The organism is Collinsella intestinalis, assembly GCF_902364775.2.
Lineage (GTDB): Bacteria > Actinomycetota > Coriobacteriia > Coriobacteriales > Coriobacteriaceae > Collinsella.
This window is the reverse complement of sequence record NZ_CABJEU020000002.1, coordinates 132,200-189,870: the sequence shown is the minus strand read 5'-3', so window position 1 is coordinate 189,870 and position 57,671 is coordinate 132,200. Positions and strand designations below refer to the sequence as shown.

Here is a 57,671-nt window from a genome sequence, read left to right as displayed (position 1 = left end):
CGGCAACGACGGCGCCGCCGACGACCATGAGGACGACGGGCAAGGACAGCGTTCCCAGGATGGCCAGGTATCCCGCTTCTCCCTCGGCAATGCGCACCACACTGCCGTCGGCAAGGCGCACCGCCTGATAGAGCATGACCTCGCCCAGCGTTGTGCTCGAACGCTCGGCGGAACCGTATCCCGTCGAAACGGCCTGCTCGATCTCGGGACGGTCGGCATGATCCTCCATCTTGCTCGCGTCGGTATCGCTGTCGAACAGGACATCGCCATCGGGATCGACCAGGGTGACGCGGATGTTCTCCAAATGCAGTCGACGCAGCATGGTGAGATGGCTGGGGGCGCTATTGAGCGAAGCCGCGACCACGCGGGCCTCGTCGGCGAGCTCGGCGCTCGTCGCATGGACGAGCCGCTGCTGCACGATCAAGGTAAGGGCGAGGGCGAACACGATGATGGTTGTGAGCGACATCCCCAGGATGGTCGCGAATACGCGCCTCGACAGCGACTGGCGGCTGCTCATTCGGCGGAATCCGCAACGGCCTCATCGGCCGCGGCACGATCGACCAGGCGATAGCCCACGCCGCGAACCGTCTCGATGCGATCGGCATGCGAACCGAGTTTCTGGCGCAAGGTCTGGACGTGCACGTCGACGGTGCGCGAACCGCCGTCGAAATCCCAACCCCACACGCTCTGGAGCAGCGACTCACGCGTGAAGACGACACCGGGTTTGCGCATGAGGTACTCAAGCAAATCGAACTCTCGCAGGGTGAGCTTGAGCTCATGGCCATCCACGCGGACCTCGCGGTGGCTCGGCGAGAGCTCGATACCGCCCACGCTCAGCATCTCGGGGGCGGGACGGCTCATCATGCCGCCACGGCGCAGCAGCGCGCGGCAACGGCTCGTGAGCTCCATGAGGGAGAAGGGCTTTGCCAGGTAGTCATCGGCGCCGCCATCGAGAGCGACGACCTTATCGAGCTCCGAGTCCTTCGCGGTGAGCATCATGATGGGCACCGTCGCGGTCGCCTGGTCGGCGCGCAAGCGGTGCATGATCTCGAGACCGTCGGTATCGGGAAGCATGATGTCGAGGAGCACGGCGTCGGGCACACGGCGGGCGACGGCGGCCTTGAACTCGCTGTCGCAGCTGAAACCCTCTGCCTCGATACCCTGCTGGCGCAGGGCGTACAGGGTCAGACCCCTGATGTTGTCATCGTCTTCGACGTAATAAATCATGCGAACGATACCTCCTCGACCGTTTCGACAATTCTACCCACTGGACGGCACCGCCGAGCGGTCTTGACCGTCCCGCGCCGATACAACGGCATACGCCCCGCGCACGGCGCCAGGGCACCGTATGCGGGACGCACGTCCGGCCTGCTCGATTAACCGAAACGACCGGTGAGGTAATCGGCGGTGCGCTGATCGCGCGGAGCCTTGAACATCTGCGTGGTGGGCGCGTGCTCGACGAGCTCGCCCAGCAGGAAGAAAGCCACGGAGTCGGAGATGCGCGAGGCCTGCTGCATGTTATGGGTAACCACCACGAGCGTGTAGTCGCGCTTGAGCTCCATGGCGAGCTGCTCGACCTGGACCGTCGAGATCGGGTCGAGCGCAGAGGTGGGCTCGTCCATAAGCAGGACCTCGGGCTGCACCGCGATGGCGCGGGCGATGCACAGGCGCTGCTGCTGGCCGCCGGACAGGCTCAGACCGGACTCCTTGAGCTTGTCCTTGACCTCGTCCCACAGGGCGGCACGACGCAGGGAATCCTCCACCAGCGCATCGAGTTCGCTGCGGCTCTTCACGCCGGCACCGCGCGGCCCGTAGGCGACATTGTCGTAGATGCTCATGGGGAACGGATTGGGATGCTGGAACACCATGCCCACGCGCTGGCGCAGCAGCGTGGTGTTGTAATCGGCGTAAATGTCACGGCCATCGAGCTTGATGGAGCCCTCGACACGGCAGTCCTTCACGTAATCGTTCATACGGTTCAGGCAACGCAGCAAGGTCGACTTGCCGCAGCCGGACGGCCCGATAAACGAGGTGATCTCGCGCTCGGGAATATCGATCGAAACGTCCTTCAGCGCATGATGGTCGCCATAGTACAGGTTCACGTTCTCGACGGAGATACGCGTCTTGTGCACAGGGGCGACCTCGCTCCCCGCACCGGCGGGAACCATGGGCGCGTCACCCCGCTCGCGCAGAGCAGCCTCCTCGGCCGCACGCGCCATCGCCTGGGCGCTATCCTCGGGCGTGTAGTCCACCTTCGAGCCTCCTCGCATTCTTGCTCATAGCTCTCAGCATGGTACGACCCGCACTTCAGGCACCCGTGAACCACATGTAAGGTGCGTGTAAGCCCGAACTCATCAAACGGCGCCGGCATATCAAACGCTGACAAAGCGAAACCTCAATTGAGGGACAGTCCCCAAATTGAGGTTTCGCAATTGGGCTTCCGTCACGCGGGCACGACGATGGTGAACACGGTGCACTCGGGGGTGGACTCGCACGCAATGGTTCCGCCATGCGCGGTCACGATTTCCTTGGCGATGGCGAGACCCAGGCCGGCACCGCCGCGATTGGTCGCGCGCGCCGCATCGAGGCGATAGAACTTCTCGAAGATCGTCCCCAGCTTGGCGGCAGGGATCGGGTCGCCCTGATTCTCGAAGCGCACGGTCACCGAGCCCTCCCCGCGCACGGCCTCGATGCGGATCGTCGAACCCTCGTAACTGTAGGCGATCGCATTCTTCATCACGTTGTTGAAAACACGGGCCATCTTGTCGCCGTCGACGAGGACCGTGAGATTCAACGGCGCGTCGACGGCGACGTGCTTGCCCTGCTCGGCGAGAGTGGGATAGAACTCGTCCGCAACCTGCGCGAGAAGCAGGGAAAGGTCCACGTAGCCACGCGTGAGCACGATGTCGTGGAAGTCGAAACGCGTAATGTCGAAGAATTCCTCGATGAGCGCATCGAGACGATGCGCCTTGTCGAGCGCGATGCCGGTGAAGCGAGAGCGCTGCTCCACGGGCAGGTCGGGAGCCTCCTGCAGCAGCGAGAGGTAACCCACCACGCTAGCGAGCGGCGTCTTGAGATCGTGAGCGAGGTAGGTGACCAAATCGTCCTTGCGGCGCGCCTCATCGCGCAGGGCGTCGGCGACCTGGCGCTCCTGGTCGCGCACGCGGCTGATCGCACCCTCCACCTCGAGGAAGGTTCCGTCCAGGTTGTCCACGTCCTGCGGGTTGTCGATCAGGCGGTCGACAATGTGGTCGGCGATGGCTCGATCCGCGGCAGCCTGCCCGCGGTCGTAGCCGGCATAATACAGCGCACGCCCCACAAAGAAGACGCCGCACACCGCGCATGCGAGCAAGAAACCGCAGAACATGAACAGGTAGTCTATATCGACAAACAACGGTCGTGCACGGGCCGTGAGCAGGGATCCGAAGAAAATCACGGAGAACCAAGCGGAGCCGCCGAGCGTCACCGCGCGGCGGACCGTCACAAAGCGGTCCGTAAGCATGTAGCCCACGACAATCGCGATGAGGAACGCGATGAAGCTCTCACGCGCGATGACCGCGAAGGAGAGAAGCACCAACACGACCAAGGAAAGCAGGCGGCTGTCGAGCAGGATTCGCAGCTTGGCAATGACCTCGTCGATCGAATCGTTCGAGGTCGTGAAGAAGCGCTCTCCGACGGCAGGGGCAGCCGAGGCATCGATATTGGGGGCATCCGCGGAGCCCGCCTGTCGCGGCGCTTCCGAACGGTCATTGGGCAGCCCCGTCATGGGGTTCACCGGCGCGTGCTGCTGCCGCGCCGATCGCTTTTTCTCAGTGTTCATCTACCCTGCTTTCGCCTCGATTTCGAGATGTCTCGGGATACGGGCACGACGATTATCCGCGAAGCGGCAGCCCTCAATCGGAGCCTACTTCTCGATGGTGTACCCCACACCCCAGATGTTCTTGATGAAGCGCGGGTTCTGGGCGTCATCCCCCAGCTTTTCGCGCAGGTGGCGGATGTGCACCATGACGGTGTTGTTCGAACCCGCCATGAACTCCTCATCCCACACAGCACGGAACAGCTCCTCGACTGGCACCACATGGCCGCGGTGCTCTGCGAGATACAGCAAAATGGAGTATTCGAGCGGGGTGCAACGCACGGACTTCTCGTCCACGGTGACCGTGCGGGCATCGCGATTGATCTCGAGCCCGTTGAAGGAGATGATCGGACCTGCATCCTCAACGGGGGCCGCCTGCTCACGGCTGCCGTACCGCGTGTACCTGCGCAACTGCGCCTTGCAACGCGCCACGAGCTCGAGCGGGCGAAAGGGTTTGACCATGTAGTCGTCCGCGCCGAGGGTGAGTCCCTCGATCTTATCGGACTGGCTGTCGCGGGCGGTGAGCATGATAACGGGATAGGTGCGCTCGGTGCGGATGGTGCGGAGCAACTCGAAGCCGTCCACATCGGGAAGCATGATATCGAGCACGGCGAGGTCGAACTCCTGCTCCAAGATGAGACGGGCTGCGTCGGCACCGTTATACGCCAACGTCACATCGAATCCCTCATTGCGCAGGTAAATCCCCACGAGGTCGGTGATGGTCTTCTCGTCGTCCACGACGAGGATGCGAGGCGTATCCACGATGTGCTCCTTTCCGTCTCGTCCATTATGGCGAAAAGGTCAGGCCGACGCACCTCCTTGCAACCGCGTTAAGCATAAGATAAGTACTCTCTCATCGAATGGATGGTCATGATTTAACTTCATACAGTCATACCGTCTTAAGGTGACGAACCCTGAACTCTCAACTTGCGTTCGCAGCGACCGCAAAGGCGTCACTCCACCCCCTTATGCAACGTCGCACCCCGCAAATCGACGTCCCAAGTCACTCGCATACAGCCTCACATACTGTATGGATTGAGCTTTTGACCACAGTCGTAAAAATCGAGGCACCGCATGACGTGAAACGATGTCCTAACGGCACGAGGCGTATACTGCATTCAATTCCCTAGACAGAAGGAACACATGAACAAAGCTCTTCCAGCCGCACTCGGGACAGCCCTCACCGCTGCATTCGTCCTATTCGCAATCCTCGCCGAGCCCGCATACGCCGATGTCCTCTTGACCGACCTGGTCCTAGGAACTTCGGCGCAAGAGCGAGGGCTCACCATCGAGGAGATGCCGGACATCTTGGCGACTCACGCCATCATCATGCGCCCCGATGGATCCGTGTATTACGAGCGCGGAGCCGATTCCCCCATCAAGATCGCCTCAACCACCAAGGTCATGACCGCGCTCGTCGCACTCGACCACTGCGATCCATCCGAGACCCTCACCGTCGATCACGCCGCCGCGACGGTGGGCGAATCCTGCGTGGGCCTCAAGGAGGGCGACACCCTCACGCTCGAACAGGCGCTTACCGGCCTCATGGTCATGAGCGGCAACGACGTGGCCACCGCCATCGCCACGCACGTCGGCAGCAAGATCGACCCCGCCAGCGCCGACCCGTACGGAACCTTCATCAAGGCCATGAACGACCGCGCCGCCCAACTCGGCTGCACCGATACGCTGTTCGAGAACCCCCACGGCCTCGACTTTGGCGCCTGGGTCGGCAATCTGCACAGCACCGCGCACGACGTCACGCGAACCTGGGCCGAAGCATGGCGCAATGATGCCTTCCGCTCCTTTGCCTGCAGCGGCGCCACCGAAATGCACGTCACCTCAGCCGACGGCAGCGCGCGCTCCCTGCCTCTCACTGTGCGCAATAAGATCCTCGGGCGCGATGGCAACCTTGGAGGCAAGACAGGCAGCACCTACGAGGCAGGCGAGTGCTTCGTGTGCACGTTCTCGCGCGAGCCCGAGGGCGAGGTGTATATCGCACTCTTCGGGTCAAAGGGCGACGAGGGACGCTTCAACGATACGCTGACCCTCGCGAACTGGTACTACGGGCACTTTGCCAACCTGCCATTTGCCACCAGCTCCAAGCAGGTCGGGGGCGTGCCCCTAGCCGCCGAGGCGGCCTGCGTCGATTGGTCCGACAAACTCATGGACCTCACCTTCGCCGATGCAGACGCAGACGCGCGCGTATTCACGCTCGGCGGAACTATCGAGCAGAAGGTCGAGGTCGACGAGCTCCGCGGCAAACACGCGGCGGGAACCGCCGCAGGGTCGGTCACCTACACCCAAAACGGCGAGACCATCGGGTCCGTCGAACTCACAACGGCCAACGAACTCGAACCCCCCAATCTTCTCGAGTGGCTTGCCGTCCAACTCGATCGCCTCGTGCGCTTCTTCGAGGGCAAGCCGGCCACAGCTGAGGAGCGCATATACGCCACCATGCCCGACCCGCTCTCCATCGACGGATGGAACGCGTAACAGGGCAGCGTCGCCCATGCCTTTCAACAAGCGGGCCGGCCGGGGAACGAACATCCCCGGCCGGCCCGCGCATGAAGAAGATTCGGCAATCGGACTTACTCGCCGCGCGCTTCCCTCGTGAGCTTCTTGGCCTGATGACGCGAGACGAACCACACGATGAAAGAAGTGAGGAACAACAGTGTGGCGGCCGTGCTCGTCACCGTTTCGAGCTCCGGCATCCCCATGTTCGCCGCAAATCGCGACACCATAAACGCCACGATCGTACAACCAAGCAGCGGGTAGAACACGCGCGTGAGCGGCAAGGAGGCGTGGATCTCCCGATCGATGGGCGCCGGGCCCTGCACGGCCTCGCGACGGGCGCGGAGCTCGCGGGCGACTTCCATCGCGCGCTCGTCCTCGGCCTCTAGCTCGGCAAGCTCCTCGGGGGTCATGTCGCGCTTCGATTTCTTACTCATGGGCTCCTCCAAATAGGGCGTTCGAGGTGTTCCAAATCGCGGTGGCGACCCCGTCGGGCAACTCGCCCGTGCGGTCGGCGCGGTCATATATGAGGACATCGGCAGTCTGGGCAATCATCGCCGGCTCGCACTCCAGGCCGCGAATGGGCTCGGGCGCCATATAGGGGCAATCGGTCTCCAACAGCAGGCGGTCAAGCGGACAAGCGGCGAACGCCTCCCGCACGGCGTCGTTGCGTTTGAACGTCGCGGCACCGCCGAAGGCGATATGGCACCCAAGCGCAAGAAAACGCTCCATAGTCGCTCGATCCTCGCCAAAGCAATGCAGCACGCAGCCCGCGGTGGGCACGCCCACGCGCTCGAGCACGGAAATCGCGTCGGCATGGGCCGTGCGAGCCTCATCGCCGTAGTCGTTGCGCAGATGCAGCTCAACAGGAACGTTGCGCTCGACGGCAAGCGAGAGCTGACGCGCCATGACGTCCATCTGTGCAGCGTGCGGAGCTGCCTCGATCTGGTCATCTGCATCGAAGTGATAATCAAGACCGATCTCACCGATACCAGCGCACAGAGGGTCGTCCAGTGCGGCCGCGACCTGCGCATGCAACTCATCGGTATAATCGAGCGTCCCGTAGGGATGGACGCCCACCAAGTAGCGAACGCGCACCTCGGCACCACGATCGGCGGCCGCATCGACCACCCCATGCAACCAACGGGAGAACGCCGGGGCGTCGGGGGTCTCCTCCGACTTATCCGCGATGGAATCGAAGATGGTCATCAAATCGCGCACGCCCGATTCGTGCGCGCGGACGAGCACGTCGATGGGATCCTTATCCTCACCCCAAAACGATCGCAGGTGAGCATGGGTGTCGAACAGAGGCGCATGCGCTGGCGGCAGCGTGAACACCTTGTTCTTCTTGGTGAACGAAATCGCCACGAGCCTCACTCCCCGCACGGCGCACTCGTCAGCGAGGCGGCGAGCGCGATGAAATCTTCCGTGGTAAGCGCCTCGGCTCGGGCAGTCGGCGCGATTCCGCACGCTTCGAAGGCAGCGTCGAGCGCGTCTTTGTCAAAGCCGTTCGAGCTCATGGAGTTGCGAATGGTCTTGCGGCGCTGCGCGAAGGCAGCATCGACCACACGCGCTACGGCCTCGGCATCGGCGGAAGCCGCTCCCTCGCCCTCGACATCAGAAACATCCACGCGGTCGATTCTCACAACGGCGGAGTCCACATGCGGCGCAGGCATAAAGCAACGCGGAGGAACCTCGAAGCGCCCCGTGACCTCGCCGTACAGTGAGAGCTTCACCGTGTAAGCGCCATAGGCCTTGGTCCCCGGCACCGCAGCGATGCGATCGGCAACCTCCTTTTGAACCATGACGACGGCACGGCGAAGCGACGGCATGGTCTGGAAGAACTGCAGGATGATCGTGGCAGCAACGTTGTAGGGAAGGTTCGCCACGAGCAGCGTGGGTTCCCCCTCCCCCGCCTCGGCGATCGCCGCAGGCGGCACCGCGAGCGCGTCCCCCATGATGAAGCGGAAGTTGGAATGGTCCATGGCGTGTGCCGAGAGAACCGGCTCGAGCTCCGCGTCCATCTCGATGGACGTCACGCGGGCCGCTTCCTGCACAAGCGCGAGCGTCAACGTGCCAATGCCCGGCCCCACCTCGAGCACGCGCTCGGAGCCCGTGAGCTCGGCCAACGCCATAATGTGCTCGATGACATGATTGTCGATAAGGAAGTTCTGACCCAAGCGGTGCTTGGTCGCCAGGCCGAACGCTTCGAGCATCTCGCGCGTTGCCGTGGGGTTCGCAAGCGGGGATGTGGTCATACGCGCTCCATTCAAAAGCTCAACAAAGAAACCGACCGCCCAAAGTGCCCGAGGTTGCCGTAAGAGGGACGCGGCGTGCGTAAGGCACGCAAGCGGCGATCAAGCGGCAAGGTCGGGCGCCTCAGGTGGTCGGTCGGGTCCATTAACCCAGACGGGGGAAGAGGGCATCGCCCTTCTCGACCGGCAGACCGGCGACCAGCTGGCCCCAGGTGCAGGACGCAGCCATGTCATCGGTCGCGGCCTCGGCCTCACAGCCGATGCGGCGCAGAGCCTCGGCGCTCGTGCTCGGCATGAGCGGCATGAGCAGGTGGGCGGAGATGCGGATGGCCTCCAGCAGGTTCCAAATCACGTTGGCGAGCTCGCCGGCCTTAGCCGGATCCTTGGCCAGCGTCCAGGGCTCGGAATCCTCGATGTAGTGATTGGCGGCATGGATCAGGTCCATGATCTCCTTGGCTGCGTCACCGTAGGCGAAGGCCTCCATCTTGGCCGCGTAACGCTCAAAGATGCCCTCGGCGGTCGCTGCCAGCGGGCTCTCGGCGTAGCCGGCGGCCTCGGGATCGCGCTCGGGCGTGGCGCCCTCGAAGTACTTGATGCACATGTTGGTCGAACGCGAGATGAGGTTGCCCCAGCTGTTGGCCAGGTCGGCGTTATAGACCTGCTCCATACGGCCGAAGCTGATGGCGCCGTCGGTACCGGGGGTGACGTCGGTCATGAAATAGTAACGGTAGCCCTCGACGCCGAGCTTCTCGATGACCTCGTGCGGGGCGATGGCGTTGCCACGGGACTTGGACATCTTCTCGGCCTTGCCGGTCTCCTCGTTCTTAACGGTGAGGAAGCCATGGGCAAAAACATGCTCGGGAAGGGCCTCGCCCAGCGCCATGAGCATGGCGGGCCAGATCACGCAGTGGAAGCGGATGATGTCCTTGCCCACGATGTGGGTCTGCGCGGGCCAGCGGTAGGCGAAGTCGGCCGCGGCCTCGTCGCCCTCGGCGCCGTAGCCCACGGCGGTCATGTAGTTGGTGAGGGCGTCGAACCACACGTAGGTGACGTGCTCATCGTCGAAGGGCACCTCAATGCCCCAGTCGAAGGAGGTGCGGGAGACGGAGAGGTCGTTCAGGCCGCCCTCGACGAACGAGCGGACCTCGTTCATGCGGAAGTCGGGCTGGACGAAATCGGGATGCTCGTCGTAGAGCGCGAGCAGCTTGTCCTGGAACGCGGAGAGCTTGAAGAACCAGCTCTCCTCCTTAACGCGCTCGAGCGGGCGGTCGCAGTCGGGGCAGAGGTGCTCGCCCTTGGTGCCGCGGGCCTCGTCGGCCTTGTCGACCTGGGTTTCGGTGAAGAAGGTCTCGTCCGGTACGCAGTACCAGCCGTCATAGCTGCCCTTGTAGATGTAGCCGGCCTCCCGCATGCGCTCCCACAGGTACTGCACGGCGCGCTTCTGGCGCGGCTCGGTAGTGCGGATGAAGTCGTCGTTCGAGATCTCGAGCTCGTCCCACAGCTCATGGAAGTGCGGGGCCTGGGAATCGCACCACTCCTGCGGGGTCATGTCGTGCTTCTCGGCGGCCTCGGCGACCTTCTGGCCATGCTCGTCCATGCCGGTGAGGAACTTGACGCTGTAACCGGCGGCGCGACGATAGCGCGCCTGGACGTCGGCGATGATCGTGGAGTACGCGGTACCCAGGTGCGGGTCGGCGTTCACGTAGTAGATGGGCGTGGTGATGTAGTAGGACGGCTTCGAGCTCATGACGCGCGGCTTCCTTCCCTCTTTGGTTTTGATGCAATGCTCCATATTAGCAGGTTGGGCGCATGAACCGCCACCCGGCCCTTATGCCTCTTGCTGCGCTTCGAGCACCAAGTTGTACACGTCGCGCTTCTTGCGCGAGTACTTCTGCGCCAAGCGCTTGGCCAGCGCGTTTGCCGAATCGCCGGCGGTGAGGCCCTCGGCGATATCCGAACGCAGCAACTCCTCGGGATCGGCGGCAGCACCCTCATCGCCACCAGACGCAAGAACGGCCTGAAGGCGCTCGAGCTCCTTCTCACTCGGTGGCGCCACCACGATGACCATCTCGCCCTTGAGCTCGCCACGCTCGCGCAGCCGCTCGAGCAGAACCGGCGCCTCATCACGCAAAACTTCCTCGTGAAGCTTGGTGAGCTCACGGCACAACGCAACCACGCGCCCCGGGAACACCTCGGCAATCGCCTCGAGGGACGCCTCAGCCCGATGCGGGGACTCGTAGAACAGCAACGCGCCGGGGATGGATGCGAGACGACGCAGACGCTTTACCCGTTCTCCATGTTTGCGCGGCAAAAAGCCCTCGAAGAAAAACTGGTCGCACGGAATGCCGGAAAGCACAAGCGCCGTCACACACGCGGACGGGCCCGGCAGGACCTCGACGCGGGCGCCCGCCTCGCGAGCCGCGTCGACCAGCACCTGGCCGGGATCAGAAACGCTCGGCATGCCGGCATCCGAAGCAAAGGCGATTCGCTCACCGGCAAGCAGCCGCTCCACGAGCTCGGGAGCGCGCCGCGCGATCACGTTCTCGTCACAGCGGACAAGCGGCTTTGAAATGCCCAGATATGCCAGGAGCTTCGAGGTCACGCGCGTGTCCTCGCAGCAAATCACATCCGCGTCGCGAAAAGCCTGCGCCGCTCGCGGGGTAAGGTCTCCCAGATTGCCGATCGGCGTGCCGACCATGGAGAGCACGCCCTCCGCACCGGCAACGAGGCACTCCGTGTTGTTCTCCGCCATCCGCTACTCCATCATCGCACGCTCGAGCGGCGCCAAGGCCACACGGGCATCCCATGCCGCAATGCGGCGCTCCGTCTTCCAGGTTTGGAAGAACCATCCGTCCGCATCGTCGAATGTCGCGAGCTGATTGGAGACGAACACGCGCTCATACGCACGGCGCCCCTCGGGAGTCAGGGAGGATCCCGCCAGCACCGCGGCGCCCGACCACTCGCCGACGAACACCGGGAACCCAAGATCGGTCGCTCGGCGAATCAAATCCTTGTTGCGCCCAAGCGCAGCGGCAAGGCCCCTCGGAGTGGTGATGTCTTGCGCGGTCTCGTCGCGGAAGTGATATAGGTGCAAATCCATCACGACGTTCTGGTATCGGTCGCCGGCCATGAAGCGCTTCCAGGCGCCAGGATGGCCAGAATCCGAAAAGACGATGACCTTGCGAGAGGGCATGTGACGGCGAATCGCCTCATACGCATCGCGATAGAAATTGCGTAGGTAATGGCTGGGAATGCCCTCGGTCACAGTGAGCAGGTTTTTGCGGACGCTCATCACGGGCGAGTCGAGCAACTCGATACCGAGCAAGCCGTCCCGCTCGCCATAGCGCTCCGCCAAGCGCTCGAGCGTCTCGAGCGCGACGGCGCGGCCGCTCACAGACGAATGCCAATCGCCGACGATATCTGGAGTCACGGAAGGCCCATTCGCGTCACCCTGCCCACCGGGAACGGTCGCCAAATCGAGCAGGACGCGCATCTCGTACTTCTCCGCCCACTCCAATGCGCGGTCGATGTAGTCGATACAAGAAATATAGGACTCGCGATCGGTCTGCGAACCAAAAACGTGCCACGGCAAGGGAATGCGCACCGCGTTGAGGCCCATGGCGGACATACGCTTGAAATCAGCCTCGGAGATAAAGGTCTCATAGTGCTCACGGACGCGCTCGTTATAGGCGACCGCACCCAGCACCTGCTGGAGCTCCCCGTCATTTGAAGCGCCGGTGGCGGCAAATAACGACGGTGTGACCCATGGTTCCAAGATGAACCAGCCGGACAAATTGACACCGCGGATCCTGTCTGACATCGGTGCTCCCCTCGAGTTTCGGTCGACGCGGCAAGAGTCGCCGCAATACAATCCTAATACCCCAAGCCAACTCGTCGCGATCGGACGGGCGTGGAACTGATACAAAAAAAGACCTCCTGTTTCCAGGAGGTCTCTTCAATGACGAGGGTGGCGCGGAAGGGAATCGAACCCCTGACACGAGGATTTTCAGTCCTCTGCTCTACCAACTGAGCTACCGAGCCAAGTCATGCTGTCGCTGACAGCGGTGATTACTATACCAAATTGAAAAACTCGGTCAAGCAACTTTTTGAAAATAGTTTGGGCAGCCCCTTTCCGCCACGCAACCGATGCCCCTTTGCGCCCGCCATTCAGCTCGTCCGACTCACTTCACGCACGGGCGACCGGCGCTCCAGCGCAAACCGCGCTCCGGGGCAGCTGACAACACGCCACCCGTCCACACCTTCGACGCACTTCGCGATTCTGCCGTCACCATCGGCAAAGGCGATATCAAGGTCGAATCTCATGCCGCAGGTATGCACGGACCCGCAATGCGGAAACACCAGCACACACGATTCGCTCCCTTCCCCGCTAAAATCGGAACGGCCAAAACCCCAAAGGCGATCGAAAAATGTGCAGGCCCATCTCACCTCGCCCGACCATCCCAGCGTCTCGATTGCCCTCTCCACCGCATGGAAGTCGAATGAGCCCACATCCATCGGCACCATCACACAATCACCCCCGAACGCCACGGATCGATCGTCACGCACCGCTCATGCTCCATGAATAGCGGTGCACCGAGTTCGACACCCGCAATCGACCACCCCTGAGGCCATGGTCGGTATCGCATCACGCAGGTAACGTCTCTCAGCGGGCCCACAAGCCCGAGTACCCCTGAGCCATCGAGCCCACCCCGGCCTCCCTCGGAAACCTCCACCTCTATCTCCACCTCATAGCCTTCCATCGCACGCTCCAGCTCCCCTGCCACGGCATCGGCCACACCCCACGTCCCTGCCCCCGCATCGGATTCTGATGCCGGCGGAGAGCTTCCGTGCGCCAAGACGATATCGGGAGCCACGCGGTTAAATCTCGCCGTTGCGGATACGAAGACCATCATGTTGTAGGAGATCAACGCCAACACGACAAGAACCGGCGCCACCACCGCAAGCTCAACTGTCGCCTGGGCCCTTTCTTCGCACACGACCCTCTTCCGTGCCGACATCCCCCATCCCCCTTCCTTCCAACAGATCGCGTACCCGCAGCGTGATGGGCACGACCCTTCCGCTTGGCAGCCGCACCTCGGCCAAGATGATTTCGAGCGAGGTCATCCGCTCCCCCAGGTCATAGCCAACAGCCCGTGCCATTCCTTCGAAATCGAGATCGACCTTCGACAGCTCACGCAATGCGGTCTGACCATCCACCAGGGCAGGCACATCGGAGCGCGCGAGCACGTCTGAGCTATCAACAAGGACCGGCTTGCGAGGTCGCATGTCAACCGGCTGCATGTCAAGCGCGCGCACCACGCCCGTCAACCGACCGCCCAGCCAGCTCCCAACAGAACCCAGCCCCTGGCTATCAAGGCCTCGCATGAGCTCGTCAAATGCCTCTTCCAGCCCTCGGCCAGCGTCCCCATAAGAAACCAGCAACTTTCCCCACAGGTCCAGAACCCCGTCCATCAGTCCGACCACTCCGCCGGATCCAACACGCTCTTGAAGTGACGAGAAGAACCCGGACAGCACGCCACCGCCTTCGGAGATTCCATCCGGAGCGAGGACCGCAGCCGCCATGGCACCTCGCCGCGACACATCGGGGCTGGCGGCAAACGATGTCTCAAGCGCATCGGGCGTCGTATACTCCGAAGACAATACGAAGGAGACGCACCCGAAACGACCCGGGGGCGCAATACGCGGGCGCTTTCCCTCAAGCGTGGCCATGGCCCGATCGAATGCATCTGCCGCCTGCTCGGCATCCCCACGCGCAGCCGCCTCGGCCTCGTTTTGACGCCCCTTCGCCTCGAGATATTCCCGGAGTGCCTTCGTAAACGCCCGCAGGTGATATTCGAACCCGTTGTCGATCGACGTCGACGCAGCGGGCGCCCTGCCGAGATCATCGACCCCGAAACGGCACGTCGTGCACTCCAAGATCGTCCCATTGTCCAGTGAGGCGAGCGAGGCAAGCGCCCCAAGAGCTCCTCGAGCGCCTGGACACGATTCATCGAAGTGCAACGTTCTCCCGTGCGCTTCCATGCTCGTCGGCCACGTTTCCTCGGTGTAAAGCAACGTCCCCCTCACTTCATCGCTATTGCGCGGCAGAAATTCGAGCGTGGTGTACGCCTCCTCCCCGTCGTCAACCACGCGGGCGTCGTCGAGATGACCGAGCGCATATCGATAGAACGCGCGACGGGCCGCCGCATCCGCGCGCGCCTCCACGCTGCTTCCCTCAGGCTTATCGTTCTCGCACCTCCAACGGTAATAAGCGCGGGCACGCGCCAGCGCAAACTCGGGATCCCACGTGATACTCGAGGCGAAATCGGGATTCTCGGCAGCCGACAACCCTGAAAGGCTCCCCGCGCGCTCCTGCATGTTTCGTCCAGGGGCGCCGCAATCTGCCAGCCACGCCTCTTCCTTCCTTGCCGCAACCTCCTCCGAAATTCGCTCGAGCTCGGCCGCCGCCTCCTCAAGCCCGCTGCACGCCTGCTCCAGGCCCTCAGTGTCAATCCCCTCCCCCTCGATTGCCGGAAACTCCGATGCGGACGTGGTCGGAACCGCAAAGGCGGTGCCTCGATACCCAACGCTTTCCGATCCCTGTGCATCGCAGGTACGCGCGGCATTCGCCGCGATTAAAAACGGCAGTGACCCCTCGACCCGCTTCAACCCGCTCGAGGCCGACGATATGAAGGAATCCCGCATATCGAACATGCGCATGGCGGCATCCAGCGTCTCCCGAGCGAGCCCCTGTCCACCCGGAACAAACAGCCCGACCATCCCCGCTCCCGTCATCGTGAACCCCGCGAGTCCCAAGCTCAGCGCACATGCGTCCAAAACCGTCGCTGCGGTGTGATAGGAACTCACAACGTTCTCACCGGCCAACGCAGTCGCGTCGGCACCAACCTGGACATCACCCGCCCGAGATGCGCTCCATATCGCCAAAGACGATGAAAAGAGTAGGGAAAGGACCATGAGCATCGCGCAGGCGGACGCCACAGTCGTATAGGCTCCATCCTCGATGAACAAGCCTATTCCCGCTCTTTTCCCTGGAGGCGGAAGGGTCCCGGCTCCACAACGTCCTCGCCGCTGTCTATTCCCACACCGAAATCCAGTCCGCATAATCGCCCTCCACCCACGAGGGCCTTCCCTCATACGCAACGCGCACCTCCATCCGCACATCGCCATGATCCCCCCGCTCCCCAAACGCGCGGGCAAACGCCCCGATCACGGGAAGCGGAGTCACATACCCGACAATTGCGACTTCAACCGAACCGCCCGTGTTCAAAGCCGGAACGCACTCGATATCCCAAGAACGCGGTCCCCCTGCATGAAAGATCGCCAAATCCGGCACAGCGGCCAGGCGCCTGCATGCAAAGCGTTCGTACACCTCCGCCTCATCCGAGCCCGAAACCATGAGCCGGGCCGTCTCAGATGCGGCGGACTCCATAACGGAACGCGTATACAACAGGCACACCGGCTGCAACGCCAGCAACAGCAACGTGAGTAAAGCTGGGAACACCAACGCGCCCTCGACCGTCGCCTGTGCCCGGGATTCCCAGAACAGCTCAGTACAGCGAGATATCGACATAGCCGTCCCCTTCGAGTCCATGCGACGCCGCCTTTACGGCGGCGTCGGCAAGCCACCCCCGTTCAGCCACTCTCCATAACGCCGCCATGCCCAAAATCAGGGCGAGCAGGGCGAACACCGTCAATGCATACTCCACCGTCCCTTGTGCGGCTTTTTCTCTGACGACGCCTCGCACGCTCGGCATCAACGCTCGGGCAAGACGCGGGTCACCCGAACGCGACTGACCGCATCGTCCTCCGTAGTGACCAGCAACACATCGCACCACGTCATCCCCTCCCTCAGCACCGCTCCCCACACGTTCCCCTTCAGATCCAAATAGCCGCTCGCAACGAGGGAAGCTGTCCTCGTGCGCGCATATGCCTTGAGAACGTCCTCCGCAAGTGCAGGCAGCGAGGCGCGTTCCTCAAACTCCACCGACGCACAAGGCCCGTCGCCCATGCGCACCGCGTCCTTCTGCCATGCGTGGAGATCGTCCAAAAACCCACCGAGAGAACTGGCTCGCACATACCCGGACATCACTGGGCCCAAACCCGTCATCAGGCTATCCATCGCCACCTCAACCGAACTCCCCTCATCTGCACGAGCGCCCTCAACAACCGCATCGCGAAGAGATCCCCGCTCCCCTGCAGATTCCAAACGCCCGCGTTCGCTCACCACGCACTGCGTCGCGAACACAAGGGCGGCCGAAAGCACCGTGAGCGCCAATGGAAGCGCCGCCAGGCGCCAGTTCACGCGCCTCCCCCTCACAGGCTGTTGATCCCCTGCGAAATCGCCTCCCACAACGAGCTAACCTTGTCTCGAAACGCCACGATCGCCAGAATCGCTATCACCACCAGCACTCCGACGAGGATTGCGTACTCGGTCGTACCCTGGCCGCTCTCCTCGCGCAGGATCTGGCGGACCGGCCTGTCACCAGAAACGGCCCGCATCGGGCCATAGGACAGCAGCGGGCACGCAGCCGCAATGCCGAGAGCCGCCTCCCGCGCCTCCCTCAGCGCCTCCTCAACAAATACCGCGAGCTTGACCATGGCATCCTCCTTCACACCATGTCGGCAGCCGCGAGCAGCGGGCCGACTATCGACAACAACAATGCGGGCAGAATCAACGTGCCCGTCGGAATGAGCAGCTTCACGGGCGCGCGCTCGATCTCGCGCTCTACGTGCGCCCGGTGCGCAGCGCGCATTTCACGTCCCTGACCCTCCAGGGTCTCCGCAAGCGGAGCGCCGAGCTCGAGTGCCTGGGACACCGCGGCGGCAAACGATCCGAGTGCACGCACCCCGGCATCCCGCGCAACGCGGTCGAGGGCCTCGTCCCTCGAGGTCACTCCCACCTGCCAACAAAACAGCGCCTTCTCCATCAGCTGAGCGAGTTCCCCCGACCGCCCCTCGCAATACAGGGAGAGCGACGCATCGAAAGACAGACCCGCGCTCAACCCAAGCCTCACGATGTCCGTCATCTCCGCCACCTCGCCCATGCCGATTCCCCGGCTCCGCGGCTGCAGCATCTCGAGAGCGAGAGCACGCATCTTCCGAAATGCCAATCCCCCAACGGCACGCACGTGGGCACAGCATGCGCGAGCCACCTCGAGCGCCCCGTCCTCCGACCCCAACCATGCCGCAAGCCCACACAACACGCCGAGGCCGATCACCGCAATCGCGGCGTCAGGCGTATCCGCAACCCATATTTCCACCAACTCAGCAAACTCCATCAACACACTCCCCTTGCATCCGCCCCTCAGCAAATGGACCTCATGACCACCCTGATGATCGACCAGGCAATTCCATCCAAAAGAAGGGCGACCGCTATCGAGGCCGCGCCGGGCACCGTCGCGACCCCCTCTCTGAAATCGGATGAGGCCGCCGCGAGGAACGCGACCATGGCAACGGGCATCCCCGCCACCAATCGCGCCGACATGCGCACCTGGGCCGTCCTCACATCCAGCTTTCGACGCAACTCCACACGCTCCCTCACCAACCGCGCCGCCTCCCCGAGAACATCGGACAGCGGTGCACCCGTGCGTCGCGACACCTTGAGCGCAAGCGTCACGAAATCCAATCCCGGCGCGTGAAGACGCTCGACCAACTCGTCAAGCGCCTCGGTCATCCCGGCACCACACGCGACTTGAGCCTCGGCACGCAAGAACTCCGTGCGAACGGGTTCTTGCGCATGAGAACCCACGTACCGCATCGCCTGCGCGAGCGAGAGCCCCGATGCCATGGACGCAGCGAGCGCTCCGAACGCCTCGACCATCGCGCTCTCCAATCGCTCTCGCTTCTTGCGAGAGCCGGGCAGGGCCAGCCCGCGCTCTTCCGCGCGCCTGCCAATCGAGGCCCTCATATCGCGCGCCCATGTGACCATCCGGTCTCGGGCGCGCTTGAGCTCATCCCAATCACTTCTGAGCTCCCCATCACCGGAAATGATCAGCAGGGAGCTCGCGGCGCCTAGCAGGCCGACGCCGACCGACATGACGACCTCCATTCCCGCACCTCCCCCTCATCGAGCAAACCAGACCGGACCGCCTCCTCGATAAACGGGGGCTCGTCGATCAAGGTCCATGCCTCCTTCGTCGGATCGAACGACACATACTCCGTCAATGCCACGCCACCGCCCTCCGCGCGCGACACACCGGTGAATGATGAGACGAACCGCCTGCCGCCCGGCTTCCGCACCGACATGACAACGCCGTCCAAGGCCATCGCGATCTGCTCCTCAATCAACTCGCTCTGCAGGTCGATTCCGTAACGGGCGAGCAATGTGAGTCGCACAATCGCCTCTTGCGCGCTTCCCGCATGCAAAGTGGTAAGCGACCCATCGTGACCCGTGCTCATGGCCTCGAGCATGTCGATCGCCTCCCGATTGCGCACCTCGCCCACCACGATCCGATCGGGGCGCATGCGCAAGGCGTTTACCACCAGATCGTGAATTGCCACCTCACCCGCCCCCTCGATCGACGCCTCACGCGCTTCGAGGCGCACGACATGCGGATGCTGGGAGAACTTGAGCTCAGCGGAATCCTCGATCGTCACGATTCGCTCCGCTTGCGATATTTCGCACGACAATGCGTTGAGCAGCGTCGTCTTCCCCGATCCCGTTCCGCCCGCCACCGCCAAATCCATCCTGCACCGCACCGCATATCCCAACAAATGCGCGTACCAATCCGGAATCGACCCCAAATCGACCAGATGCGCCAGCGTGCTGATGCGGTCGGAAAACTTGCGAATCGTCATTGTGGGACCATCGATGGCTATAGGCGGGATAACCGCGTTCACGCGAAAACCGTTGGGCAGACGGGCGTTGACCATCGGGCTCCGCTCATCGACTCGACGTCCCAGCGGAGAGATGATGCGGTCGATGGTGATCCTGATCTGCTCCTCAGACTCGAATATCCTGCCCAGCGGACAGAGCACGCCCCCTCGCTCGATATATGTTCGGTCGAGGCCGTTGACCATGATTTCGGTTACCGAATCGTCCTCGAGCAGCGCCTGCAGAGGCCCCAAGCCGGTCATGTCGTCAAGCACGTCGGCGATGAGCGCATTCCGCTCGTCAAAACCCAGCCCGAGCGACACGTCGGCATTCAGAGCCGCCTCGAGTGCGGGACGCAACTCTATCCGCGCCTGCGCGGCCGACCCGGAACGCACGATGCGCGCGACCTCGACATAGCCCACCCGCTCCATAACCGCGTGCTTCGCCCGTGCCCGCGCCTCGGACATCACGCCGCCGACCGATCGCGCACGAGCCCCCACCGACGCCGCGCCGCGACCGGAAGAAATGCCCCCGCCTCGGGCACGCATGCGCCCGTATACACTCATCGATGCTCACCGGCCTTGCGCCGCCACGGAAGCCTGAAACGCGGCCTCCGCTCATGGTCATCAGGGGCCGGCCCCATGAGCCGCTCATCGAAGGAGCACCCAAGCTCGGTCAGCACCCGCGCCGTCAAATCGCGCACATCGCGGGAAAACGGCCCCTCGCCAGCCACCAGCGAATCCAATCGGCCGAACCCGATGAGCCCGGCGACCTCCTCGCCTCCAAAGGAAATACGGGCACGAGACGCAAGCGATGCCCCCATCTCGAAACGCAGCGCATCCTCTTCCGCGCAACCCGGGGACCCCAGGCGGTTGAACACACTCGTCATGCGAGTCGCGGGAACGCCCAAGCGCGTGGCCAGTCCAACCACCCGGGTAGCAGACGCACCGGCATTCGCACTCGCACTGCCCACGACCAAGCAGCGATCGCAAAGGGCAACCGCGGCCGCGACGGCATCGCCCCAATGCGTCGAAGTGTCGATGAAAATCACGTCTGCGACCTTGCGCAGGACGATGATGAGCCGCTCGACCGGCGCTCCGTACAGCTCTGCGCGCTCCGGTTCGATAAGTGGCCCCCACAGGGTGAGCCCCGGCCCCACGCGCATCGCGCATGATTCGATGTCCTCTTCAGCGAGCTCGCCGTCCATAGCGTGCGTGTCGATGCCCTCGAGACCCCTGAACGTATCGACGCCCAGCACCGACGGCAAATCGCCAAACATCAGGTCAACGTCTATCACGGCAGCCCGCAAGCCGGCGCGGGCCGCGCAGGCGGCCATTGCCGCCACCAGCGTCGTCTTACCCGCCCCGCCTTGACCCGATGCGACCGCGATTACCGGCGCACGGGGACCGCCGTGATCGGCCACTTCCCGCTCACGCACGCGTCGAACAACATCTCCCAAATCCACGATGTCCCCGGTCTGCCCCGCAACGTCGCCGATGCAGGCCACGGCATCCCCATCCGGCTCATCCAGCGCATCCCACGTCCCCGTACTCCACGAGGGGACCTCATCGCCCCCATATCCCATGGGCGCGAATGGGTCATCCGGCACCAGGCCATCGCGTTCGGACGCGACCGTGCCACGCGTCGCGACTTCTGTTCCGATATCCATGTGCGCCGCTTCCGCATCTTGACCGCGCGCGTCCGCGCTTCCGGTCAACGACGCGCCCGTCGCGATGACCTCCTGTGCACCGGCATCGAAGAGTTCAGAGACGAGTCCGGCGTCCATCCCGTCGATACATGCGAGCACCGCGGGCGCCGCATGCCCCGCCGAGCCGTCTCGCACCGCACTTATGACGTGCAGCAAGTCCGAAGCGTTCCCGGGACTCGCCCCCAACGCAATCCGAACGCCATCACCCAGTCCGCGCACAAGCTCGACGAGCGCATCAGCATCATCGACGCACACGATGCGCGCGTCGGGGCAGCGCAGACGAACTTCCTCGCGAACGCGCGCGGCCGCGCCGCCCCCGTCCCATATCAGCCACATAACGTCCATCACCCTTCGCTTCCCTCGTTATTCGCCCTTTCAGATCGAGCCGCTTCCCGCGATGCCGACGCCCCCGGCAGCACCAAGGTCACCTCACCGCGCGTGGTCGCCGCCAGGACGTCACGCACAGCCGACGCATCCACCGCCAGCGTCACCCAGCTCAAATCGCCGCCGCCATCAGCCAAGACGCTCGTATCGAGCACTTCGGCGCGCGTCAGGCAATCCGCAACCGAAGCGTCTGCAACATAGACATCGACCTCGTCCCCACAAGCGAGCGAGCCGCCCACGGCGTGCTCCGCGTCACTTGCCACCGAAATTGCCACTGTGCCGCGTGGCACCTGAACGGCCCTCTCATCCCGCAGGAAGTGGGCCTTGGCGAGCGGGGTGTGGGCGGGAATGCGGGTCGTCGCAACGAGCCCGGACACATCACCCATCGACGTCAGCGCATCCTCCGGCATGAGAGACGAGGCCCATTCGACGACCTTCACATTGCCTTCGGAAATCTCGTCACCGGGCTCGATCTCCCTCAGAGCAACGCATGCTCGCGTCACATCGCCTCCGTAGCGCTCAAGCGCCCGTCTAGATGCCTGTTCGGCCTCCGCATGCGCCCCGGCAACCGCCGACCATGCGAGCAGCGCGGCGCTCAAACCCATCACCGCGCTCAGCCCCAACCTCACGGTCCGTTTCACCCAAACCCCCTCGCCTCAGTTCAATCGGCACCGCACACGTGCCGTGATTCGATTGTCGACGCGACATGGCAGGGAGCCTGGATCGACTTGGGAAAGTGCCTGGTCATCTGTACTTGCAACTGTTCGCAATCTGCCCGCACTGGACAGGATGAGGGCAGATTTCGGTCCGTTGCCAAAAAGGGCTGTGGAAAAGCAAACCGCCTGCACGAGGCAGGCGGTTGCAACAGGCATATGAAGTTGTACGACTGAAGTTGCACGACGTTGGCCACAAGGGTCCACTCGGTGTTTCCCAGATCGGGGGCGCAACCACGTAGGTCGCCGGGGCGTCAGCCACGCCCCGGCCCCATCTCCGGCGATACCTCATGCGACAGAAGGCCCATCGCGCATCCGCACGGACGATTGCTCTATAGGCGGATATCGGGGTCGAGGCTCTGCGCGCTTACCCTCATCTCCCGGGCGAGCGAAAGAAACGCATCCAAACGCGACTGTTCGATCTCGCCGCACTCCACACCCTCGCGGACGGCGCAGCCCGGCTCGTGGAGGTGCGTGCAGTCGTTGAAGCGGCAGGCGCGGGAAGCCTCGACGATCTCGGGGAAGCTACGAGCGAGACCGCGCTCGTGGCCCACCAAAGGCAGCGACCGAAGGCCCGGGCAGTCGGCAATCACGCCGCAGGGCTCGGGGAGGGCCACCATGATGCGAGCGACCGTGGTGTGCCGACCGGCGTCATCGCGCTCGCGCACGGCGTTGGTCTCCAATGCCTCAGAGCCGAGCAGGGTGTTCAACAACGTTGACTTACCCGCACCGGACTCGCCCAAAATCATGCCCACGCTCCCCTGCGGGATGCAAGAGCGAACCTCGTCCAAGCCCTCGCCGGTACGCGAGGACGTCGCGATAACGCGCACACCCGCACCTGTCAGGCGACGGAGGGCGCCACACACGTCGGCCACTTCGGCGGGCTCGCAACGGTCGACCTTGGTGAGCACCACGACGGGGTCGGCCCCGCAGTCGCGTGCGAGCACGAGCGAGCGGGCGACGCGGTCGCGCATGAGCGGCAGGGTATCGCGCTCGGCGCCCAACGGCTGCACGATGAAAATCACGTCGACGTTCGCGGCGAGCACCTGGCGCTCCCCGCGGTTCTTCCCGCGCCAGCGCTCAAAGCTCGTCCGGCGGGGCAAAACGCGCAAGATAACGCCCATATCGTGACCGGGGGTCACGCGGACCGCCACGACGTCGCCCACGCTCGGCAACATGCCGTCCACGCCGGCAGAAGAGGCAATCTCGGCATCGGCGGCGCGCTTCGAGCGCTTCCCGCGCTTACCCGGTTTGCCTTTGGCGAAGTCGACCGCATGCTCGGCACGCAGCAGGGCCCCGCCGCGCGTGGCGATCATGGGAAAACCGCGGTCCAGGCGCACGACCGCGCCCAACTCGATCTCTTCCAGGGGGATATCGAGCGTCCCCGCAAGCTCCGAGCGCGCCGCTTCAAACGCAGAGACCTGCGTGTCATCGACACGCAGGTCCCCAAAGCTCGGAATATGATCCAAGACGTCAGCCACGCGTTAGTCCTGGTTCTTCTCGACGCGGCGCATAACGGCCTTGTAGATCTCCATCAGCGGGATGATCAGGAAGGCCAGGCCGAGGGCCGTGAACAGGGCGATCGGGTCGAGGGTCATGAAGCCGAAGACCTCGGCCAGGAAGTCGACCTCGACGGGCACGACCGTCAGCACGACGGCCAGAGCGGCAGCGCCCCACAGCCACTTGTTCTGCGTCTTCATGGAGAAGATGGAGGCACGGCGGCTGCGCATGTTGAAGGAGTGGAAGATCTCGACCATGGACAGGGTGATGAAGGCCATGGTGACGCCCTCCGGATCGGCGATGCCGTCGGTGAGCATGGACAGCTCGATGGCGCCGTTGTGGAAGTACATACCGGCGAAGAAGGACGCGAGCACCAGGATGGTGATGATGACGCCCTGGAAGGCGATGTCGATGCCCATGCCACCGGCGAAGACGCCGTCGGAGGCCTTACGCGGCTTGCGCTTCATGACGTCGCCCTCGGCCTCCTCCATGCCGAGCGCAAGCGCGGGCAGGGAGTCGGTGATGAGGTTGATCCACAGCAGCTGGACCGGCTGGAAGATGGTGAAGCCGATCAGCGTCGCCACGAACACCGAGAGGACCTCGGCGATGTTGGCGGACAGCAGGAACTGGATGACCTTGCGGATGTTGTCGTAGATACGACGGCCTTCCTCCACCGCGTTGATGATGGTGGCGAAGTTGTCATCGGCAAGGACCATGTCGGCGACGTTCTTGGTGACGTCGGTACCGGTGATGCCCATGCCCACGCCGATGTCGGCGCGCTTGATGGACGGGGCGTCGTTCACGCCGTCGCCGGTCATGGCGACGATGTTGCCCAGACTCTTCCAGGCGTCGACGATGCGGGCCTTGTGCTCAGGCTGGACGCGGGCGTAGACGGAAATCTCGGTGACGCGGGTCTTGAAGTCCTCGTCGGAGATCTTGTCGAGCTCAGCGCCGGTGATGGCCTGGGAGGCGTCCTCGACGATGCCCAGGTCCTTGGCGATGGCGACAGCGGTATCGATGTGGTCGCCGGTAATCATGACCGGACGAATACCGGCCTCCTTGGCCTCCACGATGGCCGCGGTGACCTCGGGGCGGACTGGGTCGATCATGCCGGACAGGCCGCAGAACACCAGGTCGTGCTCGAGGGCCTCAGGGGAGAAGTCGGTCGGGGCCTCAGTGTAGGTGCGGTTGGCGAGGGCCAGGACGCGCAGGGCCTGGTCGGCCATGGCCTTGTTGGCGGCGAGAATCTGCTCGCGGCGCTCGTCGGTGAGCTCCACGACCTGGCCGTTGTCGTACACGTGGGTGCACAGGCCGATGACGACGTCGGGAGCGCCCTTGGTGAACTGCTCGTAGTCGCCATCGACGTCCTTGACCACGACGGACATCATCTTGCGGCCGGAATCGAACGGGGCCTCGCCGATGCGCGGACGCTGCGAGTCGAGATCGGTCATGCCGGCCTTGGCGGCGTCGTTGACGAGGGCGCACTCGGTGGGCTCGCCCACGGCCTCGCCCTTCTCGGCGTCGTACTTGGCGTCGGAGCACAGAGCCATACCAGCGAGGAACTTGTCCTCGTCGGCGGCGAGCTCGTGCTTGACGACGGTCATCTTGTTCTGGGTGAGGGTGCCGGTCTTATCGGAGCAGATGATCTGGGTGCAGCCGAGGGTCTCGACGGCGGTCATCTTGCGGATGATGGCCTGGCGACGGGACATCTTGGTGACGCCCATGGAGAGGACGATGGTCACGACGGCGACCAGGCCCTCGGGGATGGCGGCGACGGCCAGGGACACGGCGACCATGAAGGTGTCGAGCATCATGGCCGGGTTGGAGCCCAGCTCGCCGAAGTGGCGAACGATGTCCACGGCGAAGATGATCACGCAGATGGCGAGCACGAGCTTGGTCAGGATGCCGGAAAGCTCGTTGAGCTTCATCTGGAGCGGGGTGAGCTCCTTCTTGGCGCTGGTGAGCGCGGAGGCGATCTTGCCCATCTCGGTGTTCATGCCGGTACCCACCACGACGGCGCGGCCACGGCCATACACGACGGTGGAGCCCATGTAGCACATGTTCTTACGGTCGCCCAGCGGCACATCGTCGGCGCCCTCGGCGAGGGAGATGACGTCGGCGTGCTTCTCGACCGGGACGGACTCGCCGGTAAGGGCGGCCTCCTCGATCTTCATGGAGGCGCTCTCGATCACGCGGCAGTCCGCAGGCACGGAGTCGCCGGCCTCGAGCAGGACCACGTCGCCGGGGACGAGCTCGGAGCTCGCCATATGGACCATCTTGCCATCGCGGATGACCTTGGACTGAGCCGCGGACATCTCCTGCAGCGCTTCGAGGGCCTGCTCGGACTTGGCCTCCTGCACCACGCCGAGGACGGAGTTCAGGATGACGACGGACAGGATGATGGCGGCGTCCGCCCACTCGGGCTCGCCCTGGATGAAGCCGGTGATGACGGAGATGGCGGCCGCAACGAGCAGCATGATGACCATCGGGTCACCCATCTGCTCGAAGAAGCGCTTCCACATGGGAGTCTTTTCTTCCTCATCAAGCTTGTTCGGGCCCACGCTCGCCAGGCGCGACTGCGCCTCAGCGGCCGTCAGACCCTGAGCGGCACTCGTGGACTGCTCCTCGAGCACCTCCTCAGCCGAAGCCAAGTACTCTTTCAATCTAACCCCTCCCGGAGTATGCCAAGCGGGACGCAGGCGCACCGCGCCCCAATCCAACAGTCTGACACCCGATTATAATTCCCGGAATCTGGGCAAGGGCTTGTCAATGGTCGATATGGTACCCAAGCTTTCGGGCCCTATGCCAGCTGGAGACGCGATTCGGCGCAATGCACACATACCGGAACGATAGGCAGTGCCTGAAGCAAGTCCAATATGAATTGAATCGGCACACGGTCGATTCATGTCGATAAGCGGCGTAGGTTTTCCTATAATGACTCGTGCATACGTATTCGCCCACGACGCCTATCACTGACATCAGATGGAGGTCTGAATGCAGCAGAAACTGAAGCGCACCAAGATCGTTTGTACCATGGGCCCTGCCTGTGACAACGACGAGACTATCTGCGAGATGCTGAAGGCGGGCATGAACGTCGCCCGCTTCAACTTCTCCCATGGCTCCTATGAGGAGCATCAGGGCCGCATCGAGCGTGTGCGCCGCTGCGCCGCCAAGGTCGGCAAGCCCGTCGGCATCCTGCTCGACACCAAGGGCCCCGAGGTCCGCACCGGCCTGCTCGAGGGCCACGCCAAGGTCGAGGTCCACGCCGGCGACAAGATCACCGTCACCGCCCAGCCCACCAGCGAGGACTGGCTCGGCAACGCCTCCCACATCTCCCTCGACTACGAGAAGCTCCCGTCCGAGGCTGAGAAGGGCTCCATCATCCTGATCGACGACGGCCTGGTCGGCCTCGAGGTCGAGTCCATCGACGGCCAGGACATGCACTGCGTCGTCCTCAACAACGGCCTCATCGGCGAGCGCAAGGGCGTCAACATCCCCAACGTCGACATCTCCCTGCCCGCCGTCACCGAGCGCGACCGTCAGGACATCCTGTTCGGCCTCACCCAGAACATCGACTACATCGCGGCCTCCTTCATCCGCAACGGCAAGGCCGTCGAGGATATCCGCCAGCTGTGCCGTGAGAACGGCGGCAAGCACGTGACGATCTTCCCGAAGATCGAGTGCGGCCTGGCCGTGGAGAAGTTCGACGAGATCCTCGAGGCCTCCGACGGCATCATGGTCGCCCGCGGCGACCTGGGCATCGAGATCCCGGCCCAGCTCGTGCCCCACATCCAGAAGGAGATCATCGCCAAGTGCAACGCGGCTTACAAGCCCGTCATCACCGCCACGCAGATGCTCGACTCCATGCAGCACAACCCGCGCCCGACGCGCGCCGAGGTCACCGACGTCGCCAACGCCATCCTCGATGGCACCGACGCCGTGATGCTCTCCGGTGAGACCGCGGCCGGCCAGTACCCGGTCGAGGCCGTCAAGATGCAGGCCTCCATCGCCATCGAGACCGAGAAGCACATGGCCGCTCACGCCGAGCTCGCCATGCCCGAGGGTGCTTCCGGTACTCGCATCGTCAACAACGTCGTGGGCATGTCCGCCGTCCAGATGGCCACCGCCGTGGGCGCCAAGTGCATCACCGTGCCCACCACCACTGGCCGCACCGCCCGCCTGATCTCCCACTTCCGCCCGAACATGCCCATCCTGGCGTTCTCCCGTCACGACTGGGCCGTCCAGCAGATGATCATGTACTGGGGCGTCATCCCGCGCCAGGCCGAGATCACCCAGGGCACCGTCAACGGCACCATCGTGAAGGCCGTCGAGACGGCCAAGGAGCTCGGCTTCGTCGAGAAGGGCGACCTCACCGTCGCAACCGCCGGCGACGCCCGCCTCTCCGTCCAGCTCGAGGGCAAGGTCTCCTCGACCAACCTCGCCTACGTGGCTCAGGTCCGCTAATTCCAACAGCGCACCCATCGCGTACGCAAAAGGCACCGACTTCGCGTCGGTGCCTTTTTTCATGTACGGGACACGGCAATGCTCCATCTTGGGTTCCAATCAATCCACGGCGCATCGCGCATCCGTTGACACGATGCGAGGTTGGGACAAAAATGCCGAGATGGCGGGTTCGCCGCACCCGGAAGACAACGCAGGGCAGGATGAATTGGCAGAACACGACGAGGATCTGAAAAAGTACATCAACCGGCACAAGCGCCGACACGGCCAGCGCAGCCCCCTCGAACGCTGGGGCTATGACCTTCACCGATTCCTCCGGCGCGCATTCAACATCCGGGAAGGCCGCGCACCCTACCACGTAATCCGGAAGCGCTTCGTCAACGGGGCGCGCCTCAACGGAACCCATCTGTGCATTCTCGTGATCGCCATGGTCATCGCCTGCGTCGGCCTGGACACCGATTCGGACATCGCCATCGTCGGAGCCATGCTCATCTGTCCCATCATGGGGTCCGTCCTCGCCATCGCCTACGGCATGGCGACGGTCGATCGGGCGCTCATCCGCGATGCGGTGGGTGGCCTTGCCCTGCAAATGGCCTTCTGCCTCGTCACCTCAACGCTCTACTTCCACTTCTCCCCCGTCGCCGGCATGACCCATGCGCTGGCCGACAATTCCAACCCCACCGCATGGGACCTGCTGCTCGCGCTCGTGGGCGGCTTCGCCGGCGGGCTAGGCAACTCACGCGACCAGGAACCGGCCACGCTCATCTCCGGCGTGGCGGTGGCGACCTCGCTCATGCCGCCACTATGTGCCGCGGGCTTTGGCCTGGCAGCCGTCGACGGCGGGCTCTTCCTCTCGGCGCTGTACGAGTTCGGCATCAACGTCGTGTTCATCGCACTCTCCGCACAGGTCGTGCTGCTGCTTTTGCGCGTGCCGCTCAAGCGGGACCTCAACGACGACGGCGTCATCACCGCGGCCGAGGAAGAGAGCATGCAGGCGCTCTCCCATTCACTGCGCTGGCGCATCTTGCTCGGCACGGGACTGTTCGCCATCCCCTGCCTGCTGCTCACCGCCAATCTGGTTCGCGAGGCGGACGCCCCGGCACCGGCAGCGTTCGGCGCAACCGAAACGGCGCAAGAACTTGCCGTTGTCTGCCCCGGTTTTGAGGAGTACACCGTGGGCAATGAAACTGCCGTCGAAGCGGGCGACACACAGGGGCGCACGGAGCTTGTGGCGCACGTCTCGACGAATGTCGCCCTCGACGAGGAGGCTCGAAACGTCGCCGAGGAGCTCATCCGCATCGACGTCCCCGAGATCGACCGTGTCGAGTTTTCAGTCGCAGCCTCTTAGCGTACAATGGCCCCTGATACATAAACGCCCCCTTCTCCGGATGGGGGCGGCGCTGAGGCGCTCACGTGCCGGCACCGTAGGACTTTGAAGGTGGCCGGTAGGTGGGCGCCTTTTCGCAAACGGGCAATTGCACGCAGTTTCCCGGGCAATCACCGATTCAAAGGAAGAAGCACATGAAGAAGTTCGTGACCGAGGATTCGTTTTGGCAGCTCTTCCCGGGGGCATCGCTCGGCGTTATCGTCGCGCGCGGCATGAAGCCGGCGAACGAGATATCACCCGAAGACGCGCAGGCGATCGAGCAGCTTCTCACCCGCGCCAACGCGCTCGCCGAGAAACACTTGGAATCGCCCACCCTCTCCGAGAACGCGCCCGTTCGCGCTTGGCGCCAGGCCTATCAGCAATTCAAGACCAAGCGCGGCGCGCGTTGCTCCATCGAGAACCTACTCAAGCGCGTCCTCAAGGGCAACCCCGTGGGCAGCATCTCACCCTCGGTGGACCTCTACAACGCGATCTCCCTCAAATACGCCCTGCCGCTGGGCGGAGAGGACCTCGACGCCTTTGAGGGGGATCTGCGCCTTCGCATCACGGAGGGCGGCGACGCATTCACGCCGCTGGGCGAGGGCGCCGAGAACGACCCCACGCTGCCCGGAGAACTCGCCTATGTAGATGACGCGGGTGCCGTGTGCCGTTGCTGGAACTGGCGAGACGGCGTGCGAACCGCCCTCACCCACAACACGAGCAATGCTTTCCTCATCGTAGAATGCGTCGAGGCAGAGCGCATCGAGGACTGTCGGGCCGCTACCGAAGAGCTCGCGCAGCTCGTTGAGAAGCACCTGGGCGCAACCATCGCAGTCGCAGAGCTCATTACATGCGACCATCGCGAGGTAATTATCGAGCCTTAGAAACTCGATCCAGTGGACGAAGACGTTCGAGGTGCATCCCACGACCAAGTTGAGCTTTTTCGTACTCAGTTCGTCCTTTAGCGAATAGAGATGCCTGCCGGCCGTTTGCGACCTGCGCTTTTAAAACAGATTGAAGATGCCCTGCTCGCCTTGTTCCGATTTTGATACGAAAAAGCTCATCCAACTTTCTTGGCGCATCGAACAAGACTCGAATTTCCAGACATAATGCCGCGATCACGATTTCCGCGGCAAAAATAGGGCCATCGGCACCGACCGATGGCCCTGAAGGCGCTTATCATCTCGGCCCCCGCCATGAAAGCGCTCGCTGCGAGGGCGCCTCATGGAAAGCACCTCGCAATCAAGCATTACAGCTGACGAATCCGGGTGCTCCCCCGGTCGTGATGGCCGGCGCGCTCACTCTCGGCAGGAACATCCGCCGAGGCTCCCTGGTCGACCTCATCGCCCAGGTGCGCGGCATACTCCAAACGCTCGTCGGCGGGCTTGGTTGCCACGGACCATTTGCGCATCACCCGCGGAACCGCGAGATAGCCAATGAAGCCGCACACAACCAGCAACAGGACGAAGAACATCGCATCGATAGGCATGATCGCTCCCTTCGACGTAGCGCATACGGCGCCCTTGCGATACTTCAGTCCTACCCCAAACGGATGCCCTCAAGCGCATCTTTCCGCCAGCGGTGGCCCAACTCACCGCTCGCCACGCGCTGCCCGCACAAAAGCGCACCAGAGCTTGAAGTCGGTGGGTATTGACTCCCAGGTGTACTCGGGATGCCATTGCACGCCCATGCAGAAACGCTCGCCCTCCACTTCGATGGCCTCGGGAACGCCGTCGGTTGCCACGGCCACGAGACGCACGCCCTCGCCGAGTCTGTCGACACAGCAATGATGGCTCGAGTTGACCTGCACCTCGCCCGGCCAATCGAGAATCCGCGCGAGCAGCGAGCCGTCCTCGACCGCGATCGGGTGCGCGGGGTCGTGCAGGATCGGAAGATGACGCCAGTGGACCTTGCCCTCCGGCACGGGCAGGCTCGGCACATCCATGCACAAGGTACCGCCGAGCGCCACGTTCAGGATCTGCATACCGCGACACGTCGCGAACAGGGGCTTATGCGCCCTCAGCGCCGCGCGGATGAGCTTGAGCTCGAAAGAGTCGCGCTCATGGCAGAGCAGGCGCTCGTCATACGGCTCCTCCTCGCCCCACAAGGCAGGGTCCACATCATGCCCGCCCGGAATCGCCACGCCATCGGCCATCTCGACATAGCGCGCGATGACATCCTCGTCCTCGGTAAGCGCCATGATGAGCGGCAAGCCGCCCGCGGCGAGAATCGCGTTGAGAAACACCGTGGACCCCGTCTCCTCGGGGGCCAGGCGCTCCGGCATCTGCAAACACGGTTTGGGCTGCTCCAAGCGCGGTGCGATCAGGATTATCGGTCTGTCATCTGCTGCGGTCATAGTCTAATGTCCCTTGATGGAGTCGAGGAAGTCGCGGGCACGCTGGGATTGCGGATGATCGAAAAAGGCGTCGGGCGCCCCCTCCTCAACAATCGCACCGTCAGCCATGAAGACCACGCGATCGGCCACGCGTCGGGCGAAATTCATCTCATGGGTCACCACGATCATGGTCATGCCCTGACGGGCGAGATCGACCATGACATCGAGCACCTCGTTGATCATCTCGGGGTCGAGCGCGGAGGTGGGCTCGTCGAAGAGCATGGCCTTGGGGCGCATGGCCAGCGAGCGGGCAATGGCGACGCGCTGCTGCTGGCCTCCGGACAACTGAGCCGGCACCTTGTTCGCCTGAGACGCCACGCCCACGCGATCGAGCAGCTCCATAGCACGCTGCTCGGCCTCCGCCTTGGACATGCCGAGTACCTCGACGGGGCCGAGCGTGACGTTTTGCAAGATGCTCATATGGGCGAACAGGTTGAAGCTCTGGAACACCATACCAAGCTCCGCGCGCATGGCCGCGAGCTCGCGGCCCTCCTGGGGAAGGGGCTTGCCCTCGATGAGGATCTCGCCCGAATCGATGGTCTCCAAACGGTTGATGGCACGACACAGCGTCGATTTGCCAGAGCCCGAGGGGCCGATCACCACGACGACCTCGCCCTTGCCCACGGAAAGGCTCACGTCCTTGAGCACATGCAGGTCGCCGAAATGCTTGTCCACATGGCGAAGCTCGATGATGGGAGCCATGGAACTCTTTGACTGATTGGACATATCGAATCCGTTCTCACGAGGACTTGATCAACGATGCGCCCGCGGTGGACGCTCGAGGGTTAAGCGGGGTTGGTGCTGTAGCGGCTCACCACGCGGGTGCCGCTGCGGCGCGCCACGTACACCGACAACTGATTGATGGCGTAGTTCAACAGGATGTAAATCACCGCCACAACCAGATAAGTGCTCACCAGGGCGTCATAGTTGGTGATCAGTACACGGGCGTTCTGCAACATGTCGGGGTAGCTCACCACATATGCGACCGTGGTGTCCTTCACCACGACCACGAGCTGGGAGATGAGCGAGGGGATCACGTACCTGATCGCCTGGGGAAGCACGATCTTGAGCTTCACGCGAAACGGGCTCATGCCGAGCGCCAGCGCCGCCTCGGTCTGACCGCGGGGAACGGCATTCACGCCCGCGCGAAACACCTCGGCGAGCACGCCCGAAGCCGCGAGCGCGACCGGCAAGGTGAGCATCCAAAACGACGACATCCTGATACCGTACTGGGGCACCACCAGGAAGAAGAAATAGATCAACAGCAGACTCGGCACGCCGCGGAAGAAATCGGTCACGACGCGGCAGACCGCTTCGAGCACGCGGATGCCGCTCGTGCGCCCGAGCATGAGGGCGAGGCCCAAAACCAACGCGATGCCGCCAGCGGTGAGTGCCACCGTGAGGGTACCGCGCAAGCCCGCGAGCAGATAGCTCCACGTGCTCAACTGCGTGAAGAACATCCAGTACCTCGGGTTGAGCTGGCCGGTCGCCCAAAATTGATACACCACAAATCCCAAAAGCAGGGCGACCAACACGGCCGTGATGGCCGTACCCACGCGGATCTTCGCGCGAGTCTTGGGTCCGGGGGCCTCATACAGGGCATCGCGGATACTCACGGGACGGGAGGTTGAAGTCATGGCGCTCATCGGACGATCCTCACCTTCCGGTCGATTCGATTGCCCACGAACGCGATGACCACCGCGGTGAGAGCGTAGCCGGCAGCCGAGACGGCAAAGGCCAGGATGCCGCCGGTCGCACGCGTGTTGATATAGGAAACCACGCCGGTGAGCTCAAGGGGATCGAGTGGGACCTGCGAACCGATCGAGGTGGTGAGCAGCACGGCGATGAGCAGGTTCGTCATGGGCAGCACCGTGGTACGCAGGGCCTGGGGGATCACGATCCGACGGAGCATCTGCCCAAATGAAAGACCCAGCGATCGTGCGGCCTCGATCTGGCCCACACCGATGGTGTTGATGCCGGTCATGAAGTTCTCGGAGCCAAAGGCGGAGGCCACGAGCACCACCGTGAGGATCACGCACGTGCGGTACGGCAGCACCAACTTCAAGCTGGGCAGCGCATATACGATGATGATCAGCAGCGCAACGCCCGGGATATTGCGGAACACCTGGACGTAGCCATCGCCCAGCAGACGCAGCGGCTTGAACGGGGACACGCGCATCACGGTCACGACGACGGCGAGCACCATCACGAACGCAAAGCAAAATGCCGTCATCCCCCAGGTGGACAGCAGCGCCTCCCAATAATTGCGCCCATAGGTCGCCATCAGCTCCGACAGCCCCATGAACACCCCTTCCCCACGTTTGACCCTGTCAGTTACAACGCCGCGGAGGCGCCGGCCCACCCGTCACGCATCGCGTGCAGGCAGGCACGGGCGCCTCCGCACATCCTCGTAATCGGCGTCGCACGCCATCGATGCGAGCGACGCCACGCACATCTCGCGAGCCTACGCGCCAATCGCCGGAGGCTGCGGGACCTCGTCGATCTCGGCACGATCGCCGATGCAGAGCTTCCACAGCTCCTCCCAGGTACCGTCCTCCTCGACCTTGGTCAGGAAGGCGTTCACGAACGCGACGCCATCGGAGTCGAGCGGGAGGCCGATGCCGTACAGGTCCTCGGGGCCGAAAGGCTCGCCGGCCATCTTGTATTTACCAGGCTGCTTCATCATGTCGGAGAAGAGCATGTTGCGATCGATGACATAGGCGTCCACGCGACCCTGGGCGAGGGCACTGCGTGCCTCCTCGTCGGTCTTGAACTCCTGAAGCTTGGCGTCGGGGCAGACCTCCTCCATGATGCTCGGGCCGGTAGAACCGGACTGGGCGGCCACGTTCTTACCCGCGAGATCGTCGACGCTGGCGATATCGTCATTGTCGGCGAGCACGAGAATGGACTGCTGCGTACCGTAGTAGGGACCGGCGAAGGAGATGAGCTTCTTGCGGTCCTCGGTGATGGAATACGTGGCGAACACCGCGTCGACCTGGTCGTTTTGCAGGACGGACTCGCGCGTGTCGGACGTGACCTGCGTGGCCTCGAACTTGGACTCATCGCCCAGGATGTAGCGAACGAGCAACTGGGAAAGACCGGCATCGAAACCGCGCAGTTTACCGTCCTTCTCATTCAACAGGCTGAAGAGCATGGAGGTCTGGACGACACCGAGGCGCATCGTCCCGGCATCCTTGATCTTTTGGGCCCACTCGCTGGAGGCGATGGTCGCATCATCGGCGACGGCGCCGGAGGCGATCAGCTTGTCATAGGCGACGGCATCGAGAAGCGCGGGCTCCTGATCCTCGGCGGCATCTCCCGTGGAGGACCCGGCGGGCGCCGGGGCGGCCGGCTGCTCGCCGCATGCGGCCAGGCCCAACGTAGCCGCGCCGGCAACTGCGGCGCCAAGCACCTGGCGACGGTCGAGCGTGAACTCACGCATGGTCTTGCTCATGAGGGTTCCTTTCCCCTGTACGCGATAATACTTTATCTTACCGCAGTGTTTGCTCAGTCAGCCCAACGTACTCATGGACTTACGCGTTCTTATGCCCCAACCGCGACACTTGTATCACTTGCACGGCAACCACAGCATTTACGCGATGACGCCCGCGTTATGGAGCGCGGGCGTCATCGATGGGCTAGATGGAATTGGGAACGTCGCACTCCCAATGCGACGTCAGGAAAGGGCGGCGCGGATATCGGCGGTGATCGCCTCGAGGGTCATGCCATTTTCGGCAAGGAGCTCGTCGGCGTCAAAGCGATCCGGGAAGCCCTTGCGCACGCCGTAGCACAGCACGCGCACGCTGGTCGGGCCCAGGTAGCGAGCGACCTTCTCGCCCCAACCGCCCTCGAGCACACCGTCCTCGAGCGTCACGACCACACGATGCGAGCGGGCGAGGTCGTCGAGAGCCGCCTCGTCGAGCTCGGTGGCGAAGCGCGGGTTCACCAAGGTCGCATCGAGCGCAGGCCCGCCGTCAGCGGGAGCGGAAAGCGCGTCGCACAGGCTCTCACCCAGGCTGAAAAAGCTGCCCAACGCGAGAATCGCAACATCGGAGCCCTCGTGCACCACGTCATAGCGCGGGAGGGCGAACTCGGCCGCCAGGGCCTTAGGGTCGAGCGCGAAGTCGGGATTGGAAACGACGCCATTGCCGGGAACGCGAACGACCACGGGACGAGAGTCTTGGTCGATAGCCCAATCCAGCATGGCGAGATACTCCTCGCGACACGTGGGCGCCAGGCAGCGCAGGTTGGGCAGAGCCCCCTGCAGGGCAAGGTCGAAGAAGCTCAGATGGGTCGCATCGCTCGTCCCATACACGGAGGAGCCGAAGTCGAGGATGACGGCGGGCAGGTTGTTCAGGCACAAATCGTGCCAGAGCTGGTCATACGCGCGCTGCATGAACACGCCGTACAGGCCGAGCACCGGCTTGGCGCCTGCGCGCGCAAGGCCCGCGGCGTAGGTCACGGCATGCTCCTCGGCAATGCCCACGTCCACGAACTGAGAACCCGCGGCATCGCGCCGGGGCTTAGTGAAGCCCATGATGTAGGGCGTGGCGGCGGAAATGCCCACCACGCGCTCATCGGCGGCCATACGCATGAGCAGATGGCGGCCGGTGATATCCGCATAGGTCTCGCTCTTCTCGCAACGGCTGCGGCGGAGCGCCTCATACGTGCCGGACTCGATATCAAAGGGGCCCACGTGGTGCCAGCCCTCGGCGTCATCCTCAGCGGGCTCGTAACCGGAGCCCTTGACGGTGCACACGTGCAGGACGACCGGATGGTCGATATCGCGCAACTCGAGCAAGGCGCGCTCGACTGCCGCCTCGTCGTTGCCATTGGCGAGGAAGCGATAGTCGAGCCCCAGGGAGCGGAAGAAGTTGTTGGGGGCGGTGCCTTCGCTCTCGCGCAACTCGGCGAGGTTGCGATAGATGCCGCCGTGATTCTCGGCGATGGACCAGCCGTTGTCATTCACGATGACGATCACGCCGGTGCCGAGCTCGGCAAGGTTGTCAAACCCCTCGAACGCAAGACCGCCGGAAATGGAGCCATCGCCGATGACGGCGACGACGTTGTAATCGGCACCCATGAGGTCGCGCGCCTTGGCCATGCCGCAAGCGAGACTCACGGAAGTGGAGGTATGGCCGACGGAGAACAGGTCGTGCTCGGACTCGGCCGGGCTGGTGAAACCGGACAGACCGCCGAAACGCTCGGCGTCGAGGTAGTTCGCGGCGCGGCCCGTGAGCATCTTGTGCGCGTACGTCTGATGGGAAACGTCGAAGATGAGCTTGTCCGTCGGCGAATCGAACACGCGGTGCAAGGCGACGGTAAGCTCCACGACGCCGAGGTTCGAACCGATGTGACCCCCTACCGAAGCCGAGCTCGAAAGGATGGCCTGGCGAATCTCAGAACAAAGAAGCGGCAGGTCGGCGGCATCGAGGTCCCTCACGTCCTGCGGCGATGAAATGCGTTCCAGCAGCATGCGTGCGACGAACCTCCCGTGATGCGGATGACGAACAATGTATTACGTAGAGTACCAGTTTCGCATACTCCGATGATGAAAATGAGACATATCCGCCAAACGGCAATAGGTCCCGAGCACATCGGGACCCATCAAGGGGCGGGCGCGCCAAAAGACGCCCTATCGCCGAGAACGCCTGCGCGCGATCATGCGGCCCATCGCCAGCGCGAAACCCACGAGCACAAGCGCGGCGGTAACGACGTAGACGATATGGTACCCGTACAGGAAGATGTCGGGCCTGCCCTCGACGAAAGCCGTCACATGGCGGCCGGCCGCGATGCTCATCTGGCCATAGAGGATCGAAGTGGAGCCCGAAATACCCACCGCCATGCCCAGGTACCGGGCGAGCGCGCTCACGCTGCCCGCAAATCCGAGCATCTCGGTGGAGACGGAGCCCATGATCAGCGAGTTGTTCGGAGACTGGAAGATCGACGTGCCGAACGAGGCCAAACCCAGATAGAACAGGATCTGCGGCAGTGTGGACGTCATCCCGAGCGTGCCGGTGAGATACAGGCCCACGCTGAACGCACCCAGGCCGAGAACCGTGAGAAGGTTGCATCCGATGCGGTCGGACACGGCGCCCGATATGGGCCCCGCAACCGCGTTCACCAGGGGGATGACGCAAAAGATCAGGCCGGATGCACCGGGGTCGAAGCCACGGGCATCCTGCAGGTAAAAGGGCGTCATGAGCTCATAAACGCCGATGGCGACAAAGCTGATGAACAGGCAGACGACGTTCACCGCGAAATGACGGTCGGAAAAGATCGCCAAGTTGACCAGAGGATGCTCGACGCGGCGCTCGTGCAGCCCGAAGAACACGAGCATGAGCACGCCCGCAACGAGCGCGAGCGCGGCCGCGGGGCTCGCGTTGCCCTGCATCATGGTGACGGACAGGAATGTGAGCAGCATGCCGGGAACGAGCAGAACTGCGCCCTTTACGTCCATGGACTGTCCCGCGCATTCGGGCGTCGAGCGCGGCAAGGTGAAGTGCCCTATGACGAGGGACAGGATGCCGACCGGCACGTTGATGAGGAAAATGCCCTCCCAGGGGAACATCGACACGATGAAACCGCCCAACACCGGCCCGCACATCATGCCGAGCGCCACGAAGCTCGCCAACAGGCCGAGCGCGCGGCCGCGCTCACGGGCGGGAAAGGCCTCGGTGATGATGCCCATATTGTTCGCCATGGCCGATGCACCGCCGATGCCCTGAACCGCGCGAGATGCCACGAGCGCCGGCAGCGAGGTCGACATACCGCACATAAGGGAGCCGATGGAAAAGATCACCACGCCGATCTCGAAATACCGGACCTTCCCATACAGGTCGCCCAACCTGCCGAACACAAGCAAAAAGGCGCACATGGTCAGCAGGTACACCGACGAGATCCACTGGATTTGGTCGAGTCCCGCCCCCAGCGCCTTTTGCATGACCGGCAGCGCCACGTTGACGATGCTCGAATCGAGCGTCGCCATGAACGTCATGATGAGAACGGTGAACAGAATCGCCCACTTATTCGAAGATCCCGCAGACGGAGCCCCAGATCGCACATCTCCCATGTACCCACCTCCATAAAAATAGGGCCCCCACCTCATAGCAGCTTGAGCTGGGAACCCGTTCGGTTCGTTGAATCAATTGTCTGGACCTCTTTTGTACCATGAATCGCCCGACGCGTGTGGGGAACTTCACAGCAAAACCAAGGGGCGACCGATCAGCGGGCGGCTTCCAGGGCGCGCAGCGCGACGCTGACACACTCACGGGGGTCGTCGGGCGCCAAAAGGCCTTCGACGCGATGCATGGGAACGATGACCCGGACCGGGCAGCGCGACGCGGCGCCGCGGACAGCACGCACATCGGGCGCACCCCCGATTCGAGACGCCACGCTCGCCGCAACGTCATCGACCGTGACGACCTCGCCATACGGCACGCCGAGCAGCGCCACGCATACCGCATGCTCGAAATCGTCTCCGCCGAAATCCATCGGGGGAACCCATCGTGGAGCCTGACCGGCGAAATAGGCGTTGAGCCACGCCCAGGAGCGTTCCAAAACGGCGATCGCGGAGCCGTGCGCCGGACTCGCCGCGCACATGGGACGGGCGCCCGAGAGCGCATCGCAACCTTCGATCTCCTCGACCGTGGCAGCGGGATCGGGATCGATGAGGCCGCCGCCATTCATGTCGAAGCGAGCGGAATCGGCGCATTTCGAGGGGACACGGTCGACCTCCCGAAACCACAGACCGGCCAACCCGCGCGCAGTGGCGGCAAGCGAAATGTCGCCCAGCGGCGAGTGATATATGGTCGTGATCATGCGGGGCCCCTCTCGTCCCCGCCCATTGTACCGCGGCGCCCGTCTCAGGCGGACGGCCTTTGCCCTACTCCGCGCTCTTAAGGGCGCCCACCATGTCGATGCGGTCGAGGCTGCGGTTGGTCATTCGGTTGATGATCAGCGTAAAGACGAACGACATCACCGAGGCGAACAGGTACGTCTGCGGCTCCACGATCGTGTCGAAGAACAGCGACGGCATGCGCAGCACGTACGTGAGGAACCTCGTGATCACGTAGCCGAGCGGCCAACCCGCCACGATGCCGATAAGCGTAAGGACGATCGTCTCCTTGTTGATATAGCGATGCACCTCGCCACGCCTGAAGCCGAGCACCTTGATTGTGGCAAGCTCGCGCTCTCGCTCGGAGATGTTCGTGTTGGACAGCGTGAATACCACGGCAAAGGCAAGCGCCGCGGCCATCACGGTCACGATATACACCACGACATCGATGATCTTGAAGCTCTCTGAGAAATCGTTGGCGACCTTCGTCGAACTGTTCACATTCACGAACGTGTCGCCCGCCGTCAGGCGATCGGCCAGTTCGATCTTCTGCTCATCTGTGCCCGTGAGGTTGGCCAACAGCGCATTCGGGACGCACGGCTCGCCGAAGGCCTCGGCATAAGCGCTCTCGGTCATGAACACGAAGTTGCCCAAGAAGCTCACGGTGATGCCATCCACGCGTACCGACCCCTGACTCAGCGTCGAGTCCTGCAGGAGGAGCTCGTCGCCGAGCGAGAAGCCGAGCACCTGCTCGGCGTTCTTGGTCACGAGGACGCCGTTGCCGTCGCTTGGCAGCGAAAGCTCCTCTCCGCCCATCGCGGGAGCGAGGAAGGTCGTGTTCGAGCCATCCTCGGTCTTCATGTACGCGGACAAATCGGCGTTGTCGGGAACCACGACGAGCTGAACGCTCTCCCTCGCGCCCCCGAATTCGGCGGTCACGCTGTCGACGCGCGCCTCGAGCATGGTGTCGACCATGCCCGTCTCGCGCAGCTCGCGCTCACCTTGCACGAAATCCTCGTCGGTGGTGACGGCCAGCAGGTCGTAGCGAACCACGCCGGCAGGCCCGTACTGACGCGGTTTGAGCGAGATCACGGTATCGCGAATGCCCAGACCGCAGATCATGAGGGCGGTGCAGCCCGCGATGCCGAATACCGTCATGAAGAAGCGCTTCTTGTAGCGGAACAAGTTGCGGGCACTCACTTTGTTGAGGAAGGACAGCCGGCGCCACACCGGGGTGATACGCTCCAGCAAGATGCGCTTGCCCGCACGCGGGGCCTTGGGGCGCATGAGCGAGGCAGGCGTCTCCTTGAGCACATGGCGGCAGGCCAGGAACGTGGCGCCCACGATACCGAGCGCGAACAGGGCAATGCCGAGCACCGCCGTGAACATGTTGAAGTGCAGCTGGAACGGTGGCAATGCGTACATGGTCTTGAATATGGTGAAGATCACCGCGGGAAGGGCGATGAATCCGAGCGCGTCACCGGCGATACCGCCCGCCAGGCAGGCGGCGAACGAATAGATGAGGTACTTGGACAAGATGCGGCCACGGCCGTAACCCAGCGCCTTGTACACGCCGATGAGGCCGCGATCCTCCTCGACCATACGCGTGACCGTGGTGAGACTGATGAGCACGGCGACCGTGAAGAAGATGAGCGGGAACACCGTGGCGATGGACTCGATCGAGCTCGCATCGCTTTCGATGCTCGCGTAACTCGGCAGCGCGCCGCGATCTTGGATGTACCACTTCGCGCGCTCGATGCCGTCGACATCGGCCCGAGCCTGGGCGAACCGCGCGTTGACATCGGCGCGGTTGGCCTCGAGCTCCGCCTTGCCGGCGTTGAGCTCGGACTGGCCGGAGGCTGCCTCGCCCTCGCCGGCGATGAGCTGGGCCTCGGCCTCGGAAATCTGAGATTTCATCTGCTCACGGGCGGCGTCGAGCTGACCTAGGCCGCGCTCGGCACGGGAACGTTCGGCATCCAGGCGACGTTGGCCCGCCGCAACCTGCTCAAGCCCCGCCTGAACCTCGCCCTTGCGCGCCACGCCCTCGGCAAGGGCGCGAATCTGCGCACCGTCATCGGCGAGCATGGCATCGAGCGACGAAGCGGTGGAGCCCAGCATCTTCTCGATCGAGGAGAGTTTGGAAACGGCCTGTTGGATCTGGCCGGCATCCTCCGGATACAGGCTCACAATGGCGCGAACGGCGTCGATGGCGGCGGCGTACCTGCCACCGGTCAGCGCATCCAGACGCTCGAGCATGAGCGCAATCTGAGCCTTGTCCTCGGGGGAGGCGGTGGGCAACCCGGAAACGAGCCCTTTTATCTCTGCCACAAGGGTGCGCGCCTGATCGAGCTCACCGCGGGCCTCACGTACCAGCGGAACCACGGAGGAGACGAACGGATCGACGGCCGCTGCATCACCCTTTTGCAGGCGTGCCCACAAATCGGCGGGCCAGCGATCGCCGAGCAGCGGTTGGATCACGTCGACCGCGGCCTCCGCCTTGGCGATGCCGGCGAGCGCGTCGGTGAGCTCCGAACGGGCCGAGTCGAGCTTGCCCTGTTCGCGCGCGATGAGGGCCAAACCGGCATCAAGCTTGGACTGGGCGGCATCGAGCTGACGGGAGGCATCGGCACGTTTGGCGTCGAGCTCGAGCTTGCCGCTCGCGATCTGAGCGCGGACGGCATCGATCTTGGTTTGTGCGCTCGCAAGCTCGCCGGCGGCTGCGTCGAGCGCCTCGTCGGCCTCGCTGCGGCGCTCGTCGATCTGCGCGAGGGCATCGTCCTTCACATCGCTCGTGCGCTCCGCCTCGCGACGCTCGCGAATCTGCTCGACGCGTCCCTTGACGCCATCGATGAGCTCCTTGTATTCATTCGAGTAGGACATGAGCTCGGAGGCGCCGGCAACACGAAGGTAGGCGACGGTAAACGTATCGCGGTCCACCACGGCGGCGGGCGTGAGGAAGAACGCGTACTGCGGACCGCCGGTGCTACGGAAGCTCATGGTCTTGCTGCCGGCGTTCACATCCATGGGATCGAACACGGATGCGGTGATGGTGTAACGGCCGCGCTCGAAAATTGCCGTTGCATCAGTTGATCCGGCGGCATCGGAGCCCTCTTCGGCCGTGCCGCCGTGCTTCTCCTCGGCGCTCTCGAAGGTCACGGTGTCGCCGATCTTCTTGCCGCTCGCATCCAGGTACTTCTGCGTGACGGCCACCTCATGCACGTCGCGCGGAAGGCGGCCCTCTATCACACGGGGCTCGTTGAGGCCGGCTGCGGAGAGCGCTTTGAGATCGACCTTCTCGCTCAAGCCGTCTACCTGGGTGTAAGCGGACTCGGTGTAACCGCCCTCCGCGACTTCGACCCCATCCACCTCGCTGAGTGCGGAGATGTCGGCTTCGTCCAGGCCGAGTGTCGATTTGACCGATATGTCGAACAGGCGCTGAGCGTCGTAGTAATCGTCGGCGGTGAAACGCAAGTCGTCGCAGGCCGCCTTGAGGCCCACGAGCATGGTGGCGCCGAGCGCGGTGATGACGAACAGCGAGATGAACCGCTTGAGGTTGCCCGTGATGGTGCGTTCGATATCGGTCGCGAATGCGCTGGGCCGTACGCCGGCCTTCTTCCCCCTCATGATGCGCCCGCCTACCACTCGATGTCGGCGATGGGCACAGGGTGCTCGTTGACCTGCATGTCCGTCACGCGCCCGCTCTTGAAGCGGATCAGGCGGTCGGCCATGGGGGCGAGCGCGGAGTTGTGCGTGATGATGAGCACGGTGATACCGTCGCGACGGCAGGTGTCCTGCAGCAGTTGAAGCACCTGCTTACCCGTTTGGTAGTCGAGCGCGCCGGTGGGCTCGTCGCACAACAGGAGCTTGGGATTCTTGGCGATGGCGCGCGCGATGGATACGCGCTGCTGCTCGCCGCCGGAGAGCTGGGCGGGGAAGTTCGCCATGCGCTCCCCCAGGCCGACCTTGCGCAGACATTCGACGGCATCCAGCGAATCGGGGCAAATCTGCGAGGCGAGTTCGACGTTCTCGAGCGCCGTGAGGTTGGGCACCAGGTTGTAGAACTGGAACACGAAGCCCACATCGGCGCGACGGTACTCCACCAGGTCGTCCTCGGACGCGGCACTGATGTCGCGCCCGTCAACCACCACGCGCCCGCTCGTGGCGCTGTCCATGCCGCCCAAAATGTTGAGCGCCGTGGTCTTGCCGGCTCCGGAGGCGCCGAGTATCACAGCGAGCTCGCCGCGTTCGACCTCGAACGATGCCCCATCAAGGGCGTGCACCTCCGACCCGTCGGATCCGTAGACCCTCGTGACGTCCTTGAACTCGATATATGCCATGCGCGAAAGCCCCCGTTACCTCATGTGTTCGCATTGGTTTGTTCTACCCACAAGAGGGGGTGTCAAGCACGGACGGGCGTAAACCCCGTCGAAAGCCCGTCGGCACCTCAATTTAGGGACTGTCCCCAAATTGAGGTGCCGACACGAACTCTGAGGCTATCGAGCGCGTTTTATGCCTTGGGCTTTTGGATGAACACGGCGCCAAAAGCAGTGGGGCCGCAGTGGCTGGAGATCACGCCGCCGACCTTGGTCCAGGCAATCTCCTTAAATCCCAGTTCGTGGGCGTACGCCTCCATCTCCGTGCGGAGCTCGTCGGACAGGCCCACAGAGTAGGCGAGACCGATGTAGGAGTAGTCGATATCGCCCTTCTCGATCATGTGGTCGATGAAGGAATGCGCGCACTTGAGCATGGAGCCGCGGAACTTCTTGGTGGCGAGGAACTTACCGCCGAGCACCTCGATGCAGGGTTTGATCTTGAGCAGGTGCGCGCCGAGGAACGCGACGTTGGAGAGTCGACCGCCGGCCTTGAGGAAGCCGAGGTCGGTGGGGACAAAGCCGAGCAGAATGCGATCCATCACGCTCTCGGCGTAGGAGAAGATCTCCTCAACCGTGGCATCGGGATGAGCCTCGATGTACTTGGCGGTCTCGACGGCCACGAGCCCCTGGCCCACGGAGACGAAACGAGTGTCCATGGAGTAGACGTAGTCACGGCCCTGGGCGGCGATCTTGGAAGACTGGTGCGAGCAGGTAGTCGCCTCGGAATACGCGAGGTGGATGATGGTCGCATCGGGCTGTTCGGCGTGAATGCGGTCGAAGACCTTCTCAAAGTCGCCGGGAGTGCAGCCGCTCGTCTTGGGCATCTCGCCGAGCTCGTTGCAGCGAGAGTAGATCTCGAGCGGGTCGATGGAACCGTCGTCCATCGTCTCGCTGCCGATCGTCACGTGCATCGGGACGATCACGATACCGTAGCGCTCGCATTGCTCCGGCGAGACGTCCGCACCGGACTCGACCACGATGACGTACTTACCCACAAAATCACGACCAATCTAATCGATATTACATATGGCGAAGGCGCCGGTCGCATCTCTCGTCGCCGGCGCCTTCCCCGTTCTGTGCGTGACATCAGATTGTACACACTGAAACTTGATATGTAGATTAATTACCGACCACCGGCCGAGTATTTCCGACCGAATGGCACAGGGCCGTCAAGACCGCGCAAAACATCCGTATCCTACGGCGACGCATGTCCCTATTCGCACAGGAGCTTGGCGATCTGGACGGCATTGGTGGCAGCGCCCTTGCGGATCTGATCGCCACAACACCAGAAGGTGATGCCGCGCAGGGCATCAGGGTTGGAGATGTCGCGGCGCACACGGCCGACCCAGATGAGGTCCTGGTCGGTAGTATCCAGCGGCATGGGCCAGCGGTCGTGCGCGGACTCGGCGGCCAGGTCGTCCACGAGCTTCACACCGGGAGCGGACGCGAGAGCCTCGCGCGCCTGCTCAAGCGTGATGTCACGTTCGAATTCGAGCGTGACGCTCTCGGAATGAGAGCGCAAGACGGGAACGCGCACGCACGTGCAGTTCACGCGGAGATCGGGCAGGTGCATGATCTTGCGGCCCTCGTTTTGCATCTTCATCTCCTCGGAGGTGAAGCCCTGATACTTCTCCCCACCGATCTGCGGGATGAGGTTGCTCGCCAACTGCGCCGCAAACGCAGCGGGGGCGGGGATCTCCTCGCCGCGACCCATGCAGCCGATCTGCTCCTCGAGCTCGCGCATACCGGGCACGCCCGCGCCGGACGCGGCCTGATAGGTGGATACGATCATGCGCTTCACGCCGGCCAACTGGTGCAGCGGCCAGGTGGGCACCAGGCCGATGATGGTGGCGCAGTTGGGATTGGCGATGATGCCCTTGTGCTGCAGCGCATCGGCGGCGTTGATCTCGGGGATGACCAGCGGCACGTCCTCGTCCAGGCGGAAGGCGTGCGAGTTGTCCACCACCACGGCACCGCGGCGCACGGCCTCGGGGTACAGGGCCTTCGCCACGTCGTCCTCAGCGGCACCCAGCACAATATCAACGCCGTCGAACGCCTCGGGTGCGGCCGTCTCGACCGTGACCTCGCCCCACGGGGTCGACACGACCTTACCTGCCGAGCGCGGACTCGCCAAGAGCTTGAGCGCGCCGACCGGGAACTGCTGCTCCTCCAGGCACGCGAGCATCTGCGTGCCGACGGCCCCCGTGGCCCCCACGATAGCGACGACGTACTTCTTCATCTTGCCCCACTCCTCACAGTTCGCATCGGGCATGCATGGTTCCGGCAAACCTTTGCCTCGCGCCTAGAGCGCGCGCGGCGCGGGCTCCAACTCGGCGGTGGTCACGATACCGTCCTCGTCGGAAAACGCCTCGTAGATGGTTTTGATCGCGAGGTCGAAATCGCGCTCCTCGACGCCGATGATGATGTTGATCTCGTCGCAGCCCTGCGTGATCATTCGGACGCTCACGCCGGCCTCGCCGAGCTTGCCGAACAGGTGGCCCGAGATGCCCGCACGCCCGCGCAGGTTACGGCCCACAGTGGCGATGAGCGCCAGGTCCTCCACGACCTCGATCTCCAGCGGCTCGACCTCCTCCTGGATATCGGAGATGAGCGAGTACAGCGAATCCTTGACGTCGGCGGCCTGCACAACTGCGGCGAACTGATCGACGCCCGTGGGCATGTGCTCGACGGACACGCCGTAGCGCTCGAACACGGACAGGGCGCGGCGCATGAAGCCGATGCGGCTCTTGGTGCGGTCGCGCGAGACATTGATGGCCAGGAAGTTACGCTTACCGGCGATACCGGTGATGATCGGCTCGGTATCGCCTTCCTTGGCGGTTTCGGAGATGATCGTGCCCGGATCCTCGGGGGCGTTCGTGTTCTTGATGACGAGTGGGATGCCGGCATCGCGGACGGGGAAGACCGCCTCCTCGTGCAGGACGCTCGCGCCCATGTAAGACAGCTCGCGCAGCTCTTCGTAGGTGATGCGCGGGATGGGCTGGGCGCCCGGGACGATGCGCGGATCGGCGGAAAGGAAGCCCGAAACGTCCGTCCAGTTCTCGTACAGATCCGCCTCGAGGCACTGGGCGAGAATCGAGCCGGAGATGTCGCCGCCGCCGCGATCGAGCAGCTTGACCTTGCCCTCCTTGGTGGCGCCGTAAAATCCCGGCATCACGAACCCGCCCTCGCGGGCGTTCTGCTTGACGAGCTTGGCCGTGCGCGACATCGACAGCGTGCCGTCATGGTGAAAGGCCACCATATCGGCCGCGTCGATGAACGGAAGGTCCAGGTACTCGGCCATGAGGCGGGCGGTGAAGTACTCGCCGCGGCTCACGAGTTCCTCGGTGGTGTAGCCACCGGAACGGGCGCGATCGGCAAAGGCGGCAAACTCTTCGCGGATGGGATAGGAGAGCCCCAGCTCATCGGCGATGTCGAAATAGCGCTGCCCGATGTCGGCGAGCAGATCCTCGCAGGAGACATGGTAGTTCACGTGCGCATCGACGAGATACAGCAGGTCGGTGACCTTCGTGTCGGCCTTATGACGGCGGCCGCAGGCGCTCACCACGACGAATCGACGGGCCGGATCGGCGTCGATGATCGCCTTGATCTTCCTGAAGTGCTCGGCATCGGCGACGGACGAGCCGCCGAACTTGGTGATTTTGATCATGGTGGACGAATCCTCCCCTTGCGCGCGGACACAGGGCGCATACGGTCATATGGCTGTCACTTTACCATGAGCAAGCCCGCTCGACGGTGCCGCGGGCCTCGGCGACACATGTTTGCAATCTCGCATCCGCATTGGGTATGAAATGCAATTGAAAAGCCGTGGACCTGCAACGCTTTATCTGAGCGGAGTGTTCGACTCTGATACCATGGCAGCATTCACGACGCATCGAGCTCGAGGAGAAACCGGCATGAGAACCTACCACAGCACCCGTTCGAACGAGGCGCCCCTCACCGCAAAGGAGGCCATCCGCCGCGGCATTGCCCCCGACGGCGGCCTGTATGTGAGCGACGCGCTCGGCACCGTCCAGATCCCCCTCGTCGACCTCTCGGAAATGAGCTATCTCGACCTTGCCCGCGAGGTGCTCCGCGCCCTGCTGCCCGACTTCTCCCCCGCCGAAATAGACGCGTGCGCGTCCGAAGCCTATGAGAAGACATTCGCCAGCGCCGAGGTCACGCCCGTCGTGGACATCGCGCCGATGGGGAGTGACGGCACGCCCGCGAGCGTCCTCGAGCTGTGGCACGGCCCCACGAGCGCCTTCAAAGACGTCGCCCTCCAGATGCTGCCCCGTCTCATGGCCCGCACGGGCTCGAACGACGGCGCCGAGGACGAGAAGATCATGATCGTCACCGCCACTTCCGGCGACACTGGCAAGGCAGCGCTCGCCGGATTCGCCGATGCCCCGGGCGTCGGTATCACCGTCTTCTATCCCGAAGGCAAGGTCAGCCGCGTGCAAGAGTTGCAGATGAGCACCCAAGAAGGCGCCAACGTTGCCGTCTGCGGCGTGCGCGGCAACTTCGACGATGCGCAAACCGCCGTCAAGCAGATCTTCGCCGATCGCGAGCTCGCCGAGCGCCTCTGCGCGCAGGGCGTCATGCTCTCCAGCGCCAATTCCATCAATGTCGGGCGGCTGGTGCCCCAGGTCGTCTATTACTTCGCCGCCTACGCGCAGCTGCTGCGAGCCGGCACCATCACCTGCGGGGACGAAGTCGAGTTCTGCGTGCCGACCGGCAACTTCGGCGACATCCTCGCCGGCTATTACGCCAAGCGCCTCGGTCTTCCCGTGGCACGTCTCATCGTGGCGAGCGACGCGAACAACGTGCTGTTCGACTTTCTCACCACGGGTACGTACAACCGCAAGCGCCCCTTCTTCACCACGACCTCGCCGTCCATGGACATCCTCGTTTCCTCGAACCTCGAGCGCATGCTCTACTACCTGTCCGACGGCGACGTCGAGCTCGTCTCCCAACTCATGGGCGAACTGGCCGATGAAGGCTCCTACACCCTTCCCGACGAGCTGCTCTCCAAGATCCAGGAGGTGTTCGCCTGCGGCTGGGCCGATGAAGATGAGGTTGCCCGCGCCATCAAGGCCTGTTGGGATGAAAACGGCTATCTGATCGACCCGCACACCGCCTGCGGCTACCACGTGCTGAGCCAAATGCCTGCCGCTCCCGGTTCCAAGGCCCGCATCCTGCTTTCCACCGCGAACCCGTACAAGTTCCCGCGTGCGGTCGCTGGCGCGCTCGGCCTGTTCTGCCCACCCGACGACTTCGCTTGCATGCAGGTCCTGGAGAAGGCAACGGGTACTTGCGCGCCCACTCAGCTCGCCGCACTGCAGGACAAGCCCGTGCTGCACACCGACGTCGTGGACATCGACGGCATGGCGTCCTTTGTGGAGCAGGCGGCCGGAGGTCTCAAATGATCAAGATCACCGTACCCGCCACCAGCGCGAACCTCGGCATCGGATACGACACGCTCGGAATGGCGGTTTCGCTCTACTCGTATTTCACGTTTGAACGCGCCGATGAGCTGCAGATCACCGGATGCCCCGAGGAGTTCCAAAATGAGAACAACCTCGTATACGCATCGCTCGTAGACGCTTTGCGCGAATGGGGCGAGGAGCCCTTCCCCGTGAAAATCGACATCCAGACGGAGGTGCCCGTCGCTCGCGGCCTGGGCTCGAGCTCGACCTGCGTCGTCGCGGGCATCATGGCGGCCGCCGCGCTCACCGGGCACACCGTCGACCGCGCCGAGCTCGTGCGCATCGCAACCGCCGTCGAAGGACATCCCGACAACGTCGCCCCCGCCATCCTCGGCGGGGCCGTATGCTCGTTCACGCCCGAGGGTGGACTTCCCCGCTGCCTGCGCTACGAGGTCAGCGATCGCCTCCGCTTCATCACCGTCATCCCGCCCTACGAGGTCCACACGAGCGAGGCGCGGAAGGTCGTGCCGCAGCAGGTCGCACTCGCAGACGCCGTATGGCAGATGGGCCGCATCGCCGGCATGACGCGCGGCCTGGAAACGGGCGACCTTGCGCTCATCGCGGCCGCAAACGACGACCGCCTACAGGAGCCCTTCCGTCGCGCGCTCATCCCCGATTACGACGGCATCCGCGCAACCTGCCTGGAGGGCGGCGCCGGAACGCTGTGGATCTCCGGCTCGGGCTCGACCCTCATGGCGGTGACCGACGACACTATCGTCGCCAAATTCCTGCAGGTCAGGCTCCGCGAGGCCTTCCCCACCTGCGAGACGCACATTCTCACCTGCGACACGCAAGGCGCTCAGATCGAATATCTGTGACATTGGCCCCGATCACGCCTCATACAGCGCAACAAAAAGCGGCGGGAAAGCTCCCGCCGCTTTTGCTTAACCCTGGCAGTTGTGTTCCGCCGCACGGCCCGCGCGCAACCCGCGCATAACCGCCTCGCGAAGGACGGGCATGCGGCCCTTGTCCATCGCGGGCACGCCCTTGAGCGGGTATTCCAAGCCAAGCTGCTCATATTTGACGATGCCCATCGTGTGATAAGGCAGCATCTCGAGACCAACCACGTTGTGCCACGGGGCGATGAGGCGTCCGAGCGCCTCGCACTCCTCCTCCGTGTCCGTGATCCCGGGGACCACCACGTGGCGGATCACGACCTTGATCCCGCGCCTGGCGAGCTCGTCGCCGAACGCGATGATGCGATCGGGCTCGCATCCGGTCAGGGCTTTATGCCCCTCGGGGTCGCTGTGCTTGATATCGAGCAAGACCATGTCGGTCTCGCCCAGAAGCTTCTCAAAACGCTCGGGTTTCTTGGGGTTATATGCGTATCCACAGCTGTCCAGGCATGTGTGGATACGGCCCGCAGGCGCCGCATGGGCGGCCGCGAACAGATCGCCCACGAACTCGGGCTGAAGCAACGGCTCGCCGCCCGTGACGGTCAGACCGCCGGTACGGTAAAACGGCCTGTTGCTCTCGTACTCTCCCAACAGGCGCTCGACCGATACGCACGTACCAGCCCCCTCGCCCACGGTCCACGTATCCGGGTTGTGGCAATACGCGCAGCGCATGGGGCACCCCTGGGTGAATACCACAAAGCGCACACCCGGCCCGTCCACGGTGCCCATGCTCTCGATGGAGTGGATGCGCCCGAGCGCATATCTGGACTCGACGTCCCTATCCTCATCTAGCTGAACACGTGCCATAATCGCATCTCCCCCTTTACCTGCAGACACGGCTGCAGACGCATTATTTCGCAAGTTATAATACCCCGTTAGCCGCATTCATCTCGGTCATTTTCACCTGTCGCCCGAACCTGAGGACCAGCATGCAACTCCCCCTCATCGATCGAATTCGCTCCTTCATCCAAGCTGAAGCCGTACTCGTCGTCGCCGCCCTCGCAGCGCTCCTCTCTGCTTGCCTGTTCCCGCCTGTGCCTCAGAACTGGTCCGCATACGTCGAGGCAATCGACTGGCGCACCATCGGCCTTCTCTTCTGCCCCATGACCGTCGTGGCGGGCTTCACACGCGCCGGCCTGCTGGCGCGTGTGCGATCCCTTCTCACCCGCACCGAGGGCACGCAGCGACGCCTCTCGCTCCTGCTCGTCGCGCTCTCCTTCTTCACCGCCATGATCGTCACGAACGATGTCGCCCTCATCTCGTTCGCACCCCTCACCCTGTTGCTCTTCCAGGGCTCCGAACCGCGCTCGACGATCATCACGCTCGTCGCACAAACCGTCGCTGCAAATCTCGGCTCGATGATGACGCCCATCGGCAATCCGCAGAACATCTACCTCTACTCCGCGTTCGAGCTCGAACTCGGCGAATTCCTCACCACAATCGCACCCTACGGCATCATCGGGCTCCTTGCCTCCATCGCCCCATGTATGCTCATTCCCAATACGAAGGCAACGCTCGGCAAAGCCGCCAATTCCAAGGTCGATACACGGCTCGCCTTCGCTTACGGCGCCCTATTCCTCCTCGCACTCGCCTGCGTCGGAAGGGCCGTGAGTTGGGAGCTCTGTGTGCTCATCACTCTGATTGGCTGCCTCATATTCGATCGCAGCGTACTCAAACACCTCGATTACAGCCTTCTTATCACCTTTGCCTGCTTCTTCATCTTTGTGGGAAACATCAAGCACGTTCAAGTCATCACCAGCACCCTGCAGTCCATCGTCGTCGGGCGTGAGATCCTCGTCTCGGCACTGGCCAGCCAGGTCATAAGCAACGTCCCCGCCGCAATCATGCTCTCCGGGTTTAGCAGCAACGGCGTCGGACTGCTTGTCGGCACCAATATCGGAGGCCTGGGAACACCGGTCGCCTCTCTCGCAAGCCTGATCACGCTACGTGTCTATGGACGTTCGCGTGACGCGCAAACCGGGCGCTACCTGCTCTGGTTCACCGCCATCAACCTCGCCCTCCTTGTCCTATTCCTCGGACTCGCATCCCTTCTCAGCCTTTAAATCCGCCCCACAATGCAAAAAGGGACGCCGGCAATGCCGACGTCCCTCGCTTGAGCGGTGCCCGTGTGGGTGATCGCTTAGAAGCTATCGTGGAAGGTACGGGAGATAACCTCGTCCTGCTGAGCCTTGGTCAGGTTGTGGAAGTTCACAGCGTAACCGGAAACGCGAACGGTGAGCTGGGGGTACTTCTCCGGGTGGGCCTGGGCGTCGAGCAGCGTGTCACGGTTGAACACGTTGACGTTCAGGTGGTGGCCACCCTTCTCGGCGTAAGCGTCGATCATGCTCACGAGATTGTCGGCCTGAGCCTGCGGGATGTCAGCGACCTTCATTGGTGCACTCCTTTTCATCTTCGGCGCCCTCTCGCGCCGAAATAGGAATTGTTACTGAAATTATATCAGCATTGACCGCGCCGGTGAATAAGAATTACCACCGGCGCGGAAACATTACAGACGGACCGAATGTCCGATGGCCTTAGCGGTCCTCGGAGCCCTCGGGAGCGGAGGAATCGGTGCAGTCGCAGCAGGCAACCGGGTTCTCGAAGGAAACGTCACCGAGATCCAGATCGCCGAACATCACCTGGTCCTCCTTGCCGAGCGCGCCCGGGATGATGGAGAAGGTGTTGGAGATGCCGTCCTGGGCGTCGCGGAAGGGAAGCTTCGAGACGGAGGACAGGGAGGCGATGGCACCGTGAGTGTCGCGCTGGTGCATGGGGTTGGCGCCAGGAGCGAACGGCACGCCGGCCTTACGGCCGTCGGGGGTGGCACCGGTCTTCTGACCGTAGACCACGTTGGAGGTGATGGTCAGGACGGAAGTGGTGGGCACCGAGTTGCGGTACGTGTCGTTCATGCGGATGTACTCCATGAACTGGTGCACGATGTCGTGGGCGAGAACGTCGACGCGGTCGTCGTCGTTGCCGTACTTGGGGAAGTCGCCCTCGATGTTGAAGTCGACGATGACGCCGTTCTCGTCGCGGACCGGGTGGACCTTGGCGTACTTGATGGCGGACAGGGAGTCGGCCACGACGGACAGGCCGGCGATACCGGTGGCGAACCAGCGGTGGACGTCCTTGTCGTGCAGAGCCATCTGGATGGACTCGTAGCAGTACTTGTCATGCATGTAGTGGATGATGTTCAGCGTGTTCACGTACACGCCGGCGAGCCACTTCATCATGTCGTTGTACTTGGCCATGACGTCGTCGAAATCAAGGGTGTCGCCCTCGACCGGACGGAACTTCGGGCCGACCTGCTTCTTGGAGACCTCGTCGATACCGCCGTTGAGTGCGTACAGGAGGCACTTGGCAAGGTTGGCGCGAGCGCCGAAGAACTGCATCTCCTTGCCGACGCGCATGGAGGACACGCAGCAGGCGATGGCGTAGTCGTCGCCGTGGTAAACGCGCATGACGTCGTCGTTCTCATACTGGATGGAAGAGGACGCGATAGAGGTCTTGGCGCAGAACTCCTTGAAGGCCTGGGGCAGGTGAGTGGACCACAGGACGGTCAGGTTCGGCTCCGGGGAGGTGCCCATGTTCTCCAGGGTGTGGAGGTAGCGGTAGCTCATCTTGGTGACGAGGGTACGGCCGTCGACACCCATGCCGCCGATGGACTCGGTGACCCACTGCGGGTCGCCGGAGAACAGGTTCTGGTACTCGGGGGTACGGGCGAACTTGACCATACGCAGCTTCATGATGAAGTGGTCGACGAACTCCTGGATCTGCTCCTCGGTGAAGGTGCCATTCTTGAGGTCGCGCTCAGCGTAGATGTCGATGAAGGTGGAGGTGCGGCCGATGGACATGGCAGCGCCGTTCTGGTCCTTCACGGAAGCCAGGTAGGCGAGGTACATCCACTGGATGGCCTCCTGGGTGTTGGCGGCAGGACGGGCGATATCGAAGCCGTACAGCCTGCCGAGCTCGATGAGCTGCTTGAGAGAGCGGATCTGCTCGGACAGCTCCTCGCGATCGCGGATGGTCTCCTCGGTCATGACGGAGGGCGTGGAGGCCTTCTGCGCCTCCTTGTCGGCGATCAGGGCGTCGACGCCGTAGAGGGCGACGCGGCGGTAGTCGCCGATGATGCGGCCGCGGCCGTAGCCGTCGGGCAGACCGGTGATGATGTGAGCGGAGCGGCAGGCGCGCATCTCAGGGGTGTAGGCGTCGAACACGCCGGCGTTGTGCGTCTTGCGCTTGTTGGTGTAGAAGTCGACGATCTCGGGATCGACCTCGTAGCCGTGCTGGGCAGCGGCCTGGCAGGCGATGCGGATGCCGCCGTTGACGTGCAGGGCACGCTTGAGCGGGGCGTCGGTCTGCAGGCCGACGATGGTCTCGCGCTCGGGGTGCTCGGCGTCGATGTAACCGGCCTTGTGGGACAGAATGCCCGTCACGACCTTGGTGTCCATGTCCAGGACGCCGCCCTGCTCGCGCTCCTTGAGAAGCAGCGACATGACGTCATCCCACAGCTTGACGGTACGCTCGGTGGGACCCACCAGGAACGACTCGTCGCCCTCGTACGGGGTGTAGTTCTTCTGGATGAAGTCGCGGACGTCAATCTCGTTGAGCCAATTGCCGCCCTCGAAGCCTTCCCATGCCTCCTGCATTGCGTGACCACGCTCCTCGTCGTGCTCGCGGGGCGTCCCCGCCCCAAATTTGACATCCCCGGCAACAATCCCCGGACATTCGCACGTGCCACTCGCCGAAAAAACGCTCGCGCCCATGTGAAAAAAGAGACCGTTGGCCGAAGATTTATTCACGTTTGCAAGGATACCATATGCACAGGTCCCAAAGGGTATCGCAAATGGGACTTTTTCTCATTCATTTATGTGAGTGTTTTTTCCTTGAGGGATTTGGCGCGGCTGGTGATTCGCTTTAGCAGGATAGACCCTCTGACCTGGGCAGCCGCTCGCTGGACGCAGCGTCCTCCCACCGAATTCCAATAGCCAACCTCACGCGTAGGTGAGAAAGTGTATCCTGTTATACCTACGACGCAAGGAGGCCTCGTCCCATTATGGAAAGCACCCCTACGCCCCACAACGGGGCTCATTACGGCGATATCGCCAAAACGGTCCTGATGCCCGGAGACCCGCTCCGCGCCAAGTACATCGCGGACCACTACCTCGAGGATGTCCGCACCTTCAACGAGGTGCGCAACATGCTCGGCTTCACCGGCACGTACCAGGGCCAGCCCGTCTCGGTCATGGGCGGTGGCATGGGAATGCCCTCGATCGGCATCTACTCCCACGAGCTCTATGAGTTCTACGGCGTGGAATCCATCATCCGCGTGGGCTCCGCCGGCGGCATCGACCCGTCCATCAAGGTCCGCGACGTCGTGGCCGGCATGGGCGCCTGCACCGACTCCAACTACGCCGCCCAGTACAACCTCCCCGGCTCCTACGCCCCCATCGCAAGCTATGAGCTGCTCGAGCGGGCCGTTGCCGCGGGCCATGCGCAGGGTGTCGACGTCAAGGTCGGCAACATCCTGTCTTCCGACCATTTCTACCTCGACGACCCCTCCTCCACCGCCACCTGGCAGAAGATGGGCGTCCTCGCCGTCGAGATGGAGGCCGCCGCGCTCTACATGAACGCGGCGCGCCTGGGCAAGAAGGCCCTGTGCCTGCTCACCGTCTCCGACCTGCCCCTCACCGGTGAATCCCTTCCGGCCGACGAGCGCCAGACGAGCTTCACCCAGATGATGGAAATCGCCCTCTCCCTCGCCCTGCCCGCATAAATCCCCTCGTCCGCCCGGCCCCGCGCATCGCGAAGGCCGGGCGGACGCCTTTCGGTCCGGAGCGCGCGGCGCATCGAGCGCCGGCGCCCCGCATCCCCCCATGGTCTTTCGCCACGCCCTTGCTCAGGCACGGCAGAAGATACGGCGCAGCGATGCGCCCATTTTGCAAGCGACAACCGTACGCAAGAAAGGAAGAACATGAAGAAGAATCGTCTCATGGGTCTCGCCCTTGCCGGCGTCCTCGCCCTTTCCGTCGCAGGCTGCGGCGGTGGCGACGAGGCCAAGCCCGCGGGCTCCGCTCCCGCCGACGCCTCTGCCGACTACAAGGTCCAGATGGTCACCGACATGGGCGGCGTGAACGACCAGTCCTTCAACCAGCTCGCCTGGGAGGGCCTGCAGCAGCTCAACAAGGACACCGGCATCGAGGTCGGCTACACCGAGTCCAAGCAGGAGTCCGACTACGCCACGAACCTGGACAAGGCCGTCGACGACGGCGCCCAGACCGTGTGGGGCATCGGCTTCGCCATGGCCGAGGCGATCCAGAACGCCGCCAAGACCAACCCTGACGTGCACTTCGCCATCATCGACAGCGCCTACCCCGAGGCCGACCTGCTCGATAACCTCACCGGCGTGACCTTCAAGACGCAGGAGCCTTCCTTCGTGGCCGGCTACATCGCCGCCATGACCACCCAGACCGGTAAGGTCGGCTTCGTCGGCGGTATGAAGTCCGACGTCCTCGAGACCTTCAACTGGGGCTACCAGGCCGGCGTCGCCTATGCCAACGCCACCGAGGGCACCAACGTCGAGGTCGTCTCCCAGTACATCGAGACCTTCACCGACGCCGCCAAGGGCAAGGCCGCTGGTCAGAAGATGTACTCCGACGGCTGCGACATCGTGTTCGCCTGCGCCGGCAACGCCGGTAACGGCGTCATCGAGGCCGCCCAGGATGCCGATAAGCTCGTCATCGGTGTCGACAAGGACCAGTACGATCTCGCCCCCGAGAATATGCTGACCTCCGTCATGAAGAACGTCGACAAGGCCGTCATCGAGGTCTCCACCATGGCTTCCAACGGTGAGAAGGTCGGCGGCAAGAACATCGAGCTCTCCGCCAAGGACGGCGCCGTGGCCGTTTCCACCCACCACGACCTCATGGAGCCCGGCGTGTACGACACCGCCGTCGAGCTGTTCGACAAGATCAAGAACGGCGAGATCGAGCCCCCCGCGACCGAGGATGCGTTCAACGACTACGTCGCTTCGCTCTAACGTCCAACGTTTTGCCAGGCCGGCGATGCGCCCTGCGGCGCCATCGCCGGCCCGCGT

The 57,671-nt window shown here is 63.5% G+C and carries 50 protein-coding genes and 1 tRNA gene (1 of these 51 cut by a window edge); 9 read left to right on the top strand and 42 right to left on the bottom strand.

Features of this window, described 5'->3' with window-relative positions; translation table 11 throughout:
- The 5 genes from FY258_RS06575 to FY258_RS06555 all read right to left on the bottom strand — a co-directional run.
- Positions 1 to 517 carry the beginning of a sensor histidine kinase gene (locus tag FY258_RS06575; RefSeq protein ID WP_118104333.1) on the bottom strand. 911 nt of this gene lie to the left of the window's left edge, so the window shows 517 of its 1,428 coding nt (coding positions 1-517); the start codon lies at positions 515 to 517; the stop codon falls past the left edge of the window.
- The gene (locus FY258_RS06570; RefSeq protein WP_118104332.1) at positions 514 to 1,227 is read right to left on the bottom strand and encodes a response regulator transcription factor; all 714 of its coding nucleotides are present in this window, start codon (positions 1,225 to 1,227) and stop codon (positions 514 to 516) included. The genes FY258_RS06575 and FY258_RS06570 overlap by 4 nt, the downstream gene beginning before the upstream one ends.
- Before the next feature lie 149 nt (positions 1,228 to 1,376).
- A complete protein-coding gene (pstB, locus tag FY258_RS06565; RefSeq protein WP_220396019.1) occupies positions 1,377 to 2,270 on the bottom strand; it encodes a phosphate ABC transporter ATP-binding protein PstB in 894 nt (297 codons plus the stop codon).
- A 173-nt stretch (positions 2,271 to 2,443) separates the two neighbouring features.
- Complete coding sequence (locus FY258_RS06560; RefSeq protein ID WP_118104330.1) at positions 2,444 to 3,820, bottom strand: sensor histidine kinase; 1,377 nt, start codon at positions 3,818 to 3,820, stop codon at positions 2,444 to 2,446.
- Positions 3,821 to 3,904: 84 nt separating this feature from the next.
- Positions 3,905 to 4,618 carry a response regulator transcription factor gene (locus FY258_RS06555; RefSeq protein ID WP_118104328.1) on the bottom strand — a complete coding sequence of 238 codons (714 nt, stop codon included), beginning with the start codon at positions 4,616 to 4,618 and terminating at the stop codon, positions 3,905 to 3,907.
- Positions 4,619 to 4,999: 381 nt separating this feature from the next.
- Between FY258_RS06555 and FY258_RS06550 the strand changes: the two genes are divergently transcribed.
- Entirely contained in the window at positions 5,000 to 6,349 is a 1,350-nt protein-coding gene (locus FY258_RS06550; RefSeq protein ID WP_118104326.1) for a D-alanyl-D-alanine carboxypeptidase family protein, read from the top strand.
- 95 nt (positions 6,350 to 6,444) lie between these two features.
- On the opposite strand, the gene FY258_RS06545 is transcribed toward FY258_RS06550, so the two are convergent.
- From FY258_RS06545 to FY258_RS06450, 20 genes are all read right to left on the bottom strand, one after another.
- Positions 6,445 to 6,804, bottom strand: coding sequence for a hypothetical protein (locus tag FY258_RS06545; protein WP_118104324.1), 360 nt, complete (start codon positions 6,802 to 6,804; stop codon positions 6,445 to 6,447).
- On the bottom strand, positions 6,797 to 7,735 hold the full coding sequence (locus FY258_RS06540) for a TatD family hydrolase (RefSeq protein WP_310592060.1): 939 nt from the start codon (positions 7,733 to 7,735) through the stop codon (positions 6,797 to 6,799). Before FY258_RS06540 ends, FY258_RS06545 begins: the two co-directional genes overlap by 8 nt.
- A 5-nt stretch (positions 7,736 to 7,740) precedes the next feature.
- The gene (gene rsmA, locus FY258_RS06535; protein ID WP_118104320.1) at positions 7,741 to 8,625 is read right to left on the bottom strand and encodes a 16S rRNA (adenine(1518)-N(6)/adenine(1519)-N(6))-dimethyltransferase RsmA; all 885 of its coding nucleotides are present in this window, start codon (positions 8,623 to 8,625) and stop codon (positions 7,741 to 7,743) included.
- Positions 8,626 to 8,767: 142 nt separating this feature from the next.
- Positions 8,768 to 10,369, bottom strand: a complete 1,602-nt coding sequence (gene metG, locus FY258_RS06530) for a methionine--tRNA ligase (RefSeq protein ID WP_118104318.1) — start codon at positions 10,367 to 10,369, stop codon at positions 8,768 to 8,770.
- Between the two features lie 81 nt (positions 10,370 to 10,450).
- Positions 10,451 to 11,374 (bottom strand): 16S rRNA (cytidine(1402)-2'-O)-methyltransferase, encoded by a 924-nt coding sequence (gene rsmI, locus FY258_RS06525; RefSeq protein ID WP_118104316.1) that lies wholly within the window; start codon positions 11,372 to 11,374, stop codon positions 10,451 to 10,453.
- A gap of 3 nt (positions 11,375 to 11,377) precedes the next feature.
- Positions 11,378 to 12,442, bottom strand: coding sequence for a glycoside hydrolase family 5 protein (locus FY258_RS06520; RefSeq protein WP_118104314.1), 1,065 nt, complete (start codon positions 12,440 to 12,442; stop codon positions 11,378 to 11,380).
- Positions 12,443 to 12,590: 148 nt separating this feature from the next.
- Positions 12,591 to 12,663, bottom strand: a tRNA-Phe gene (locus FY258_RS06515).
- 482 nt (positions 12,664 to 13,145) lie between these two features.
- Positions 13,146 to 13,640 carry a hypothetical protein gene (locus FY258_RS06510; RefSeq protein ID WP_118104310.1) on the bottom strand — a complete coding sequence of 165 codons (495 nt, stop codon included), beginning with the start codon at positions 13,638 to 13,640 and terminating at the stop codon, positions 13,146 to 13,148.
- Entirely contained in the window at positions 13,588 to 14,847 is a 1,260-nt protein-coding gene (locus FY258_RS06505) for a hypothetical protein (protein ID WP_259324480.1), read from the bottom strand. The genes FY258_RS06510 and FY258_RS06505 overlap by 53 nt, the downstream gene beginning before the upstream one ends.
- 868 nt (positions 14,848 to 15,715) lie before the next feature.
- Positions 15,716 to 16,213 carry a TadE/TadG family type IV pilus assembly protein gene (locus FY258_RS06500; RefSeq protein WP_259324479.1) on the bottom strand — a complete coding sequence of 166 codons (498 nt, stop codon included), beginning with the start codon at positions 16,211 to 16,213 and terminating at the stop codon, positions 15,716 to 15,718.
- Positions 16,191 to 16,337, bottom strand: coding sequence for a hypothetical protein (locus FY258_RS06495; protein WP_182279481.1), 147 nt, complete (start codon positions 16,335 to 16,337; stop codon positions 16,191 to 16,193). The genes FY258_RS06500 and FY258_RS06495 overlap by 23 nt, the downstream gene beginning before the upstream one ends.
- A 59-nt stretch (positions 16,338 to 16,396) precedes the next feature.
- Positions 16,397 to 16,945, bottom strand: a complete 549-nt coding sequence (locus FY258_RS06490) for a hypothetical protein (protein WP_118104306.1) — start codon at positions 16,943 to 16,945, stop codon at positions 16,397 to 16,399.
- 11 nt (positions 16,946 to 16,956) lie between these two features.
- Positions 16,957 to 17,142: a Flp family type IVb pilin gene (locus tag FY258_RS06485; RefSeq protein WP_050750582.1), complete on the bottom strand. Its 186-nt coding sequence runs from the start codon at positions 17,140 to 17,142 to the stop codon at positions 16,957 to 16,959.
- Positions 17,143 to 17,252: 110 nt separating this feature from the next.
- Positions 17,253 to 17,921 carry a type II secretion system F family protein gene (locus FY258_RS06480; RefSeq protein ID WP_182279460.1) on the bottom strand — a complete coding sequence of 223 codons (669 nt, stop codon included), beginning with the start codon at positions 17,919 to 17,921 and terminating at the stop codon, positions 17,253 to 17,255.
- Positions 17,922 to 17,947: 26 nt separating this feature from the next.
- Positions 17,948 to 18,691, bottom strand: coding sequence for a type II secretion system F family protein (locus tag FY258_RS06475; protein WP_118104304.1), 744 nt, complete (start codon positions 18,689 to 18,691; stop codon positions 17,948 to 17,950).
- Positions 18,655 to 20,022 (bottom strand): TadA family conjugal transfer-associated ATPase, encoded by a 1,368-nt coding sequence (locus FY258_RS06470; RefSeq protein ID WP_182279459.1) that lies wholly within the window; start codon positions 20,020 to 20,022, stop codon positions 18,655 to 18,657. The genes FY258_RS06475 and FY258_RS06470 overlap by 37 nt, the downstream gene beginning before the upstream one ends.
- Complete coding sequence (locus FY258_RS06465) at positions 20,019 to 21,500, bottom strand: nucleotide-binding protein (protein WP_182279458.1); 1,482 nt, start codon at positions 21,498 to 21,500, stop codon at positions 20,019 to 20,021. The genes FY258_RS06470 and FY258_RS06465 overlap by 4 nt, the downstream gene beginning before the upstream one ends.
- Before the next feature lie 8 nt (positions 21,501 to 21,508).
- Complete coding sequence (locus FY258_RS06460; protein WP_118104300.1) at positions 21,509 to 22,189, bottom strand: RcpC/CpaB family pilus assembly protein; 681 nt, start codon at positions 22,187 to 22,189, stop codon at positions 21,509 to 21,511.
- A 404-nt stretch (positions 22,190 to 22,593) separates the two neighbouring features.
- A complete protein-coding gene (rsgA, locus tag FY258_RS06455; protein WP_118104298.1) occupies positions 22,594 to 23,742 on the bottom strand; it encodes a ribosome small subunit-dependent GTPase A in 1,149 nt (382 codons plus the stop codon).
- Between the two features lie 3 nt (positions 23,743 to 23,745).
- The gene (locus FY258_RS06450; RefSeq protein ID WP_118104296.1) at positions 23,746 to 26,424 is read right to left on the bottom strand and encodes a cation-translocating P-type ATPase; all 2,679 of its coding nucleotides are present in this window, start codon (positions 26,422 to 26,424) and stop codon (positions 23,746 to 23,748) included.
- 331 nt (positions 26,425 to 26,755) lie between these two features.
- Between FY258_RS06450 and pyk the strand changes: the two genes are divergently transcribed.
- From pyk to FY258_RS06435, 3 genes are all read left to right on the top strand, one after another.
- Positions 26,756 to 28,225, top strand: coding sequence for a pyruvate kinase (gene pyk / locus FY258_RS06445; protein WP_118104294.1), 1,470 nt, complete (start codon positions 26,756 to 26,758; stop codon positions 28,223 to 28,225).
- A gap of 424 nt (positions 28,226 to 28,649) precedes the next feature.
- On the top strand, positions 28,650 to 29,570 hold the full coding sequence (locus FY258_RS06440; RefSeq protein WP_259324488.1) for a DUF389 domain-containing protein: 921 nt from the start codon (positions 28,650 to 28,652) through the stop codon (positions 29,568 to 29,570).
- Positions 29,571 to 29,743: 173 nt separating this feature from the next.
- Positions 29,744 to 30,472 carry a B3/B4 domain-containing protein gene (locus FY258_RS06435; protein ID WP_118104292.1) on the top strand — a complete coding sequence of 243 codons (729 nt, stop codon included), beginning with the start codon at positions 29,744 to 29,746 and terminating at the stop codon, positions 30,470 to 30,472.
- 365 nt (positions 30,473 to 30,837) lie between these two features.
- Here the strand turns inward: FY258_RS06435 and FY258_RS06430 are convergent, their stop codons facing one another.
- The 14 genes from FY258_RS06430 to FY258_RS06365 form a co-directional block, all read right to left on the bottom strand.
- Positions 30,838 to 31,077, bottom strand: a complete 240-nt coding sequence (locus FY258_RS06430; protein WP_118104290.1) for a hypothetical protein — start codon at positions 31,075 to 31,077, stop codon at positions 30,838 to 30,840.
- Between the two features lie 102 nt (positions 31,078 to 31,179).
- On the bottom strand, positions 31,180 to 31,944 hold the full coding sequence (locus FY258_RS06425) for a gamma-glutamyl-gamma-aminobutyrate hydrolase family protein (RefSeq protein ID WP_118104288.1): 765 nt from the start codon (positions 31,942 to 31,944) through the stop codon (positions 31,180 to 31,182).
- Between the two features lie 3 nt (positions 31,945 to 31,947).
- On the bottom strand, positions 31,948 to 32,685 hold the full coding sequence (locus FY258_RS06420) for an amino acid ABC transporter ATP-binding protein (RefSeq protein WP_310592059.1): 738 nt from the start codon (positions 32,683 to 32,685) through the stop codon (positions 31,948 to 31,950).
- Positions 32,686 to 32,768: 83 nt separating this feature from the next.
- The gene (locus FY258_RS06415; protein ID WP_118104284.1) at positions 32,769 to 33,629 is read right to left on the bottom strand and encodes an amino acid ABC transporter permease; all 861 of its coding nucleotides are present in this window, start codon (positions 33,627 to 33,629) and stop codon (positions 32,769 to 32,771) included.
- The gene (locus FY258_RS06410; protein WP_118104282.1) at positions 33,626 to 34,285 is read right to left on the bottom strand and encodes an amino acid ABC transporter permease; all 660 of its coding nucleotides are present in this window, start codon (positions 34,283 to 34,285) and stop codon (positions 33,626 to 33,628) included. The genes FY258_RS06415 and FY258_RS06410 overlap by 4 nt, the downstream gene beginning before the upstream one ends.
- Before the next feature lie 162 nt (positions 34,286 to 34,447).
- Positions 34,448 to 35,437: a glutamate ABC transporter substrate-binding protein gene (locus FY258_RS06405; protein ID WP_118104281.1), complete on the bottom strand. Its 990-nt coding sequence runs from the start codon at positions 35,435 to 35,437 to the stop codon at positions 34,448 to 34,450.
- 222 nt (positions 35,438 to 35,659) lie between these two features.
- Positions 35,660 to 37,459 carry a 1-deoxy-D-xylulose-5-phosphate synthase gene (locus FY258_RS06400; RefSeq protein ID WP_118104279.1) on the bottom strand — a complete coding sequence of 600 codons (1,800 nt, stop codon included), beginning with the start codon at positions 37,457 to 37,459 and terminating at the stop codon, positions 35,660 to 35,662.
- Between the two features lie 159 nt (positions 37,460 to 37,618).
- Entirely contained in the window at positions 37,619 to 39,055 is a 1,437-nt protein-coding gene (locus tag FY258_RS06395; RefSeq protein WP_118104277.1) for an MFS transporter, read from the bottom strand.
- 152 nt (positions 39,056 to 39,207) lie between these two features.
- Positions 39,208 to 39,804: a methylated-DNA--[protein]-cysteine S-methyltransferase gene (locus tag FY258_RS06390; protein ID WP_118104275.1), complete on the bottom strand. Its 597-nt coding sequence runs from the start codon at positions 39,802 to 39,804 to the stop codon at positions 39,208 to 39,210.
- 64 nt (positions 39,805 to 39,868) lie between these two features.
- The gene (locus FY258_RS06385; RefSeq protein ID WP_118104581.1) at positions 39,869 to 43,444 is read right to left on the bottom strand and encodes an FtsX-like permease family protein; all 3,576 of its coding nucleotides are present in this window, start codon (positions 43,442 to 43,444) and stop codon (positions 39,869 to 39,871) included.
- A gap of 11 nt (positions 43,445 to 43,455) precedes the next feature.
- Positions 43,456 to 44,157, bottom strand: a complete 702-nt coding sequence (locus FY258_RS06380; RefSeq protein WP_118104273.1) for an ABC transporter ATP-binding protein — start codon at positions 44,155 to 44,157, stop codon at positions 43,456 to 43,458.
- A 170-nt stretch (positions 44,158 to 44,327) separates the two neighbouring features.
- The gene (locus FY258_RS06375) at positions 44,328 to 45,188 is read right to left on the bottom strand and encodes a DegV family protein (RefSeq protein WP_118104271.1); all 861 of its coding nucleotides are present in this window, start codon (positions 45,186 to 45,188) and stop codon (positions 44,328 to 44,330) included.
- A 218-nt stretch (positions 45,189 to 45,406) separates the two neighbouring features.
- A complete protein-coding gene (locus FY258_RS06370) occupies positions 45,407 to 46,432 on the bottom strand; it encodes an aspartate-semialdehyde dehydrogenase (RefSeq protein ID WP_118104269.1) in 1,026 nt (341 codons plus the stop codon).
- A gap of 63 nt (positions 46,433 to 46,495) precedes the next feature.
- The gene (locus tag FY258_RS06365; protein ID WP_118104267.1) at positions 46,496 to 47,860 is read right to left on the bottom strand and encodes an aspartate kinase; all 1,365 of its coding nucleotides are present in this window, start codon (positions 47,858 to 47,860) and stop codon (positions 46,496 to 46,498) included.
- 247 nt (positions 47,861 to 48,107) lie between these two features.
- Between FY258_RS06365 and thrC the strand changes: the two genes are divergently transcribed.
- Together thrC and thrB are read left to right on the top strand one after the other, a co-directional pair.
- A complete protein-coding gene (thrC, locus tag FY258_RS06360; RefSeq protein WP_118104265.1) occupies positions 48,108 to 49,619 on the top strand; it encodes a threonine synthase in 1,512 nt (503 codons plus the stop codon).
- Entirely contained in the window at positions 49,616 to 50,497 is an 882-nt protein-coding gene (gene thrB, locus FY258_RS06355) for a homoserine kinase (protein ID WP_118104263.1), read from the top strand. Before thrC ends, thrB begins: the two co-directional genes overlap by 4 nt.
- Positions 50,498 to 50,563: 66 nt before the next feature.
- Here the strand turns inward: thrB and pflA are convergent, their stop codons facing one another.
- Positions 50,564 to 51,382: a pyruvate formate-lyase-activating protein gene (gene pflA, locus FY258_RS06350; protein ID WP_118104261.1), complete on the bottom strand. Its 819-nt coding sequence runs from the start codon at positions 51,380 to 51,382 to the stop codon at positions 50,564 to 50,566.
- 122 nt (positions 51,383 to 51,504) lie between these two features.
- Here pflA and FY258_RS06345 point away from each other — a divergent pair, with 122 nt between their 5' ends.
- The gene (locus tag FY258_RS06345) at positions 51,505 to 52,638 is read left to right on the top strand and encodes an SLC13 family permease (protein WP_118104259.1); all 1,134 of its coding nucleotides are present in this window, start codon (positions 51,505 to 51,507) and stop codon (positions 52,636 to 52,638) included.
- 77 nt (positions 52,639 to 52,715) lie between these two features.
- On the opposite strand, the gene grcA3 is transcribed toward FY258_RS06345, so the two are convergent.
- Both grcA3 and pflB read right to left on the bottom strand, forming a co-directional pair.
- On the bottom strand, positions 52,716 to 52,967 hold the full coding sequence (gene grcA3 / locus FY258_RS06340) for an autonomous glycyl radical cofactor GrcA3 (protein WP_006723751.1): 252 nt from the start codon (positions 52,965 to 52,967) through the stop codon (positions 52,716 to 52,718).
- A 142-nt stretch (positions 52,968 to 53,109) separates the two neighbouring features.
- A complete protein-coding gene (gene pflB, locus FY258_RS06335; protein WP_118104257.1) occupies positions 53,110 to 55,224 on the bottom strand; it encodes a formate C-acetyltransferase in 2,115 nt (704 codons plus the stop codon).
- A 407-nt stretch (positions 55,225 to 55,631) separates the two neighbouring features.
- Here pflB and deoD point away from each other — a divergent pair, with 407 nt between their 5' ends.
- Positions 55,632 to 56,351: a purine-nucleoside phosphorylase gene (gene deoD, locus FY258_RS06330; protein ID WP_118104255.1), complete on the top strand. Its 720-nt coding sequence runs from the start codon at positions 55,632 to 55,634 to the stop codon at positions 56,349 to 56,351.
- A 198-nt stretch (positions 56,352 to 56,549) separates the two neighbouring features.
- Positions 56,550 to 57,614 carry a BMP family lipoprotein gene (locus tag FY258_RS06325; RefSeq protein ID WP_118104253.1) on the top strand — a complete coding sequence of 355 codons (1,065 nt, stop codon included), beginning with the start codon at positions 56,550 to 56,552 and terminating at the stop codon, positions 57,612 to 57,614.
- Positions 57,615 to 57,671: the final 57 nt, after the last annotated feature.

Excerpts from the sequence above, each read along its gene's own strand:
- FY258_RS06570 (WP_118104332.1), bottom strand. The coding sequence starts at position 1,227 with ATGATTTATTACGTCGAAGACGATGACAACATCAGGGGTCTGACCCTG.
- pstB (WP_220396019.1), bottom strand. The coding sequence starts at position 2,270 with ATGCGAGGAGGCTCGAAGGTGGACTACACGCCCGAGGATAGCGCCCAG.
- FY258_RS06560 (WP_118104330.1), bottom strand. The coding sequence starts at position 3,820 with ATGAACACTGAGAAAAAGCGATCGGCGCGGCAGCAGCACGCGCCGGTG.
- FY258_RS06550 (WP_118104326.1), top strand. The coding sequence starts at position 5,000 with ATGAACAAAGCTCTTCCAGCCGCACTCGGGACAGCCCTCACCGCTGCA.
- FY258_RS06545 (WP_118104324.1), bottom strand. The coding sequence starts at position 6,804 with ATGAGTAAGAAATCGAAGCGCGACATGACCCCCGAGGAGCTTGCCGAG.
- rsmA (WP_118104320.1), bottom strand. The coding sequence starts at position 8,625 with ATGACCACATCCCCGCTTGCGAACCCCACGGCAACGCGCGAGATGCTC.
- metG (WP_118104318.1), bottom strand. The coding sequence starts at position 10,369 with ATGAGCTCGAAGCCGTCCTACTACATCACCACGCCCATCTACTACGTG.
- rsmI (WP_118104316.1), bottom strand. The coding sequence starts at position 11,374 with ATGGCGGAGAACAACACGGAGTGCCTCGTTGCCGGTGCGGAGGGCGTG.
- FY258_RS06520 (WP_118104314.1), bottom strand. The coding sequence starts at position 12,442 with ATGTCAGACAGGATCCGCGGTGTCAATTTGTCCGGCTGGTTCATCTTG.
- FY258_RS06510 (WP_118104310.1), bottom strand. The coding sequence starts at position 13,640 with ATGTCGGCACGGAAGAGGGTCGTGTGCGAAGAAAGGGCCCAGGCGACA.
- FY258_RS06500 (WP_259324479.1), bottom strand. The coding sequence starts at position 16,213 with ATGTCGATATCTCGCTGTACTGAGCTGTTCTGGGAATCCCGGGCACAG.
- FY258_RS06485 (WP_050750582.1), bottom strand. The coding sequence starts at position 17,142 with ATGCGGGCCGTTTCTGGTGACAGGCCGGTCCGCCAGATCCTGCGCGAG.
- FY258_RS06480 (WP_182279460.1), bottom strand. The coding sequence starts at position 17,921 with ATGGAGTTTGCTGAGTTGGTGGAAATATGGGTTGCGGATACGCCTGAC.
- FY258_RS06475 (WP_118104304.1), bottom strand. The coding sequence starts at position 18,691 with ATGGAGGTCGTCATGTCGGTCGGCGTCGGCCTGCTAGGCGCCGCGAGC.
- FY258_RS06470 (WP_182279459.1), bottom strand. The coding sequence starts at position 20,022 with ATGAGTGTATACGGGCGCATGCGTGCCCGAGGCGGGGGCATTTCTTCC.
- FY258_RS06465 (WP_182279458.1), bottom strand. The coding sequence starts at position 21,500 with ATGTGGCTGATATGGGACGGGGGCGGCGCGGCCGCGCGCGTTCGCGAG.
- pyk (WP_118104294.1), top strand. The coding sequence starts at position 26,756 with ATGCAGCAGAAACTGAAGCGCACCAAGATCGTTTGTACCATGGGCCCT.
- FY258_RS06440 (WP_259324488.1), top strand. The coding sequence starts at position 28,650 with ATGGTCATCGCCTGCGTCGGCCTGGACACCGATTCGGACATCGCCATC.
- FY258_RS06435 (WP_118104292.1), top strand. The coding sequence starts at position 29,744 with ATGAAGAAGTTCGTGACCGAGGATTCGTTTTGGCAGCTCTTCCCGGGG.
- FY258_RS06430 (WP_118104290.1), bottom strand. The coding sequence starts at position 31,077 with ATGCCTATCGATGCGATGTTCTTCGTCCTGTTGCTGGTTGTGTGCGGC.
- FY258_RS06425 (WP_118104288.1), bottom strand. The coding sequence starts at position 31,944 with ATGACCGCAGCAGATGACAGACCGATAATCCTGATCGCACCGCGCTTG.
- FY258_RS06420 (WP_310592059.1), bottom strand. The coding sequence starts at position 32,685 with ATGGCTCCCATCATCGAGCTTCGCCATGTGGACAAGCATTTCGGCGAC.
- FY258_RS06415 (WP_118104284.1), bottom strand. The coding sequence starts at position 33,629 with ATGAGCGCCATGACTTCAACCTCCCGTCCCGTGAGTATCCGCGATGCC.
- FY258_RS06410 (WP_118104282.1), bottom strand. The coding sequence starts at position 34,285 with ATGGGGCTGTCGGAGCTGATGGCGACCTATGGGCGCAATTATTGGGAG.
- FY258_RS06405 (WP_118104281.1), bottom strand. The coding sequence starts at position 35,437 with ATGAGCAAGACCATGCGTGAGTTCACGCTCGACCGTCGCCAGGTGCTT.
- FY258_RS06400 (WP_118104279.1), bottom strand. The coding sequence starts at position 37,459 with ATGCTGCTGGAACGCATTTCATCGCCGCAGGACGTGAGGGACCTCGAT.
- FY258_RS06395 (WP_118104277.1), bottom strand. The coding sequence starts at position 39,055 with ATGGGAGATGTGCGATCTGGGGCTCCGTCTGCGGGATCTTCGAATAAG.
- FY258_RS06390 (WP_118104275.1), bottom strand. The coding sequence starts at position 39,804 with ATGATCACGACCATATATCACTCGCCGCTGGGCGACATTTCGCTTGCC.
- FY258_RS06385 (WP_118104581.1), bottom strand. The coding sequence starts at position 43,444 with ATGAGGGGGAAGAAGGCCGGCGTACGGCCCAGCGCATTCGCGACCGAT.
- FY258_RS06380 (WP_118104273.1), bottom strand. The coding sequence starts at position 44,157 with ATGGCATATATCGAGTTCAAGGACGTCACGAGGGTCTACGGATCCGAC.
- FY258_RS06370 (WP_118104269.1), bottom strand. The coding sequence starts at position 46,432 with ATGAAGAAGTACGTCGTCGCTATCGTGGGGGCCACGGGGGCCGTCGGC.
- FY258_RS06365 (WP_118104267.1), bottom strand. The coding sequence starts at position 47,860 with ATGATCAAAATCACCAAGTTCGGCGGCTCGTCCGTCGCCGATGCCGAG.
- thrC (WP_118104265.1), top strand. The coding sequence starts at position 48,108 with ATGAGAACCTACCACAGCACCCGTTCGAACGAGGCGCCCCTCACCGCA.
- thrB (WP_118104263.1), top strand. The coding sequence starts at position 49,616 with ATGATCAAGATCACCGTACCCGCCACCAGCGCGAACCTCGGCATCGGA.
- pflA (WP_118104261.1), bottom strand. The coding sequence starts at position 51,382 with ATGGCACGTGTTCAGCTAGATGAGGATAGGGACGTCGAGTCCAGATAT.
- FY258_RS06345 (WP_118104259.1), top strand. The coding sequence starts at position 51,505 with ATGCAACTCCCCCTCATCGATCGAATTCGCTCCTTCATCCAAGCTGAA.
- grcA3 (WP_006723751.1), bottom strand. The coding sequence starts at position 52,967 with ATGAAGGTCGCTGACATCCCGCAGGCTCAGGCCGACAATCTCGTGAGC.
- pflB (WP_118104257.1), bottom strand. The coding sequence starts at position 55,224 with ATGCAGGAGGCATGGGAAGGCTTCGAGGGCGGCAATTGGCTCAACGAG.
- deoD (WP_118104255.1), top strand. The coding sequence starts at position 55,632 with ATGGAAAGCACCCCTACGCCCCACAACGGGGCTCATTACGGCGATATC.
- FY258_RS06325 (WP_118104253.1), top strand. The coding sequence starts at position 56,550 with ATGAAGAAGAATCGTCTCATGGGTCTCGCCCTTGCCGGCGTCCTCGCC.